We start from the raw sequence: 57585 nt of genomic DNA on the forward strand, positions 1-57585 counted from the left end.
GACTATGATCTGGGATATATCGACCTGGAACAGAGGACCTTGCAGACCATCGACAACCCGTTCGGCACGAGGTTGTCACCCATGTCTTAGGTACAAACTGTTACCCATGTCTCCGGGCCGTACAATGAGCAGGATGGCGGAGAGGGAGGGATTCCTTTTCACCCATATGATACTGAAAATACTAATCTTTTCGCGCTTTTTGTTACACAGTTTGTTACACAGCTACAACTACGATTTATAACCACTCTAAGCTCGCGGCTTTTGGGCTCGCCTGCCCAATCCATCCGATCTGTCGAAACCGACGGCTTGTAGGACACTCCCGCGTGTGTACGTTGGGGCTTGGGTCAGAAGGTGACCCACAACAAAGACGGGGAGCGCCGCAGTGCAAAAGATCTCATCGGTCAAGGAACAGATAGTGAAGTAGCCTGTGACAATCGGCGCCAGCATCACCTCCAAAGCGCCGACCAGGAAAAACCCGCAAAAAAACGTCGCCCTCAGATACCCCGTCGGCAATGAATATGGGACCGAAGTTGCGCGGCAGATCGGGCGTTAGGTGCCTTCATGACATCTGAACCTGAGCAGGCTCCTACGCCGCGCGAGCCGGCACATTTCCGAACGGAGTTTCGTCCGGCTGCGAAAAAAGGTGCCCTGTCGGGACTTACTTGTTGGCCGGATGGCTTAGGCCAGCGATCCTTGCACGAGCACGCTCTTAAGAGACGGGCCTTCGGTCATGTCTTCTCCGGAACCTCAGCTTTGGCCTTCGCTTGACCCTGCCGCCGAGTCCAAATCAAGATGCAGAAAGACGATGGGTTCAGTTTGCAAACAATGCCCTTGCCATGATCACCAGACTCTGACGCCGTGCCAAGCTCCAAAATCGTTCCAACGAGGCGCGTCATGAGCATCCCCGAAAAAAATCTAACATCGCGTACGCCAATGGATGATTTCGGTCAGGGATTTCGAGATCGCCAGGAGCGCGGCAACGTTCTTGCTCGAGGAGGTCGACGAGACAGCCAGATATCGCCTGGCTGATCTTCGAAAATTCAAAGGTTTTGAGAAAAGGCGGGGGAACTTGTATCTCGACTGGGCGGACATCCTGTTGAGGCCGATCCGGCGGTGCCAAACAGAACGATGTCACGAGCTTCGCGCAGCACGAGGCTGCGATGCTCTAGTGCCCTGAGATCCAAATTGGCAACGGTGGGGCGAACACCATCGGCGACCATACGGATCGTTTGTGAAATCAGGACGGCAGCAGCAATCATACCGACAAAGGGAGCGCCTACCGCCACTTGTCCCAACCGCGTCAGGCCGCATTCGTCGAGGCCGCCGCGATCATGGAGATCCTTATAAGCAGGCGGGAGCCCAGCTAGGGCAACGGGCGCATTTCCTTGAGGCCCCGCCTCGTCCACTTCCGGGCCGTCGGTCCAGATGCCGAGCGCCTTGTTTGGCGCTGGGAAACTATGAGTCCTGATCAGGCGGAAATCTTCCACGCCGCTACCGAGGCCGGCCTCGAAAACCGTTGCAAAGCCCGCGCCTTCGAGGATAGCTCGCGCCTGGGGGTTGTCCACGCCGCAAAGCGCCAGCAGGGGTTCGTCGTGGCCAACACGCAGATCGGAAGCGAACCTCCGCTCGACCATCCTGGACTGGAAACCGCGGGCCTCAGCCCAGTCAGCGCAGATGCGGGTCTTCAGCCGCCCAGTGTCTGTAGCGAAAGTGAGAACGGATGTGCTCTCGGTCGACGGCCCGACCCGGTCGACGTCCTGAAGGAACATGCGGACAATTGACGGATCGGCAAAAGGCAGCAGCCCGATCGTCCATAGGAAAGCCTGGCCGAGATGGCCAAGCCCAATCACCCAGAAATCCGATGGGAACTGTACCGCGACAGGCCCATCAGACGCCGGCGATCTCCAATCGGCGGACCGTTTGAGATCCCATAGCGACATTCCGATCGATCTGTAGCCTGCCATCGGCTCGCCATCGAAATGGGCGAAGACTTCCGACACGGCCAGCGCTCCGGCAAGCACGCCAGCGGGAGCAAACTCGGCAGAGTCGGGAAGGGCGGGGGCGTCGAACGGCACCAGGCCGGCTCGCCAGCCTTCGAATGTCGTTCTGATAGCAAAACCCGCGTGATCGATCGCCGGCGGAGTTCCGATGCTGACAAGCGGAACGCCTTGCGGGATGTCCTCGACGACGGTACCCTGAAGGTGTCCTACCGCGTCAGCCAGGGTCGTACCGGCAACGACCGGCAACGTCAAAGGCGCGTCCAGGACGCCCGACACCGTAACGCCGCCTAGGAAGGTGCGGCGAGCGCAATTGAGGGCGGTGAGCAGCGCCGCCTGGTGGGTCGGACTCAAGGCTGCGCTCTCGCCGATGAAAAGATGCATCCGGAAAGAATGCAACCGCTGCTCGGCTTCCTCCGCGGTAGCGGCCGTGCCGCGGTCCATGAACAGCTTGGCGGACCTGTTCAGGGTGTCAATGATATCTTCAGCCATGGATTGTTCCTTCAATGCGCAGTGTGGGCCGCAGAAGCGACCGTTTGAGTGCGGTCCAGCGAAAACGGCCCAGGTAGCGATAGAGCCCGATCTCATCGAACCTGATCGGCTCGGCGGCAAAGCGAGGCAGGATCATCGCGATGTGACCCGGCTCGGCGATCATTGGGTGCAGCCGATCAGATTCGCTTTGCCCGGCACTGCCGGGGTGGGTGTGAACGTCGGCCGCGACAACCTCGCCACGTTCACGGCAGATGTTCCACAAATCCGCCATCGAGCCGCCGTCGATCTCGATGATGCCGGTATCGAACGCGTGAGGATCGATCTCGTCGTAGAATACGATAGAGGTGATCCTGCGGTGCGCAGTATTCGGTCCCAGAAGGAAAGCGCCGCTTTCCCGGTGGTTGCCGCCACGCGCTCGCAGTCCGTGAAGAAGTTCGAGCCACAGGTCGACCGGGATCGAGAGATCAGGCGGCTGGCCGAATAGGCGCGAAATAACCGAACGAAGCCAAAAGGTCATGAATGATCTCCACATAATGAACAATTCCGCGGGCGGGCTTCCAGAGCAGTTCGGGATGCTCCACGATCCATTGCTCGTGCCCGGGCAACGCCATTCGGTCACACGGCATATAAAGGGCCGCAGCGTTCCAGTTTGGATTGAACGCCGCCGCCACCCGGCCCGAGCCCTTCGGCCAATATTCTGCGGCAAGCGGCACGCCGGTCTCCATGTCGCAAGGCCTGGCGTTCGGCAGTTGCGCTGGATAGCCGTCCAGAAGAAAACGGAACCCCCACTCGGTGCCGTCGCGCGCTCTTATCGCGAAGTCGGCAGTCGGCCACGCTACGCGCAGCAAGCGCCATTGTTGTTTGATCGTGCCGAGCTGGAAATCAGGGCGCTCCAGGTGTTCCCGGAACGCCCTTTCCTCCGCTGTCGCCAAGGCCGCCATCAGCCCTGCACCAACTTCTTGCGGACCAGGTCGAACATAACGGCGCAGGTTTCGCCGGTGAAGCTGCCCAGATGTGCATTCTGCGGCGGCTGGACGCGGCTACCATGGATCTGGAGGACGTGCTCCTCGGCCTCCTCCTTGCCAAGACCAGCCTTTTCCACGGCCCAGCGCGTCACCTTGGCGATAGTCGCCGACGGCGCGAACTTGTGCTTGAAGGCTTCCATCTTGTAGTGGACCGTAACGTCGACCTTGCGGCAGCGGTGGGCATGGAACACCGGGTGGTCATGGCCATGGAGCGGATGGTGGTGCTCCAGGGGCTCGTCGTCGTCCTCTTTGAAAATCAGGAGCTCGGCGACATCGATACCGCGCTCCTTCACCAAGGCTAGGAGATCCCCGACGACGGCAGCCCCTTCCAGTTCGAGGCGATCGGGAGGCTCGGCTCCGGCCGCGAAAAAGATTACAGTCTTCATCTATCAGTTTCCTCTGTTCCGGCACGGCAACAGGCCGCCCTTGAAATTGGATCGGCTGAGTTCAGTGAAAGCGGAAAGGCCGCTGCCAAGATTTTTAGAGGATTGATTTCGCCGCCGGTGCTTCGGCCGCCAAACGGTGCTGGCGAGGAAAGGTCCCGGTCAGTCTTCGGCGTTCGGCGCGGCGCAAATGAAGAGGTAAGGACAGCGCGGGCAGCGGAAATCGTCCTTCCTTGGCTCGTAGAGCCCGTCCCGAATATCTGCGATCGCCGCCTCGCAGTCGTCCAGACGCTTGTCGAACTTCGCCTTTGTCTGGCCTATCTCAAGGACGGAGCCCAGGAGCAGGTAATGGTTCTCGACACGCGTCTGTGGGCCGAGCGTCTCTTCGACGGCTTTGAGAAGAAGGGTCGCTGACAGCCGATCCGCATCACCGGTCGATTGCCGCCCCGAACGGATTGTCTTGACAACGTGGTTGTCGCCGTCGCGAACGACGCGGTCCACCTCCAAGCCGACGATCTCGCCACCAATGGCCGTGGAGAGGCGGCCATTGGTGGCGGCCGCTCCAGCCGCCGATGCGTGCAACCGATCAAGCATCGACATGGTCAGCTTGCGATATGCAGCGCCAAACATGTGCTCTTCGAGCTCGCTTTCACGCCACGCCTGGTCAAAAATCGCAGCGGCTTCGGCGCGATCATATTCGACGCCTTCGCCAAGTTGGCGAACGAAGGCGATCACCTTTTGCACGCAGCCATGCGCGGCAAGATATGCGCCCGCCTTGGATCGCTGTGACAAGCCCAGGACGCGCGCGTAGAAGAAGCGGCGCGGACATTGGGCGTAGCGCTCCACATCATCTGCTGTCAGCTCATCAGGGGCAGCCGGAAGACGAATAGGGTGGTGGCTCGGCGGGGGCAATTTGCGGATCACACCGGCGGAAGAATGACCCGGGCCGACGGGAACCCGCTCGAGAAATTTTGATGGATTGGCCTTCCGGCCGTTTCGCATGGTCGGCCGATAGAGTCTGAGGTGCCTCTTTGCCCTCGACATGGCAACAAAGAGGACGCATTCCTCCTCCGCCTCGTGAGCGTCCTCCTCCTCGGGGCCTAGCATTCCGACCGGCGCGGGGCAGGCCGGCGGTCGGTTTGGTGCGGGAACCGCTCCAGCGTAAAGCCCCGGCAGGTGGACGGCCTCGAACTCCAGGCCCTTGGATGCGTGAACGGTCATAAGGCGCACCCCGTCCAGCCCGCTCAGTTCAGGCGGAAGCTGTCTGAGGTCGCGCTCGTCGGCAAGCATGATCATGTGGCGGATGCGATCAAGGGCGCGGCGGATCGGTGTTCCCTTACCGTGGAGGGGCATGGCGCGCAGCGCATCGAGGAGTTGGCGCACAGCGACCCGACGCAGGTCATCGGACGGCGACTGACCCGACAGAACCGCCCTTACATAGTCGCTTGTGTCAAAAAGAAACCGGCTAAGCGCTAGCCAGGGTGTCGTGCCTTGGGTGGTCCCTTGCAGGTGGCGGGCCAACATCATCAGTCCGGCAAGCCCGGCCGGTGAAATTTCCTTCAAGCTCTCTATTTTTCTGAGAAGATCGAGAACCCGCTGCTCGGTAGTGCGTGCGGCTCCAATGACCTTCAGCACGTCCTCCAGCGGGATGCGATATTCGGGAAGGCCAGCGATACGCACCAGGCCGGTGCCCGCGCTGTCGGAAATGATCGAAAGCAGGGAAAGCAGATCGCGAACCTCTGCGCGCTCAAAAAGCGGCCCGAGATAAAGAACGGGTATTCCCCGTGCCTCGAGCTCCTCCGCAACAGTGGCAAGCAAGCCGTTGCTTCTGGCAAGTACGGTCTGGGAGCGAAGCGAAACGCCTCTTGCCTCGAGCTCGCGGATTGACCCGGCAAGGACGTCCATCTCGGCCTGGGTGTCGGCGCATGGAAAAATGGATGGGCTCTCACCGATCGAACCGATTGCGGCATGCAGCGTGCTGGTGCCTGCGAAGGCGCTGACTTTCATGGTGGCGCCAAAGGCCGTGTAGGCCTCGACGATCTCTTCGCTTGAGCGGTAGTTCTCTTCCAGGCCGTCCCTTGCTCCCACGGAGTAGTCAGCTTCAAACCTGGCTATGTTTGCCGCGGATGCGCCACGGAACCGGTAGATGGACTGACGGGCGTCGCCTACGACCCACAGATTGCTGCCTTCTGCAACGATTTCCTTGACAAGCATCGCGCTGGCGCGGTTCACGTCCTGGTATTCGTCTATATGGACGTGGGTGAAGCGCTTGCGCATTCCCTCCCGAAAATCCTGGTCCGAGCGCATCAACAGTGTCGGTCGCATGATCAGATCGCCGTAGTCGACCGCCCGCTCCTTGATGAGCTGGTTTTGATAGTGCTCGTAGACCAGCGCTACTTCGCGCGCCTTCTCGGCAGCCACCATCTCGTCACCCGTCTGTGCCCTCTCGCGCATCTGTTCGGCAGCCCGAGCGTAGTCTTTCCAGGTCCACAATTCGTCCTTGGCGCGCGCGATCGCTCGCAATATGTCGCGAAGCACCAGCGCTGGCTCGAAGAGATTGAGGTAGTGCTTCAGATCAAGCGCTGGCAGGACCTCCTCAAGCATTGCCACGCCTTCACTAGCGTCGACGATCTTTGGATCGTTCGAGACACCGAAAAGCGCGTGGTGCTTGCGGATCGTGTCCAATCCGAAAGCATGAAATGTTCCGGTCCAGACATTGACGGCGCTTGAGCCTGCCACGCGCTGGACGCGTTCCGCCAGTTCCAGTGCTGCCCTGTTTGAGAACGTAAGAGCCAGGATATTCTCGGGTGGGACCTTGTCCGCGATCAGAGAGACGATCCTCGCGGTGAGGGTCTTGGTCTTCCCGGTTCCAGGTCCGGCCCCAAGTAGGAACGGCGACCCGCGATGATCGACCGCACGGGCCTGCGATTCATTGCAATTGTCGTTTGCGGGACTGACCGTCTCGGCAGTGGGCTGTACGTCAGGCAGGAGCAGGCCGTCGGCAAGCTGCTGCAGCGTAGTGTCATAGCGCACCTTGAGGTCTTCAGAGATGCGGCTTGCATTCATTCCTTGCAGAAATAGTCGTTTGGCGAGCGGTCGCGGCAAAATCAGCTCTCGTCCAAAACTGTTGGCCTGGGCCTCTCGGCGCTCCTTGATGCCATAGGTCTCAATGCGCTGGCTGGGATCCCCGCCATTCGCTTCTGAGCGGGGATAATAGCCCTTCTCAACACCATCATGGACTTTGAAGTGACCAATCTCATGGGCAATCACCTCGGCCAGCTCGTCATCGGCCAGGTCATTGCGCACGAATATGAATTTGAACTGACGATCGAGCGCGCCATGCGCACCGTCCAGCTCATGGTAGTCCGGTTCATGTGGTCGGATGGTGAGCCCGAGGTGTTTTGCCGCCCCGCGAGCAACTTCCATTGCTGTCAGAGAATCCGACAGTGAGGCGTCTTTCCTGAGCGCCCGAGCAAGTGCGCGAATTGCTGCAAACTGGTCCAATCAAGCTTCCAGGTGCGCGAGCCAAAACTGTTTGTCATCTGGACTGAGGTCCGAACGTAGGATCGCTTCGGCGAAGCTTACCTTCGCACCCGTGCGCCTGCCGGAAGGCGCGAAATAATCGGCCGCGGCGTTGATCTGACCCGATGCCAGATGTGACCAGACGTCCGCCATACTCGCGCCGGTGGCGTCTGCGAGCCAGGCAATCAACTTTCCCGGAATGGTGGTCTCGTCAATGCGGCCCCTGACAAGCTGACGCAGGATAATCAGATCGACGCGGCATCGTTCAGCCAATGCTAGTAGGTCATCAGTTGACAGTTTCTCGAACGGGTCGATGGCAGCAGGCATCGTCAGCTGCCAAAACCGCTCCAACAATATTGTATGCTCCGAAACTGTCTGCTGAACGGTAAGGATGTCGTCCGACAAATCGCTTCCATCCGAAGCGAACCATTCGGCGGCAAAGGCCAAAATCTCGGCGCGCAGTTGCGGGTTCTCGTTTGCGATCTGATTGATGCGGTCAGCGGTGGCGCCGTCCTCGAGCTCGAGGTGCACGCCGGCCAGTATGTCGTCAAGCTGATCCATAGGGATTGGGTTGCTGTTCATGGCCTCACTCTTTCCCGCGCCTTTGGCGTGGCGCGCTCTCCTCGCTCGCCCGGGCCTTCCGGCTCGCGCTCTTGATCAAGTATCGGACATTGCGGTCCGTGCAGCCCATCTGCTCGCCTGCTTCCTTCTCGGTCAGGCCAGCCTGATGAACGTAGAATATGGCCAGGCGCTCCTTTTCGGTGAGCAACTCGTAGATCTGGTTCAACATAGCCTTGGCTTCCGCCAAAGACATCGACCCACCTTTGGCCAGGCTCAGCGAATCCGCAGCCTCCTCGCCGGTCAGGTCGGAGCCCGGTTCGATCAGATCCTCGCGCGAGACCTCGGTATTCGTGCGAAGCCGAACGGCGGCCTTTGCAGTCAGATAAAGCCGCTCCGCACCGAGCTTGAAACTCATCTCGAAGATGTCGAGGCGGTCGGTTTCTATCAACTTCAAAGCCTTGTCCTTGACCAGATCGTCCACGCGCTCCCTGTCCAGGTTCGACATATCCCTTGTCATTGGAGCGCCGGCCCGCTGCAGCCTTGAGAAGAACGCAACGATCAGGGCATCATATTGCGCAGTAGGTCGGTTCGGCATGCAGTTTCGCATCAGGTAGACAAGCGTCTGAGGCCGCAGCTTGCCCGCCGCAGCCAGCGCAAACGCCTTTGGCAGCGGCCATTCAAGGACCGCCTCTATCTCGGCGGCCACCGCGTCCGGCCGGACGTAGCGCTCGCCTTGTTTGTTCGATCCCGCCAGTGGCTTCACCGGGCTCTCCCTTGGCAATCCAGTCATCTGGTACTCTTTGATCTGACGACGAATGAAAAAGTGGAAAGAGGAATTTTCACTTTTTCAAACCCCCGTTTCCGCCCCGGCCAACTTGAGTTCCGCCAAGGCCTGCCATCTTCGGTGATGTAGGCCCCCAGAAACAGGCTGTCTGAAACGATTCGACCTTGCAGCCAATTTTCACGAAATAAAGTTATTGAAAATGCACTCGTTTCGCCGGATCAATATTTTCCACGGAATATTTCAAGACTATAGCGCCGAATAATAGGCGGAGATTGTTTTTGAACCAGAAATAGGACCACGGTCCGGTCAGCTGCTTGCTATGGGTCAGGATGAGCACCACGAATTCTGAAGGCGGCAGACCGGACCTGCGCTCTGGGAGGGTATACGCCGACGAGGCTGCCAGGAGATGCGTCGATGTCGACGCGCGTCCTCACACTGGCCGGTGAAATCTTGGCGCTATTTTTCGACTGGCGCGGCCCGCTGAACGACACGGCTACCCCGCGATCCGCTGCCAGTGTATCAAGGCCCGATTTTGGCGCCCCAAGAGTCTGTATGCTCCCGCTTGTCGTCTTCGATACTTACACAAGATTGCAATATTATGCGGACATGCCGAAGCCGACGGTCACCGGAGTCTGCAAACAAGCTTTAAGCGGATTTTCGGTGACCCGAATTATTTTTAAAATTTTGCTTGACACCTTTTTTCGTCGTGTGTATGGTCGAATGATAGGAAATCCCTCTATTGTTATATTGACTCTTGGCGAGCAATAATATATATTATTGCTCGTAGTTCTGTTTGCGTTTTGCGACAGGCTGTGACCCAGCCCCACCGGTGAGTGGGAGAAAGAGAGAGATACAAGCAATGAGGAACCCGAAATTAGATGTCCAAGAAATTTAAGTTTGTAAACGAAGGCGCCAGGCGCGCTTTCATGGACCTTCCAAAAGATATTAGAATCAATTTTTCAGGCGAAATCCGGAGAGTTCAAGAGGGCGACGACCCACTCGACGACTTCAAGGTTCTCAAGGGTGAATGGAAGGGCGTTATCGAACTACGAGAAAACGGCTCGCCGGCGTACCGAGCCCTCTACTGCGCAAAGCACCTCGACACGGTTTACATCCTCCATTCCTTTACGAAGACCAGCGAAAAGGCTGATCGAAAGGAAATGGATACCGCACTTTCCCGCTATAAGGAGATGATGGCCCAGGTTCGGGATATAATCCAAGCCGAAGCCAAGGCGGCGAAAGACAAAACGTCTACCAAGAAATAGGAGACGAGAGCAAAGAGAGGCCGTTACGCGGCCTCTCTTTGTCTTTCTTCGACGCGGCAGACCACATGATGGCTACCGTCCAGCGCCGGCCTGAAGCGATACCCGAGTACTGCCAGATATCCAAAAAGCTTCTGGACCGAGAGCACGGCGACCTTACCACGGACAAGTTCGCTAACTCGTGACTGGGGGATGTTAAGCGCTGCGCCGATATGGGAGTTCTTCCATCCGCGCTCCTTGAAGATAGCGACGAGCGTGTTGACAAGATCCGACCGCAACGTCAAATCCGCAGCTTCCATCGGATCGTCCGTGATAGCATCGAAAATGTTGTCGTATTCGAGCTGTGTCATAGCGATAGTTCCAAATTTTAAAATTACAGAATTCTGTAAATAGGTCAAAATGGGGAAGCCGTCAAGTTCCACCCCCAGGCCGCCCGGCCTGGTGAAGGACGCGGGAAGCTCCCCGTCCACCATCAACTGGCGTGACGCCGGCGTCTTCGCCCTGTCAGGGCCAAGTCGTCGCACGATCTGACGGTTCGAATCTGCGCACTACCTTCATGTCGTTCGGCAGCGTGGATTCACTTAGAAGTTTGCCTCGGGGTGAACAGTCGTTAGACGACAGCGCCGCTCCCCACTTCCCACCAGGCTGCGAAACGCCGCCGCGCCACCGAGCTTCGGCGCGTTTTTCGGTTTTCGGTAGTGATACCGCGGCCAAGCCAATGAAGGACTTCTTGACGAACCAGGATCTGGCCGAGATCGTCGATGCAACCAGACGGAAGCAAATTTTGATGTGAGATATCGAGAATACCCCTCGCAACATGGCCTTCTGGCAGGAGGTCGAGCAATCGGTTGGCTAGGAAACGGTCACGACGGGCAAGCAACACGCAACCCAGTAACAAGAGTGGCAAGCTGCTATCGGAATGCGAGATCTTATCGAACGTCGCGCCCGCTACCTCAATATCTGCGTGTGCAGCAACCAGCACGGACTTTGACGCTGCGATAGGGGCTGGTTGGCGTAGAAGGTCGGCTAGCCCGACGGACGAAACGATATCTGGCTCAACAAAGGGGGAACCAGCCAAGGCATCAATGGCGTCCACATTCCGCCAGTCAAACGGACGTGACTCCGAAACTGCCCAAAGTGCTCGCCGCGCCCCAGCAGTCCCTTTGTTTGAAACGACTGTAAACGCTCGGACTCTCAAAAGACGGTCGGTGCTCGTTGAGCCGATATCGATCAGTTGGGTGCAAGTATCATCGTCGAGCTGATCGTAACTTCCGATCGCATCGATTGCCTCTCTTGCGATCGGATAAGATGGCGGTTCATCATGAAATGGTTCCGTGTTGGACCAGCCGTCGCGACAAATCTTGAGGAGAACATCGTAATGTCTGGGATGTTGGCGTTCTGAGAGAAGCCCTACCAAGGCACGCCTGACGCGGCTTCCCTTGTCATCGACTAACGCGAGAAGAGACGGGCCGAAAGGCGTTGACTCACGCGCACCGAGTGTCTCTAGGGCGAGTTGGCGCGCATCAGCAACACGCTGGTCCAGGGCAAATCGGACGAGGTCCCACTTCTCAGCATGGACTGCCAGCGAAACAGCATCAACGGCGTCAACCGGCGTAATTGATAGCTCAAGGGCTCTCTTGAGCGCGATATCGGGTGGTTCGCCGCTTGCTAACTCTATACGCGCAATTTGGTTGAGCAGGGTCGGCGAGGCTGACGGGATAGTATCGGACAAAAGCGTCAGCGCCGCACCAGTCGCGGGTTCCCATAGTTCGCCCTCTCTCTTCAGCAATCCGAAAATTTCCCGCTCGGCGAAAGGCAGTTGCGCCTTCACGTGATCGGCGATGGTACTATCTTTCGCAACGCTCCAAAGGTCGAAAGTGATGACGACGCGCTGTTGCGTCGTCAAACTTGGAATCGACAGGATCTCCGAAATCGATTCGGATGCGGCATTTGCAAGGCAAAAGCCAAGGGCGCTTCGCACCTCAGCATCGTCGTCTTGGGCAAGGATTCGCTCGGTGAGTTGCCGTAAGAAACCATTGTCCCATCGCGTTGCCGCCAGGCGCCAAGCTCGAGCTTCCCAGCCAAGGTGAGTCCCGCGTTGGACCACTGCTTCGACTTCATCTAGCGAGGCCGAACCAGGCGAAACGTGGATCGCATCACACCAATAGGGAAGCAGATCCTTTAGCAGAGCGTGATCGGAAAGCGCTTCCCAATGGCCATCGGCACGGATCGTATCGACATAGGCCGTGACCATCTCTTCGGGACCAAGATGACCATCTCCCGGATCAGAGTACCAATCTTCGGCCGCTGCATCGAGCTCGCCGTTTTGAATCCTTTCCGAAAGGGCATCGAGTTCGGCTCGCTGTTCGGGCCCGACCCTTAGAGTTGCAAAAGCCGCTGCAAGCACTTTTTCATATCGGGGAAGGTCGACTAAGGAGGCCGCCGCGATTGTCGAAGCATTGTGATAGTAGCCTCCGCTTGCCACTTGCATCGCAGCATCGAGAAAGGCGTCCGTCAGGTTTCCGCCAAGTTCAGAAATTCGGGTCGCAAAGTCCGCACCATAATTGTCATTTGTCTGTGCCAGAACCGTTCGTACGAACCGGGCGCATATGGCATGGCTGTACGGATTATCGCGGACAGCGGCTTTCCATTTCTCGTCAAAGGATGGCGAAGCCCATTCGTCATTAAACACCTGCCCCCCGACTTGAAAACCTGTCGTAAACCAACGCGCTAGGTTGCCAGGTTGGCAGTCCGCGCTGGCCACGGTTGAGGCGAGCGATAGCAACTCCGAAAACTGCGATGCCTGGTCGAGAAGACCTGCAGTCAACCACTGGTCCAGGATAGCTTGGGCAGATGGTGGACATTCGAAATGACCAGAGAATTCTTCCAGTCCCAACCTGGCAACCTGCGCAGCGGTTTCAATGGCCCAGTCTTTCCGATCGCCTTGGATGCGGGTTAAGCCGTCGATAAGAGCCTCAATGGTTGCCGCGGAACGCGCTGGATCGTTTTGCAGGAACGCCTCGAATCCGTCGCGCACAGACGGATGGGAAAAACTAATACTGTCTTGAGGTTGCCGGAGATGGCGTGCGGCTACCAGGAAGTTGGCCAGCGGTGTCAGACCTGCACTGTATCGTTCGTCCTGCTGGCGCATCTTGCGCTGCAGAATTGTCAACGTGGAGTGATCGACCTTTGATCGCGCCCGCAACAATGCCCATAGCACAGCAGCCCAACCGATCGTGTCCTGGACCAAGTCCTGCACCACGACCCCTTGAATGGCTTCCCGATGTGCGAGGGCGATCGCCCGATGCAGGAGCGCGCCATCATTCTCGTCCGGTTCTGGCCCCTTGGAAAGTTCGCCGAAGAAGCGATCAATCTCAAGCGGGGTCGTGAGGTTCTTCAGAACATGCGAGCGAAAGGACAAGCCTTTTGCCTGAAGTTGAGCGGGCAAAAAATCAATCCGTCGGTCGTAAATTTTCGCGAGTTGTCCGTCCTCGTAGCTAGCCGCGTCGAGTGTGACAGACCAATGCTCCAGCTCGTCTTCAGCCTTGCCCAATGCAAGCATATCGGTTCGACTGGTGACGATATAGCGGCAGTCTGGCCGAGCCTCTCGGAAAATGCGCGGCAGTTGGACAGTCCAAGGCTCATGTCCATGTTTGAGCCTGGATTGACCCCATGGATCATCGACATAGAACAGCGTTGGACCACTCTGCTGCGGTCTCAACTGCGCGGGATTGTCAGACAGGGACACAATGGCAAGGTGCGGTTGATCCTTGCGTGCCTCCTCGCAGAGTGCGAGCGCGGCCAGCGTCTTTCCCGCACCCGAAGGTCCCTTGATCAGGAGCGCGTTGGCCGACTGGAGCTTAGCGTACAACTCGCCCCAATTTGCCGGGCGCACATAGTGCTCCAGCCGGGCAGAGCTTGCTAGAAATCCTCCACAAGAGCGGATGAGTACCTCAATGTCATCGCGTGACCACGCGCATGGGCCAAGGCCGCGCATGCGCCTACCGGCTTCTTGCCTGAGCCTTGCCCGACATTCTGGCAATCGATCGTGAGGAACATGGAGGAAGCCCAGTAGTGTCTGGATCTTTTGTCCAATCACATAGTCCGTAGCGCCTGCCCAGATGGCGACGCGGCCGTCCGCCCCGTTTGGAAGATTCTGCCGAAGGTCCTGAGACATACGTCCCTGCTCCGGCCACTCCTCGATGTCTTCGACCCGCAAATTGAGAAGAGGGCCGCGGACTGCGGCCGTTGTGACGAGGAGGTAGCGATTGAGTGGGTTCTCCAGTTGTTCCCGCGCCGGTTTGCGCGCCTTGCCATGTTTAAGCAGCGCCTGAAAATCAGCGACGCTCCAAGGCTCGCCGGTCCTCCGTTTTACCTGAACGATCAGGGAGTAGCCGGGCATCCGGCTATGAGTTTCAGTAGTATCTGTACGTTCTGAGTCTAGAACGGCTTCGATATCCTCGTCATTCTCGGGTTCAAGGATGATTTGGGATGCCGACTTCCGAATGAGAAGCAAATCGAGTGCAGCGAGGATGGAGACGTCCAACTGATAGTCGAAGCCAGCAAGGGCAGCCCTGGCGCCTGATGAAGAACGCTGCGCAGGGAGTGGCGTGACTCCGGTCTCCTGTTTCATCCTACGATCGCCTGTATGTACGTAGCACGACATGATCGCACTGAACCAAGCCGGTTTGCTGGAAGCTGGTTGATCGAGCCCGCCGCTATATGGCGGATTGAAGTGCCCGATAAAGTGGCTGAGTGACCGCTCGCGTCGCCCTTACTCCACCATAGATCAGCGTAGCCAGTTTGCCGGAACAAACTTGATACCGTCGCGCCATTTTTCGGCGATCGAGCTGTGAAACCAGTCCTTAATAAGCTCAACATGGTCAGTCACTATGATCTGCATCCGAGGAGTGAGTTCCTCGGCAAAGTCAAACAGCAATCTAAACAAGCGCGCCACCGCCAGTTGGTCCTCGTCGTCTGTGCCCGCGATCTCTCCAATATCAGCTTCGCGCGGGTAGTGCGCCTGTGACGGTTGGTCCATCATCAGGAACGCTGGCACCGGGCGCTTGCGTGCTCTGAACAGCCGATGCAGTGCAAGGTGCGCAGCGATGTGATAGCCGACCCAGTTTTCACCACTGCCGATCTGCGTGAGGGGCAGAGGGCCATCGATGGTGTCGGCGACAACAGTCAGGTTTTTGCGGTCGAGGCGCAGGGCGTTTTCGCCGTGCTCTAGTTCAAGTGCTGCTGCGAACCGGGTTAGGTCACGGCTGATGAGACCAAGCGCGGTGGCCAAGCGTTCTTCCATCGCCTCCTGGTCAATCGCTTTGGCTAGTTCCTCGACTTCTGCCCCGGTGCGCGCAATTGCCAATCTAAGCCCGTCGTTGGACGTGACTGCCTGGACATTTTCAAGATAATAACCGATCCGACCGCGCACCCGTGCCCGTTCGGTGAATTGTGCCTGTTCGACACGCAGCCGCTCATTTTCAGAAATCCGCTGGCCAATGTCGCGCTGGACCGAGCGAAGCTCATCCTCCATGCGGTCGCGTTCCAGTTCCAGTTCTCTGAAGCGCCCTTGCAGGCGAGGGGTGTCGCGGCCAACGGCCTGTAGTTGCGACTCCAGTCCTCGCAACGATCGTTCAAGTTCCTCGACCGATGGAACGGGAGTCGCGAGATGGCTGTCACACAAGGGGCATAGGTCGTGGGCCGTGGCCTCGGACGATACCAGGCCAATAGCCGATAATCGGGCACGCTGTTCCGTGGCCTCGCGCTCGAATTCCGTGGCCTCGCGCTGCAGGCGTTGAAGATCATTGATGTCCTCTCGCACTCCTTGCAGCTGACTGCGAACCTCGCGACGACGTTCCTCGAGGTCTGATAAGTCGGCAGTGGGATCATCGACGATGGTTGTCGGTGAATTGTTATCGGCGGCGGCTGTTGCTAGCAGCGCGCGAAGCTCTGGAATCGAATCAGGGAGGACGTCGGCGACGATAAGGTTGTGTCGGCGTGCTTCAGTGGCCAGGTTGAGTGCTGTGCCTTTGGCCTCGTCCGACAACGCTCTGGCCTCGGCGAACTCGCGCTCAAGTTTGCGTAGCCGCGCCCGAGCTTCCTCATAACGCTTCAGTTTCAGAAAATGATCGTCCTCCATAGCGCCAAGAAAATAGGGCAGAGTGTCTTTGATGGCGGCCGGGACGTAGGGATCGCTCTGCCGGTGAAAGAGCAAGCGCGGATGGGCGATCTCGTATTGAAACTGCAAGGCAAAAAGAATGGCATGGCCAGCAGAGGCCTCGAGCGGCAATCGAGTTGCACTTGCTTCAGGTTGGTAGAGGTTCTCAGAAATGCCGAGCAGCTTGGAAAGATGGGAGCGCAGTCCATCAGCGGTAACGTTTTTCGACAACGACGCCGTGTCCGCAGGTAAGTCGTCGATTCCGCGTTGGATGTAGATCTCGTCGCTAACCTTCGCTGAACCTGTCGGGTTCCTGCGCGCGATCAGCACGCCTTCGCCGTCACGATCAAGGAGGATGGCGAACCATGAAACTGATTGGCGAATGATCCCTCTTGGAATTGTACACTCGTCGCGCCCCCAGCAATAGTCAACGATGTCGAGCAAGGCGGACTTTCCAGTTTTGGAGCCACCGGTGACAATGTTGAGGCAGCCCAGATTGAAGCGGACTTCTCGCCGTTCTCCCTCGTGGGAATATATTGCGATCGCGCGAAGTTGGACGCTCATGGTCGCACTCCCAAGGTTTGCAAAACGAAAGCCGTCGATGCTTGGTTGGCCAGCCAGCGGCCAATAAAACCCGCAGTGCGGCGAGCTGCCCGGGCGTCGTCAGTCGTGATCGCGGGTTTAGGAGTGAGTTTGAGCGCCCTGGATCCCAAGCCAACGCCCCTGCCTGTAACTGTCAACGCACTGTGCTGGGTCAAGAACAAAAGAGCTTCTCGCGTGATAGGACGCAATGCCATGACACGATCTGGTAACTCGGCCAGCATAGCGCCATGCTCGGCCGCCCATGTGGCGAAGGTGGTGTCCGACCGGACTGGAAGTGCAGCGCGCGCGCCTGGGTGCAAAGCAAGTGGAAGGACAAGAAAGGCCAGAGCGAATGGCAATGGCCCGCCTCGGCCAACATCGTATGCTGCCACGGTTCGACTAATCAGCTCGCCACAGAAGGCCGGGTTGAAGAGCGCAGCTTGCTCTGAGGGTCGATCTCGCCAAGGCTGGGACCAACGGGTCAGTGCCATCAATCATCCTTTCGGCAGAGTCTGACGAAGTCGCGATGCCAGCCGAGTCGGAGCTCGTTGGCCAGCATGTGGTGAGCCGACGTTGAGGAAGCGCTTGACAAGTGTTCGGAAGGGGAAACGCGCGTCAGTCTCGACCCAGTGGTAGACATCCTGTCCCGCCTGTCTAAGCATGGGAGAGTCGGGATCTGTTGTGCCATGTTCGTCGCACATTGCGTTGAACCGTGGCTCCCATTCCTCCAACAGGATCGTTTCGAAGCGCGATATTTCGCCGTCAAAAACGACATGTTCACGTGCCCAGCGTGAGCGCTGTGAGAATGCGCGATAGAAATCACGTTTGGCTGACTCTATCCGATTGCCGCCGATACCTATCGCCTTGAGCTGGCGAACAAACCCATAGGCTTCGTAAGCGGCAAGGTCTGCTTCCGGTGGTGCGGCGAATTCCTGGTCAGCAATCAGGGCATTTCGCTGCAACGTCTCCCTTATTTCATCGATACGATTCTCCATTTCTAAGATCGAGACGGTGCCTGGCGGATTTTCAACCAACGCTTGGCAGATTCGGGGCCACCACCATCCTTCGAGCAGTTCCCGGGCACGCTCGGTGCTTCCGCGCGGAACGGCCATTTTAAGCTGATCTTCAATAATTGGATCAAGCTCAGTAAGCAAAGGCTGTGCGTCTAGAACCTGAACCGCACTCAGCAATGATGCTCGCATTCGAGGGGTCAAGCTGAGAAAGGCCTTGAATGCAGGTTGCAGCGCCTGATTTTCTGAACTTTCCGCCGCCGCCGTCAAGAGTTCAGCAGCAGTGCGCGCATTGTCGACGCTCGGCTCACCGGTGCCGCGATGGGGCCGAAGCAACCAAGTCGCGTCATCCGGTCGAGCCAGTCCAGTCGTCACTAGTACTAAACGGGTACGGTTCGGTAGATTTGGATCCTCAAGTGCTAGCTGGCTCCAAATTCGCAGCGTCTTCCAAAGGTCAGGGGAGAGATCACCTAGATTGGCAGTACGGCGAAGATGATGTTTGGTCTGGAGGAGCTCTCGGGCCTCCCCGTCCGTCTCGAACGAGACATCATCCAGACGCTCAACTGCAACTTCAATGCCCGCGTCACCATAGGCATGGCGAAGACATAAGGCGAGCGCAAGACGCGCCTGGTATAAATACCCAGCAGCAGATGGGGCTGCTGAAAACACTGTTCCAGAAGTGGTCAACTAAATTCCCCCGAATTGAAAAATAGCTATTCCTTCCGCTGGCGCAATGGTTGCAATTGATTCCCCTCAATTGTTTTCGACGCCCAGGATGGCGAAAATGTCGGACGCACCATGGCTGGGGCGACCACAAGGAACGCGGTATCTTTTCGTGAGGGCGATCACCAGCGCTTATTTGGTCAAAAGGCTGTAGTTTCGAAGGCGTGCATTTGGCGTAAAGCTGGCTAGATGGGGGAGTAGGAAATAGATGCTACTGCGCAACAGCGTTCATGCTTTGTGCTCCGAAAGTCGCATAAAGGGCAGTCTGGTATGCCTTCCAGAATTATCTGTCGTTGTGAGACTCCAAGTCCAGAATAATCTGTCGTCGTCCTGACTGCTAAGTGGCTCATATTCCACCCTTTTAGCCAGAAGAGGTTACCAATGCCCTTCGGTCAACAGGTGCCCCAACGACAATTAATTCCGAACTGGCGCTAAGGGGCTGTCTTCATTAAGCCTTTTGCGGCCCTGATTGGTAACCTGAGGCCACCCACCACGCGGATTGGTAGCCCACAGGAATAGGTTTGGTAACCCTTATCGAGTGAGGGCCGCTCGTACCTTTCGGCGGGTTCGTTTCAGTTCTAAGCCCGGCTTAATTCTGGACAACGACAGATAATTCTGGACGGCACAGTGGAACTCAACGCGTTGTAAGGATGGCATAGAGAAGCAGTAGCCCCTTCTCTAGTCTCGCTACGGGAAAAATTCTGGAAAATGGGTCTGCTTGGCTGGACGCAGAACGCTGTGGTTATTCAGCCGGCATTTCTGAAGCCTCTCCAAGACAAACAGCTTGCCTTCGCGCACGCTGTCTTCGAGCGGCTTCGGCTTCGCCAGATGCGCCGCAATCGCGCTGGCCAGCATGCAACCTGTCCCGCGCATCGATGTGGCAAGGCGCGGTGCATCGAAGCGGATGGGTTCGTGCCCGGAGCGTAACAGAATATCGGTCGACCGGGTTCCCGACGCATGCCCACCCTTGATCAGCAGGGCTTGAGGGCCGGCGGCCAGCAGTCTTTTTCCTTGTTGGAGCGCTCCGTCCTCATCCACTGCCAGTTCGGAGCCACTAAGGAGCGCCAGTTCAGGGAGGTTGGGCGTGACAATGCAGCAAAGCGGCATAAGATCGCGCTTCATGGCAGCGATAGCGCCTGCTTGCAGAAGTGCGCGGCCTGAGGTGGAGGCCAGCACAGGGTCGAGTACTGCGGGGACATGCGGAAATTTGCGCAGCACTGCGGCAACGGCAACAATGATCTTGGCAGTCGCCAGCATGCCGATCTTGATTGTGGCCACGTCGTTGGCCTGCAGCGCGGCGCACATCTGATTGGCCACCAGGCTAGGTGGCGAATAATAGATTTCGATCACGGCGTCATGCGTTTGCACCGTTAGCGCTGTGACGGCGAGACAGGTGCGCACGCCAATGGCAGAGATCGTCTCGATATCGCGTGCAATTCCAGCACCGCCACTGGAGTCCGATCCACCGACGACAAGCACATGTGGTTCTCGCCTCAGCGCCATTGGTCCGTCTTCTCGATCCATTCTCGCGTGCGCGCCTCGGGGTCGTCGTTGAGCGTGATGTCGGTCACCACCGCCGCGCTGTCCGCGCCAGCCGCAAAGACACCGTCGAGCCGCTCAGGGTTGAGGCCACCAATGGCGACCAATTGAAACGGCGCGACCTGGCGCTTCCATTCGCTGATCCGTTCGACCCCTTGCGGCGCCCATTTCATCTTCTTCAGGATGGTCGGATAGATGGGTCCAAGCGCTATGTAGTCAGGCTCGGCGGCCATCGCCGTTTCCAGCTCCTGATGATCATGTGTGCTCAGTCCGAGCCTTACGCCGGCTGCCCGTATCGCCAAGAGGTCAGCGGTCTGCAAATCCTCCTGGCCGAGATGTATGAAGTCGCAGCCTTCCTCGATTGCCAGGCGCCAGTGGTCGTTGACGATGAGTTGGCACTGGTATCGAGCACACAAGGCCTTCGCGGTGCGGATCTCCGCGCGCAACCCAGCCTCATCCACGGTCTTGATGCGCAGTTGCAGAAGCCGGACTCCGAGTGGGACCAGCCGTTCGATCCAGGCAGCGCTGTCGACGATCAGGTAGAAGGGATCGAGCTTCATGAAAAAACTGCCCTGCCGATCATCGGTGTCGATGGCACGGCGACTTCGCGCGGTTCGAGCATTCCCGAGCTGAACGCCTCACGACCGGCGTCGACCGCCTTACCGAAAGCACGCGCCATGCCGACCGGATATGCCGCCTTGGCGACCGCTGTGTTCAGGAGCACGGCGTCAAAGCCGAGTTCCATGACGGTGGCCGCGTGCGACGGCCGTCCGAGCCCCGCATCCACAATCAGCGGGACGCCAGGGAAATATCCGCGCATCGAGCGCAGCGCCGTCATGTTGACCGGTCCCAAGGCGGAACCGATCGGTGCGCACCACGGCATCAGGACCTTGCAGCCCGTTTCCAGCAGCCGCTCGGCGACAACGAGATCGTCGGTGGTATAGGGGAATACCGCAAAGCCGTCCTCGCACAGGATGCGGGCGGCTTCAACCAGACCGAACACATCCGGCTGTAGCGTGTCGTGATTGCCGATCACTTCGAGCTTGATCCAGTTGGTGCCGAAGACCTCGCGCGCCATTTTCGCGGTGGTGACGGCTTCCTTGACGGAGAGGCAGCCGGCGGTATTGGGCAGGATTCTGGCGCCCAGCGAGCGGATCAACGACCAGAATTGTTCGCCGGCCCTACCGCCCGCCATCTCACGCCGCAACGAGACGGTCACCACCGACGTGCCCGACGCCTTGACCGCGTCGGCAAGGATGGCCGGCGAAGGATACTGAGCCGTGCCGAGAAGCAGGCGCGACGAAAGCTCGGTTCCATAAAGCTCCAACATGCTAGCCGCCCTGCATGGGCGAGAGGATTTCGATCCGGTCGCCGTCGCTCAACTGGAACTCCGCGCGGTTGGCTTTGTGCACGAGGTCGCCGTTGACGGCGGTGGCGAGCCAATCGCCCTCATAGTCGAGCGCGGCAAGCAACTCGGCCAGCATGGTGGCGGCAATCTCACGCGCCTCGCCGTTGACCATCAGTTTCATGAGCATGCTCCTTGGTTCTGTCTTGACTGAAAACCAGGTCGGCAGCCTGGCGCGCCATGGCGGGGGCGAGGAGAAAACCGTGACGATAAAGACCGTTGATCGCGATGATCTCACCGTCTGTTTCGACGCGTGGCAAATTGTCGGGAAATGCCGGACGGACACCCACACCGGTTTCAACGATCTCGGCCTCACCAAAGGCCGGATGGAGGGCATGGGCGGCGCCCAGCAGCTCCATCATGGAACGCGCCGTCACCGGTCCGGCGCTCTGGCTTTCAATCATCGTCGCTCCGATCATGAAACGGTGATCGGTGCGCGGCACGGCATAAAGCGGAAAGCGTGGATGAAGCAAACGGACCGGCCGCGACAGCGAGACATCAGGCGTGCGAAGGATCAGCATTTCGCCGCGAACACCGCGCAGCCTGTCATCGGCCGCTGCCATTCCCATGCAGTCTATCTGACGGGCGAAACCCGAAACAGGCCGGGCGTCGCAGCCGAAGTGGAATTTGACACCCATGGTCGCAAGCTTGTCATGAAGTGCCGCCATCGCCTGGCGTGGGTCGAGGTGAGCCTCGTCGGGGAAGAGCAATCCACGCCGGAAGCGGCCGGCGAGGTCGGGTTCCAGGAGCGCAATTTCGTTTTCATCGACGCGCCGATGCCCTGACGTGCGACTGGCGAACCGGTCAAGCTCACCGGCATCACGCGGCGCGGCCACGACCAATGTCCCGGCCCGTGTCACCTGACCCGACAGCACCGCATCCCACCAGTCGGCAGCGTCGCGTCCGAGATCCAGCACCGGCTGCTCCGCGCTTTCGCGCTCGCTCCATGGCGCCAGCATGCCGCCGGCGAACCACGACGCGTTGCCGCCAAGGCCATGCCGCATCTCGGCGACTGTAACCGTCGCGCCGCGGGCGGCGAGTTCGAAAGCGACGGTGAGGCCGGCAACGCCGGCCCCTTTGACGAGCACCCTCATGATGGTTTGGGAGCCTCTGGCACGACCGGTACGCCAGTCTCGTCAGCTGGCATGTAGAGATCGCCGCCCTCGCGGTATTTCGCCGCCATTGCCGCCATGCCCTCTTTCTGTGCCTCGGCACGAATGTCGTGGGAGATGCGCATCGAGCAGAATTTCGGCCCGCACATCGAGCAGAAATGTGCCAGCTTGTGCGCCTCCTTGGGCAAGGTCTGGTCGTGGAAGGAGCGCGCGGTTTCGGGGTCGAGCGACAGGTTGAACTGGTCTTCCCAGCGGAACTCGAAGCGAGCGCGGGAAAGGGCATCATCCCTGAGTTTAGCAGCCGGATGACCCTTCGCCAGGTCGGCGGCATGGGCGGCTATCTTGTAGGTGATCACGCCAATCTTGACATCGTTGCGATCGGGAAGGCCGAGATGTTCCTTCGGCGTGACGTAGCAGAGCATGGCGGTGCCGAACCAGCCGATCATCGCCGCCCCAATGCCTGAGGTGATATGGTCGTAACCCGGCGCGATGTCGGTCGTCAGCGGTCCAAGCGTATAGAACGGTGCCTCGCCGCAGACAGCGAGCTGCTTGTCCATGTTCTCCTTGATCTTATGCATAGGCACGTGACCGGGGCCTTCGATCATCACCTGGCAATCCTTGGCCCAGGCGATTTTCGTCAGCTCGCCCAGCGTTTCCAGCTCGGCGAATTGCGCCGCGTCATTGGCGTCGGCGATCGAGCCGGGACGAAGGCCGTCGCCGAGCGAGAAGGAGACATCATAGGCGCGGCAGATGTCGCATATCTCCGCGAAATGCTCGTAGAGGAAGCTCTCCCGGTGATGGTGCAGGCACCATTTGGCCATGATCGAGCCGCCGCGCGAGACGATGCCCGTGACCCGGTCGACGGTCAGCGGTATGTAGTGCAGCCGCACGCCGGCGTGGATGGTGAAATAGTCGACGCCTTGCTCGGCCTGCTCGATCAGCGTGTCGCGGTAGACCTCCCAGTTCAGATCCTCGGCGATGCCGTTGACCTTTTCCAGCGCCTGATAGAGCGGCACCGTACCGATCGGCACCGGCGCATTGCGCACGATCCAGTCGCGGATGTTGTGGATGTTGCGGCCGGTCGACAGGTCCATCACCGTGTCCGCGCCCCAGCGGATCGCCCAGACCATTTTTTCGACCTCTTCGGCCATCGATGATGTGACAGCCGAGTTGCCGATGTTGGCGTTGATCTTGACCAGAAAATTGCGACCGATGATCATCGGCTCGCTCTCGGGATGATTGATGTTGGCGGGAATGATTGCGCGTCCGCGCGCCACCTCGTCGCGCACGAATTCGGGTGTGACGAAATCTGGGATCGCCGCGCCGAAGGCTTCGCCGTCGCGTTGCAGCTTGCCGCGCATCACCTCGCGGCCGAGATTCTCGCGGATGGCTACGAACTCCATTTCTGGCGTGATGATGCCGGCGCGCGCATAGGCAAGTTGGGTCACCGCCTTGCCGGTCCTGGCTCTGAGCGGCCGGTTGCGAACAGGAAATTCCGGCGTCAGGCGCTCGCCCGTCGCGAACCCGTTGTCTTCCGGTCTCACATGGCGGCCATCATAGGCTTCGACATCGCCGCGCGCCGCAATCCATTCGTGGCGAAGCCGGGCGAGGCCTTTTTCGATGCTGGTTTGGACTGATGGATCGGTGTAGGGGCCGGACGGATCGTAGACGGTGACGGGCGGTTCGCCGGCCGTCGGATGGACGGAAATCTCGCGCATCGGCACCCTGATCTGCGGGTAGAGGACGCCGGGCTTGTGGATTTTCCGCGAGGCGGGCAGTGGTCCCGTCGACACGGCGGGGGTGAGGGCATTCATCGTGAGGCTCCTTTGCTCATGCATTGGAGACCCAGTTCTGTGCCGGAAGGATGAAAAGACGCTTCTGTAGACCTGCTGCAGCAGGACCTCGGGCGTAAACTCCCGCAAAGCGCTTGCACCGTCCCTACGCCAGTATGAACTGGATCAGGTTCAACGGGTCACTGCGCCGCGAAAGCCAGCAGTATCTCAGCCCCTTACCGGGACTCCCCTGGTGAATGCCTCAAGTTGAATGGGCCGGTGCTGCTTTGTCAAGCGCCTTCGGGCGCCTTCGGGCGCCTTCGGCCGGTGGCGACGTCCGGCGGCCGGCCGAGCGGAGAGCTCGCGCATGCATCGGGGACAAGTCACGCCCCGTAGACCAGGGCTGGAATGGCCAAAGTCTCATTCGCTTCGTGAAGGATGGAAAAACTGTATCGGCCATGTGCGTCGAGATCGACCGAGTAGCTCAGGCGGTCACGGATGTGGTTATCCTGGTCGAAGGCGACGATTTGCGGCTTCAGCGAGGTGATTTGCACCACGTCCAGGTAGATGGAGTTGCAGATATGATCTGGTCGTCGGGCTGGCAGGTGCAAGCGGCCGCTCTATTCAGGATGCGGCATCGGCGGCGTTCCCGATACCAATGATATCTTGCGGGCAACTTATGCAATCACCGGCTTCGTAAAACCCGACGGCGGCGGCCGTGTCCTGGCGCTGAGGATGTGCCGCTGTTCCAGCAGAGAAATCGCGTGGGCGCGGAGTTTTCGCTCTGCGAGGAAGAGTTGACGCAATCGTTTAGCTTGCTTGCAGTTCGTAGAGACCCGCCTTTGAAAGCAACTAAGCTATTGCATTGATATGTTGGTGCGCGATCGATCGCTACATAGCCGGCCGCCATTATCCGAGTATTGATCCGCCGGTGTTCGTGTTGCCGTATATGGCAATCCCTGCGAGATCGTCGCGGCCGGATCGGCCGCACCCTCTAGTCATAAAAGGGGAAGCGACCGAGAATTCCGCTGCCGAAAACTTCTCTGGCTTGGCTATGCATGCGGTAGATGAGATCGCCGCCTACCGCGACCTGGTCGAGGAAGGCATCGACGCCCAGTTCGGACAGCCTGGTTATCGCAATGCGTTAGCGGCTCAGACTTGCGGTCTCGAGAGCGGCCTTTGGGGGTCACCTCTTTTTTGTTTCAGAGGTTGGAAGACGGCTGCTCGTTACCCAATAGAAATGGCGACTACGGAACGCGATCGATCGCGGCCATCAGGAAACACCTGTCTTCGGCTCAACCTCGACATGGCGTCCGATCGACCGCAGATATACAGCTATCTCGTCCATGAGATGATCGCGTTCGCCGTAGATCTCAGCAATCCTGCGCAGCTGTGGCTCGACGGACCTCCGTTGCGCCGGCGTCAAATCAGCATCGCCAAAGACATATCCCAAGTTGCCAATCGCGCAAATGTTGCAGCCGGCCTCCACAACTGCTTGCACGAATGCCGGAATGTCTTTTTCTTGCATAGTCTTCATGTCGAACTCTCGTGAATGGCGTGCTTGCGCGCCCATGCTGCCTTTTCAGCGTGTCCTCTGGGCGGCGCAAGCCTTGAGCGTAATTGTGCCGGGCAACCTCGACTATCCCGTCTGCCACGCTCTTTAGAGTCGGTGGGGTCTGGTGATTGCAGGCTGGGCCACTCAAAAGCCTGCAAGAAGAAAGTCATGGCGACCATTGCTCAAGATCGCGAGGGTGCGTGCAAGACCTTCCGTTGGCAGTCATGCACGCTCACCCAGCAACTGGGTATTGAGCAACTGGGTCTCACGTCGCGGGTCTCGTGTGCTTCACAGCCGAAAATAAGGTACCACCGTGGCTATTCTCAAGTGCAGGCTACCTCTTCAGGACACGGCGGAGTGCCTTCCGACGCACCCCTGGTGCAACGTGCGACCTAACGAGACACATCTCGTTCGCGTTCCCTCGACCTTTCTTCGTATTGCTGCTTGCCCTGCGATTTCAGGCCCTCTGCTAGCTTCTCGGCCGCTCTTTGGCCTGCAATGTCACTATTCAAGATCATATCCGACATCCCTGGATGGTCATAACCGTAATGCGCATGCAGTTTCCCTCACGAGCAGCGCCTATCCGTCGATTAGTTCGTCTTCCGGAACCCGAAGCCCTTTTTATCCGGCGTACCTATCCACCATTCAACCGGTATACCTTTCCCAACTTTGGCGGACCATTTACCTCAGGCATGATCATCTCGCGTGACATTTTTTTTTGGCGCCATCATCGCACGTGGCATTTTCTAAAAACCAAGACGTGTCAATTTGTAAAATCAAGGATGCGGCCGCGCCCGTTGCGAGGATTTGCAGGTAGCTCTTCAGCCCCAACACGATGTGTGAGGCGGCGGTGGAAAAGGCAACCGACGGCGTCGACGCGTCCTTTGATGATCGCAAGCGATATGCTTCGTCGCGAGCCCAGATTGCGGTCTCGGGCACAAGGCGAGATCACAGTTCTGCGATCTGTGGTAACGCGAGCCCGCAAAGCGCCGCTGCGGCCACCGCTTTTGGAATCTGGACGAGATTCGTCGTCGTCTGAGATCAGTTGATCGAGCAGTTCGCGCGCGCGGGACGCGCTTGCGGTGCAGTCTCTCCCGCGAGCTCGCCCGTGACCTTCTCATCGACGACATCCGAGAGCTGCGCGGACGGCCCTATGACCTCGTCGCTGTCGCCGGCGGCTGGAAGCACCTGACACGGCCGGCCTATGCCGATGCCATCCGCGCCTGCGGAAGCAGCGGGCGTGCCGTGGACCTGACGTGGTCGGACGTGCTGATGCTGATGTGCATCGGCACTTCCAGCCGATTACCCGCGCCGAATTGTCGTCGGTTTTCGGGAAGTAATCAGTCGCGACCTGATCGGCCATCTGCGGCACCGGCCTGATCGCGTCGAACCCGCGCAGTCCGACGCCCGGCGCTCCCTACACCTATGTGACGACAAAAGCGTCCTGCTCGAGTTCGGCCTCGACACGCTTCGCGATCTCCCGGACTGCGAGGCGCTCGAGGATGCCGGGCTGCTGAGCAGAGATGAGCTGCTTGCTGGTGAAATTATGCCAGAGTTGGCTAGTGGCCATGAGGATGCGGGTTTGGATACGGAGGAATAGCTTGGCGCTGCAGACGCTGTGGCCACCGGGCTTGCGAGTGCTTCCAGCTTTCCATAGCGAATCTAGCGCGCCCAAGGGCGTCCGAAATTTGTAGGCAAATTTCGGACATGGACACGGTCAGCGACGTCAAGCAGGCAGCGGTATGCGGCCTCTGCACCGCTGTCGCCCAAAAATTCGTGGCCATGGGCAAGCCCCACTTGAGACCCCCAGAGAGAACGCTCGTGAGCGATGGAAACGGTTTTGGTCCAAAGCTTGATACAGATGGCCTGCAGATGGGTGTAGGGTTTCAAAGCGCTCGAAGACGCGCCTTCGCAGAGTTAAAAGTCCGCGACGAACTCGTGTGTCGTTTGTCGCCAACTGCAAATTCGATAGTTAGCGCAATTATACTGCGCCGAGTCTGCCATCTCGAGCCCCAAGGGTTTGTGAGGCCTCTCGGCTCACCACCGCCTTTGCTAACCGCCGTGATTCCAAAGACGCGTGCCTTTACGGAGGGGGTCAAACGGCCTATATTATTCTTTATAAGGAGAAGAATAATGGGCACACTTGCTCGCATCTACACCCCCGCAGAGGCAGCCGCCGTCAGCGGGATAGGAATCAAGGCCGTGCACAATGCGATCGACAAACGCATTGTCGATACTGTGCCAAGCACTGCTCGGCGCATCGGTGGGGTCGTCCGACGGGCATTGACCGGCGAGGATTTGCTGCGGCTCAAGCTTTGGTATGGCGTGGGTGCGACATTGCCCGCTGATCGTCGCTACCGCCTGTTCGAGGAAATCAAAGCTGCCCCAAGGGCCAAGACCGTAAGGGCCGACGACCTGCTGATCGTCGACGTCGCCGAGGCACGTAAACAGCTCAAAGCGCGCATCGTGGATCTTGATGAAGCGGAGGCCGCCATCGGCCGCGTTAAAGGGGTGATGGGCGGAGAGCCTGTCTTCAAAGGAACCCGCATCCCTGTTCGTATGATCACGACGATGCTAGCGCAGGGCGCAGATGAAGCGGAGGTTCTGGAGGGATATCCGAAGCTAACGCCGCGCGTGATTGAGCTCGCCAGAATGTGGGTCGCCGCGCACCCGGTTCGTGGGCGGCCTAAGAAGCTGGTCGAGCAGGGCGTGAAAATAAAGTCGTCGAAGCGCGTGGTTTTGAAGGGCGACCCAGGTCCGTCGGCCAGGTCGAGACGCGTGTGACCTCGTGAGGTTTCTGATCGATGAGTGCCTGCACACGTCTCTGGTTGCGGTAGCCCAAGAACGCGGACATGAAGCAAACCACGTCAACTGGCTTGGGCTAAGCGGCGAAACCGACTGGGACCTCATGCCGCTCATTATCGATGAGGATTTCACCTTCGTCACCAACAATGCTAAGGACTTCAGGAAGCTCTATGCCAAAGAACCGGTTCACGCCGGCCTGATTATCGTCGTCCCTCAGGTCGGGCCTGAAAAACAGAGAGAGCTCTTCGATGCTCTCCTCGAGGATCTTGGCCCAGAGGAATTCCTGATTAATGAAGTTATCGAAATCGAGATCGAAAACGGCATTGCAATCGTAACACGATACGATCTGCCGTCGCCCTAGCTGAGGCTGCGCGATCTCCGCTTATGACCGACCCGGTTGCCAGTCGCTCATCTGCAAAATGTTACCGCCGAGTTTTGCAAACGCGCGTTGGCGGCAGGAGAAAACGAGAATCTGCTGATCGTGTGATTGACGATGCAAAGCGTCGAACATGCGCTCGATGCGGTCGTCATCGGAATAAACCAAAGCGTCATCCAGGATAACCGGTGTGGGTCGGCCGTCGCGGGCAAGCAAACGGGCGAAGGCCAGACGTGTCAGAACCGAAAGCTGTTCTCGCATGCCGCCACTCAACCTATCGACATCCTCATCCTGACCATTGCGGCGAACGGTCTGTGGCAACAGTGTGTTCTCGTCGAACACTATGGAGATGTCATCGAATAGCAATCCAAGCAGCGGTCGCAGCTCGGACATGACCGGCTTCAGATAAAGATCGCGTGCCGTCGAGCGCGCAGCGACCAGCGTCGTGCGCAGCCGGTCGAGGACGGCTTTTTCGAATTCGAAGCGTCTCGCTCGCTCTCCAGCGATTTCCAATTTTTCTGTGGCCTCGCGCAAAGCTTCTTCCACCGCGTCGTCGGACCGAGTGCGAATATGGCCATTGAGATCGGCCAGGGTTACACGCAACTGACTTGCTTCCTGTGTGGCGGCATCCTGAACCGAACGGGCGCGGCGCAGAACGGCTTCAGCGCTGGTGAGATCGCGAGCGCCGTCGCGCAGGGGAGCAGCGCGCATTTCGGCCGCTTCGCGCAGCTTTTGTCGTGCGGTGGCCTCGGTGAGCAGCAAGCGCCCCTTTTCCTCGCGCGCTGCATCGGGTCCCAATATGACCTCGAGGCTGGTCAGTTCCGCCTGGATGGTGACATAAGCCGTCTCCGCAGCCATGACAGCCTCGTCGGCATGGCTGCGCAAAGGCAAGGCCTCGCGCACGCTGTTGCGTGTTGTCGCCACACGCTGCTCGGCTGCGGCATGATGTTGCCGGATCTGTTCTGGATCGACTTTGAGTTCGAGGTCCCCGGCCCCGAGGGCACTCAGACGAGCAAGCTCCTCGTGTAATTGCTGTATCCCCTTGGGCGCGAGATCGGCAAGTCGCTGACGCGCCAAGCCCAGTTCGGTAGCTTTGTCGCGCGCTTCCACTAGGCGCTGGCGTGCCGTCCTGAGGCTATCGACACCGAGGGACGCAAGCAGGCTGCGGTGCTTCGCTTCGGCGTCTTCGATGGTCCGGTCGGCCTGCTGCGGCCGATTCGATCGCAGGGTCAAGGCTCCGATGCCGGCAATATCCAGGCGTACGGTGCCAGCAAAGCTTTGGTCTTCTGCATGGGGCAAGGGCTTGGCATCGATGGTCACCAAATCGGCGGCGCCGTCCCGGTATTCCATGCATAGCGTCGGCAAGGTTGCCAGGTGAGCTGCACGAAGGCTGGCGATCTCGATTTCGAGCGCCTGGAGTTGCTCGACAGCTTGTTCCGGCACCGCCAGCATCGCCAGTGCTGCCTCTCCATCTTCGATCTGGGTTCTGGCGACTTCGGCTTGTTTCAACCGGTTGTCCGAGCCGGCCAGTTGTTCGGCAGCGTCACGCGCCAAAAGAGTCGCATCCAGCCGCGCGAGCAATTCGCGTGCTTCGCGCTCTTCCAGTTCGGCTGCTTGAACTTCGCCCATCGCTTGTTCGTTTTCGGCAATGGCAGAAGCGCGCCGATCGAGAACCTCACTGCGGCGAAGCTGCGCAATCGTCGACTGCTGGCGCAAATCCGTGGCTCGTTTGAGCGCGGTCCGAAAACTATCGAGGGCCTGCTGCGCCGCGTCGTGGTGAATTGCGGCAAGGGCAGCTTCCGCCTCGGCGGCTTTCAAGGCTTCGCTGTGCGATTTGGCGGCCTCGACTGCGGCTTCCGCGGCCGAGATGGCTTCCCGCCGAGTGGCGCCTTCTTCGGGGTTTTCAAGCTCAGACAGACGCGCCAACGCCATGCGCCGCTTGTCGAGCGAATCGCGCAGACCGGTGACTTCGGCGCTGAGACGCTGCTCGTCTTTCACCAGCTTGTCACGCTCGTCGAGCGCTGCCGCATAGAGACCGCCGCTCTTGGGACGCAGCGTTGACGTAACCAGGCTATAGAGTTCTTCTTCACATGCCGCGGCGATTTCGGCCATGCGTCGCCCGCCGGTCAGGGCTTCAACTTCCCCCTGAACCGAGGACAGTAGGCTTTCGCGCACGCGTTTTTCGCCGTCCTCCTCGCTTTTGCTGCGCCTTTCGATGCCGGTGACCCCTTGGCGAACCCAGAGCAATCCTGCCGGTCCTGCGCTTCCGCCATGGATTAGTTTGCCGATAAAGGCTTCGGCCTCATCGGCTTGAGCCAACAGTCGCCCGCCGTCGAGGTCAATAACGCTGGCCAGCCTGCCGCCATAAAACTGCTTGGCAAGTCGATAGCGTCCTTCTGAAGTGGTGATGTCGGCCTCCACCACCGGATTGCCCCCACTATAAGGCCGCAACAGTCGCACGCCTTCGGGTGTGCCCGTGTGAGGCTGGAAAAAGAGTGCGTGCAGCGCTTCGAAGAAGGTTGATTTGCCGAACTCATTGACCGCGCAAAGCACGTTGACGCCGTCGCCGATGTTTTCGATGGCGACGCCTTGCCCGGCGAACCGTTTGACGTTGTGGAGCCGAAGGGCCGTAAGTTTCATGATCCCATCGCCTCGCAATAGCTGAACAACCGAACCAGTGCTTCTCGCGATATGTCGCGTTCGACAGCCGACCGGGTTTCGTCGCTGCTTTCATCCAACAGTGCCTGCGCTGCCTCGCGAAGGGCACCAGAGCGGTCGATCCGATCCAAATCGCCACTTTCGCAGTCGGTCGCGAGCCCGTCCCCGTCCAGTTCCAGATAGGCGAAGTCGGGCGCGGCTACCGCGATCGCCGCTTGAAGGATCGTTCGCCCACTTAACCGCACCCGGCCAGACGCGGCAATTCGCAGCAAAGTCTGACGCCGCAGATGAGCCGGTGGAAGCAACGCTTCAAATGCCGCGGCGCTGTCGTCGCCAGACAGCAGATGCAGGGGAGCGGTTTTCCAGGAAAAGCTAGCTGTTTCAACGGCCACGATCTCGGGCACGGCGCCAGGCCCGGCAATGGAAACGACAAGGGCCTGACCGGGTGTATCATGCTTGAAACGGTCAGGTTCGGGCGCACCGCTATAACGGCTGCGCTCATTGATGGTGACGGGTCCGTGCCAGTCGCCAAGTGCCAGATAATCGAGGCCGGCCTTGGTCGCGCGATCTGGTGCAATGACATCGGACGCTGCTGAATCTTCGGAAAAGTTCTGAATAGCGCCATGAGCAAGGCCGAGCCGGATGGCGCCTTGCGGCGTCGCGGCGCTGTTCATCCACTCGGTAAGGTCGCGACCGGGTCTGCGGGTGGTGCAAGGTGCAGGCAGCAGCGCCACGTCCGCGCCAATGGTCAGGGTTTCGGGCCGCGTCGCCAGCAGGACATTGTCCGGCACAACGCTGTCCGCTGCACTCCACAATTGATCAGCCAACAGGGAATCATGGTTGCCAGGCAGCAATATCCAGCGCAGAGGCGCGCTCTGGCTCATCTCGGCCATGGCCTGCCGCAACATCGCTGGAGTGGGCGTTTCGGTATCGAACGTATCGCCGGCCAGAAGTATGGTGGATGCACCATGGACGCGTGCCTGCTCTGCCAGCCGGCTGATCGCGCCATGGCGCGCTTCACGGAGCCGCCCGCGCAGATCCTCTGGCATGTTGCCGAACCGCTTGCCGATATGAAGATCGGAGCTGTGGATGAATCGAAACATGGAGTCTCCGAGACTATGTCGATGCCAGGTTGCGCTGGGCGCGATCGATGGCTTCATCCAGCCGGGAGCGTGAAATCGCCGCAAGTCGCTCGACACCGAGCAGACGTGCAAGGTCGAGAGCGGGGTCGGACTGTTCCAGAATGTCCTCGTTCGCAACGACGACAGCGGCCAGCTCGGCGATTGGAATGTCGGCAATGGACCGGCGGGCATCGGCATCGAACGGCATGCGATAATCAAGCAGGTCGACCACCGTCCCTCTCTTCCATAGGAAGCTGCCGCTGGATTCTTCAGTTCTATCGAACTCGCGCAGATGCAGGTCGATCCGCTCCCGAATCTTGTTGCCCGTTCTGAGCCAGCCATGCGCCCGTGCGATGCGCTGCGCAAGGACGTCTTCTCGCAGAGGTCCTTCCTGCTCGATCACCGCGTCGACCATGGACCGCAGCGTGCCTCGGTAGACGAAGTCATAAAACTGATCCGGGCTGGTGGAAAATCCGGTTAGATCAGTCAGGCGATAACGGCCGCCCGTCGGTACGGTATCATGCGTCGAATGCGCGGCCGCAGGCAAAATTCCTGCAGATGCCGATGGGCGCTCTCCCGTCGCGAGGGGAGCGGCGACAAGTTCTGGCTCTGATTTTATCGACGGATGTTCCGGTTCGCCGGCCGATGCTAGGTCTTCGGCTGGCAATGGGTCCATGGGGTCGACCTTATGTCCCATGTCCCAATGGATCGCGGCTTCACTTTCCTGTTGTTCAGCCTGTTTGCGACGGCTTTCCTCGAGCAGCGCGGCCAGGCTGGCATGAAGCCTCTCGGTGCAACCTTCGAGATCAAACCACCAATCGGTTGACCATACCCGGACAATGTTCCACCCGAGGCCGCGCAGGACCTGCTCGCGGACCTTGTCTCGATCTCGCGCCGTGGCAGAACTGTGATAGGTCGCGCCGTCGCATTCGACCCCAGCCAGATAGGCGCCGGCGAGATCGGGATGCCGGATCCCTATATCCACTCGAAAGCCCGAAATGCCGACTTGAGGAACGATGGTCCATCCGCGCTTCTCAAGCTCGGCAGCGACGGCCTCCTCGAAAGGGGATTCCAGGGCTCCGACCGATCCGCGTTCCTGCGCTGGCAATGCCACAGCGCCGCGTTCGGCAAAATCGAGAAAGGCTTTGAGATGCTGTACGCCGATCGCTTTGGTTCGGTTGGGGTCGATCTGGTCGGCGGCAAAACCTGAAAATACGATCAGTTCCTGCCGCGCACGCGTCACCGCGACATTCAGCCGGCGTTCGCCGCCGTCCCGATTCAGCGCGCCGAAATCCATGCTGCGCTTGCCGGCATTATCTTGCGAAAAGGTGATCGAAAACAGGATTATGTCACGCTCGTCCCCTTGGACATTTTCCAGATTCTTGACGATGGCGGGCTCAATACGCTCGTCGGCAAAGAACCATTCAAGCTCCGGCTCTGTCTGGCGTGCCTTGTCGAAAAGGTCGAGGATGAGCGACTGCTGTTGCGCGTTGAAAGTGATGACTCCGAGCGTGGGTCGGTCCTTTTCCGGTAGGGCCAGCCAACGCAGCATCCTGCTGACCGCCTCGTCGGTTACCGCTTGGGCTTCGATTCGATTGGTGCGGCTTTTGCCACGGTCATAGATGCCGGTCGTGATTTTTCGCAGCTGAACTGCCCGATCTTCCACCGTTGGCGAAGGGAATGTGATGAGCCGGTTCTGATAGTAGTGATGGTTGGAAAAGGCGATCAGCGACTCATTGCGGCTACGATAATGCCAGCGCAGGTCACGTACCGGGATGCCGGCCGCTTTGGCTTCGTCGAGAATGCTCTCAAGATCCTTTTCGTGTTCGACGACTTCCTCGTCCTCCTCGTTGCGGCCAAAGAAATTGGTGGGCGGCAACTGCTTGGGATCGCCTACGATTATGGTTTGATGGGCTCGCGCGATGGCACCGACGGCGTCCCAGGTGGTGATCTGCGATGCTTCGTCGAAAATCACCACGTCGAACAGGGCTTGGTCGGGCGGTAGATATTGAGCGATTGAAAGAGGGGACATCAGCATGCACGGCGCGAGCTTGGCAAAGCTCGTCGGCATCGCGCCAATCATCTCGCGGATTGACCGGCTGGGCCGCTGCAATTCCATCTGATGGCGCAACAGGCCCAACTCGGAATTGCGCGGGACGCCTTGCACAGCCGGCAAACCATGAGCGATGGCACTGATGACGCGAAGGCTTGCTTGAGCGCGGACAAGATCGTCGATTTCCCGGAAATCTTCGATGGCGTGCTCGTGCTGGAAGCGACGGAAATTCCGCAGCACCGGATCGGCATCCAGCGTGGCCGGCAGCCACCAGCGTACATAGGCCAGGCGGAACGCGGATTGAGCTTCAGCTGGTCGCACTAGACCCGCCTCGATATCGTCGACCAACGCTCCCAGATTGTGACTGACAGCCCTGCGACGAATGCCGCACCACGAAGTCCAGTCCCGGAGAAGATGACGGGCGTCGAGCAAGTCTCCCATCGCAGTCGTCAATTCGGTCAGCGGGTTATCATGTTCTGCCCAAGAAGGCGTCTTTCCAGCAGGGATCGCAAATTGGGTCTTGGCAGCCTCGAATGCTGCAGAAGCCGCAAGGAAGCGGGCTGCCCCATAGCGCATCGTGCTATCTGCTGCACCGCTTCGCAGGCTCGGGGCGGTTGCTTGCAGGAGCGCTTTGAAATCCTCCGTGCCGAGGCCGGGCAGGCGTAGCGTCTGTCGAAGCCTTTCGGCCATCGAGAGTATCTGATCGATACGGTGGGTGTCGGTATCAAGTGCGGCAAATCCGATCGGCTTCCCAGATAGGATGTTGGCTTCGACAGTGGCCCGGCGGTCCTGCATCAGGCGCAACAGCAGCAAGTCGTGCTGAGGATCGGCTACCCCCTCTGTGACATAGCCTTGAAGCAGCTTCTGGACTTTGCGTTTGCCCAACTGACTGTTTGGCCAGAATGCAGAAGCGGCCTGCTGCCATTGCTGCTCTATGTCCTCCACCCGTATGCGCGCAACGGCAGCCTCGTCATAGCGGGCCGACAGGTCCTTGCGAGACTTGCGATAGTCTCCGATTGCCTCATTGAGAGTGGCGAGGGCTCCCCGCAACTGGGCGAAATCTCGATCAAAGACAATGCTGACGTCATAGCCGGCACTGTCCTGGAGTGCCGCTGCTAGTTTTCGCAGCGCTTCGAGCTCCGCTTTTGACGCGTCGCCTTTGGCGCGCAGGCCGATGCTCACCAGGAAGGCGTCGAGTGCGGTCGCTAGAACCTCGGACGCATTCTTGAGGGTCTTTGCCCCTTCGAGCAAATTGTCCTGCCAGCCTGACGTCCACTCGGTGACATCTATAAGACGCAAGACCGACCGCATCTCCACCGACTGAAATGCGAGACCTGTTTCGGCGGCAATATGCTCCAGCGCCAGCCGGTTTGCCTCGTCATGGGAATCGCGCGATGGCCAGGACAATCTCGGAGCGTGCTGCCGCTTGTTCTTGAGAGCGATGCCGAGCGCCAGATAAGGCGTCAGACCATTGACATGGTGCCGATGCAGCGCTTCGACATAGGCATTCAGTTCGTCGCGACGGACGCGAAGCCGCTCGTTGATCGCAATCCACTCCGCTGCGTCCACGCGCACGCCGCTTTCCCAGCTGATCCTGAGCTGGGTGAGAAAGTTGCGTCGGTCCGCCTTGCTGGAATGGAGTTCGAGACAATGCGCGCCCAGGCCATGTTCGCGCAGGCGGCGATACACCACATCGAGCGCCGCCGTCTTCTCGGCCACAAACAGCACGGTTTTGCCAACTGAAAGACAGTTGGCAATCATGTTGGCAATGGTCTGGCTCTTGCCAGTGCCGGGAGGACCGATGATGACAAAATCGCGACCCTCAGCGGCGGCAAGACTTGCGGCGGTCTGTGAGGAGTCGGCCGGCAGCAGCAAAACCATGTCGGACGGGGCATAGTGCCGGTCGAGTTCGCGCTCGTCGCGGAATGATGCGCCATTGCCCTCGAAAGCTATCTCCGGCGTGTCGATCAGATGGCGCACGACACGGTTTTCGCGCAGCGCATCGGTACGCTCGACCAGATCCTTCCACATGAGAAACTTGGCGAAGGAAAAGGTCGACAGCGCCGTCTCGTCCACCACCTCCATGCCGGGGACGTCGCGCACTGCCTGGCGCATAAGACCGAGCAGCCTCGGCACATCAACGCCGCTTTCGTCCTCGGGCAGCTCACCGGAAAACTGTGGCAGTTTGAGCTCGAAGTCGCGTTCGAGAAACTGCAACAAGGTTGCGTTGAATCGCGGTTCATCTTCATGGAAGCGCAAGGTAAAATGCGATGTTGCGCTGCGGCGCTCGATTTTGACCGGTACGAGCAGCAATGGCGCGCGATAGCTGCGCTCGTCCTCGGCCTTCTTCTTCCAGCGCAGGAAGCCGACCGCCAGGAAGAGCGTATTCGCGCCGCCCTCGGCAAAATCGTTGCGCACTTGCCGGTAAAGATCGATCAGCCGGGATTCCAATTGACGCCCATCGAGCGTCGACGGGAGCTCGTCGCGCAGAAGCGCTTCCGCGGCAAAGCCACGCTGGAGGTCACGTCCGTGCACCTCGCGATAGAGGACAGCATCCCGCTCGCCCAGTGGATTCTGTTCGGGGAGCGAAATCAGCCGGATCGAAGCGCCTGCCATCAGACGGTCCTCGAGGTAGCCGACGTCAGTACAAAGAAACGGAATTGTCTTCTTGGAGTCCGGAAAATTGAGCAGGCGGTTCCGCAGTGTCAAATCGAGGAGCTTTTTCTGCCAGCGGTCGATCCGTCCGGCCGCTGTCGTCGGCTTTACCTCGACGATCTCGACCGGCAGGGCTACCACGGCCGGTGCGGCTGGCAACGGCAACGCGATTTCGGTTGCCACCTCTGCATCCACGCTGCGGCGCGTCGGTTCGTGCGAAGCAAGCGGTGTGATGCCGCCGCTGCGCGAGCGGCGTATATCGATGGCTGCGACAAAGGTGGCTACCTGCGTTTCGTCGAGCCGCTGTTCGATTGCGTGTTGGGCAGCCTCCAACGTCATCGCCGGCCGATGCGTCACGCCTGTCGTCTCAAACACGATGAGTTCGCGCGATGCCAGCGCCTTGCGGACCTCCATGGCATCGGGTTCAATGGCGTTGGCGAGCGTCCTTTGTGTCATCCAGACGCCGACGGCCGCGTGTCCCTGAAACATCAAAACGACGGGATGCAAGCCCGTCGCCTCCAGGGCGGACGCGAATAACAGACTGGTATCGAGACAGGTTGCCAGCTTTTCTGCCGTAATAATTGAGGGACGTCGAATTTTTTGGCCGCGGCTTTCGAAGCTCGCAGGTGGCTCTGCATAATGCAGCGATAGGCCAGCAATGGCCGAATAAATTGCGGCCGCCAGCATGAATGCGCGTTGCGGATTGCCGCTTTGATAGCCATCGAGGCTGGAAGGATGACCATGCGCTGCGAGCAGCTCCGCTGCGGAACGCAGCAGTCCTGCGATCGCCGGGTCGTTCGGCATGACGAATGCGGCGAGCAATTGCGCCATATCGACGACGCCACCCCATTCGTCGCGGGCAAGCAGGCGCACCGCAACGCGCTGCTCGGCCAGCACTGCGCCTCCTGAGGTTAGGCGCAACGTTATCTCCCCGCGCTCAGCCTCGTTGAGACCGGCCAGATAGCCGGCGTCGAGATCGATTTTTCGATCGCTTAAGGGAAGCCGGTCGCCAGCAACGATCCGATCAATTGTCCAGCTTTTGGCGCGCAAAAAAGGGGGGTTCGATGTCAGCTCGAGAGTGCATTTTTCGAAACCCTGCTGGGTCGGGTTGTTGAGCGCGATAGACCGGATCACCGGAATAGCATTTTGGAAGGACGCATATGTAAAGCTGGCGGCGATGTCCGCCACGACTTCTATTACGGGCGCGGCTGATATACCGGCAGCATCGCCAGTCTCCGAACTCGTTTCCATACCCCATCCCCTATTTTCATTTACGATAGAACTTTGCCGCCAGAATTTGAAAGTAAATTCTCGGTATGGTCGCCGCTTATGTCCAGCAGCATAGATTTCTAAAAGTGTTACCGCCCAGATAACGGTCGAAATGGAGACAGGCGATAATCGGTCGTCACGATTGGAGGGGATCCAAAAGTCGCGGAAATCGGAGCGCCGGCGCACGCTGCTGAAACCCAAGACGGGCAGGACGTCATCCGCAAATGTGTGGCGGTCCGGGCGCCATGGACCAAGCGTTGCGCGCCTATCGCGAGCGCTGTCGTGGCGCCTATCGCGGACTCGGACCCAGCCCGACAGTGACGGCGAACCTCGATCGGCCTATCGGTGAGGCGGTCGAATTCCGCCCATAGACTATCGAAAGGCACGCACTTCCAGCTCTATCTCCTCGTACGCGTTGCCGGCTACCTAAATTCGTGCGCGCGGTCCAATGCCTTTGATTGCTGATGTCGTTGTGGAGACGTTTGATCGCTGAAGCATTTGTTTGCTGACCTAGCGGCGCGGGGGGAGGTCATTTATTTGGTACATCTCCAGCACTCTATGTGCGATCGCGAGGAAAATTTGTCCAGACAAGCGAATTCATCGAATCTGGACAGATCAATAAGTATAATGATGGTAAGATTCGGGGGGCAGGAATGGCCGAGGTTGGACTTTTGGAATGGGCGGATAAGCAGCCCGACTGGATTAGGGATGCCTTAAGAAGACACGCCGCGCGGCCGGGCTTCAACCTCGAGCAGGAGGATAAGGCCGGTGTAACAGCTCGGGTCCGCCACGTCGGTGGATTTACCGCTGATCTGCCCGAATGCTCTCCGCTCTCGGCGGAGCATTTGAGGGCCAACAGTTCGAACGAGCCGCGCGCGGTGCTTTGCTCACTCGGCCCCGTCAAGCATTTGAACCGCCTCGCCGAAGAGCAGCAACTGCGTTTCGCCACCGATGGCATCACCATTATCTACGGCGACAATGGAAGCGGAAAGAGCGGCTATTGCCGGATCGCGAAGAAGCTTTGCCGTAGTCTGACGGCGGATGATCTTCTTGGCAACGTGTTCGAGATCGGCACCAAACCGCCAGCCGAAGTGCTTGTCCGGTTTCTCGAAGAGGGTGCTACGGAACCGACCCCCATAACCTGGAAGGACGGAACGCTGCCCCCCGCGTCAATTGCACGGATCTCCGTTTTCGACTCCGCGAACGCTCGCCTCTACGTCGATAAGCAAAACCGTATCGGTTTTCTGCCCGCAGCCATCGCGCTTCTCGAAAGCCATGGACGTCACCGCACCGAGCTCGAAGCCGACTTCCGGGAAGAAATCAAAGCGATCGAAAAGAACCTAAAGACACCATTGCCGAGTGGGTACACAGCTGCCGGCGCGGTCGTAAAGCTGCTGGCTCGTCTCGAAATCAAGTCAAAGGACGTGATGCCTTCCGCAGCCGAAATCAAAAACCTCGCTGCCCTCTCAGAGCAGGACATGGCTGATCTCGCTGGCCTCGAACAGGCTCTGGCAAGCGACCCTTCAACGATGGCGACAAAGCGTCGGCGTGCCAAGGCGGCCTTGGAAAAACTGCTGACTGCATCTGAACAGATCGACGCGGCTCTCTCAGCGGCGGCCCTCGAGATTTATCGCAATCTATATGCAACAGCCGATTCTACAGCGCAGGCTGCACAACTTGCCGCCTCAGGAGCGTTCGCGACTATGCCGTTGAGCGGCGTTGGGCTTTCTCCCTGGCGGTATATGTTCGACCATGCACGAGCCTATTTAGCGAGCGTCACTGGCATCGATCATCAGCACTTGCCAGATCAGGAAGGCGATCGTTGCATGCTCTGCCAGGAGCCGATGACGGCGGACGCCGCGGGGCGGATCCAATCCTTCAATGACTTCGTAACGGGCGCCGCAAATAAGGCGGCGCAAGTCGCATCTATTGCCCATGAAGAGGCCCTGCGCCAAATCAAAGGACTCACCATTGCGACCGGGGAGGCGGTTGAGGCGGCTCTCGGAGAGTTTGGCGATCTGTCCGCCGCACGCAAGGCGATGGTGGCCCTGATCTCGGCATATTATGTCGAGGCAGGTAAAAGGCGTGATGCAATTGTCGTTGCGGCTGCGCTGTCCGAGTACGCTGCGTTCCCGCAACTTGCGGCGCCAGTTGCATCGAAACTCCGAACGGAGGCGGAGGCGCTAGAGGCCGAAGCGCTGACGGACGACAAGGCAGCGGCCGACGACGGGAACCGCGCTACCGATCGAGCTCGTCGCGATACACTCAAGGATCGGAAAAAACTGGGCGACGATCTCACCATCGTTCTCGCGCGCTTGGCGAATCTCGAAGAGCGGCGCAAGCTTCTCTCATGCTGCGATGCTGTCGAAACAGGCTCGGTGTCACGGCAGATGACGTCGCTTCGACGAAGCCTCGTCATGCAGGATCTCGAAAAGCGCGTCGTCGCCGAGATTGAGACTCTGGCGTTAACGCACATCCCGTTCGCAGTTAATGATCGTAGTCAAGATGGGCAGAGCTATTTCGAGGTCGGGCTCAACGCGGCAAAAGCGATCTCAAACAGCAAGGTCTTAAGCGAAGGAGAGCAGCGCGCGCTTGCCCTGGCCTGTTTCTTAGCCGAGGTCGGAGGAGACACATCGCGTCAAGGCATGATCATCGACGACCCCGTGTCATCTCTCGACCATGTTCGGATCAGGCGGGTCGCGGCAAGGCTCGTAAAAGAAGCGGCCACAGGACGTCAGATTATTATTTTCACCCATAATCTTCTGTTCTTCAACGAGGTGGTTGACGCAGCTGCGCAGGCCAATCCGCCGATTCCCCTTGTTCGAAACTACATCAACAAGTCCGAATCTGCCGGTTTTGGCTTGATTAGCGAAACTGACGAGCCGTGGATCGCACAGTCTGTCACGAAGCGCATCGAGACTCTCAAGACGCGCCTGAAGAGCTTCGACGGCGCCACTGATTTCACCACCGATGCTTGGCGAAGGTCAGCGAAGGATTTCTACAGCGATCTTCGGGAAACCTGGGAGAGGCTCGTTGAAGAAATCCTGCTCGGTAAAGTCGTCGAGCGATTTAACAGCGATGTCAAGACACAGAGCCTGAAGGGTGTGGTGGTCGAGGACGAAGACCACAAGCGAATCTATTGGGCCATGAAGCGAGTTTCGGAGCGTTCTGGACATGACATGGCGTCCGCCAAGGCCATTCCAGTTCCAACACCAAACGATATGAAGAGCGATCTTGATGGAATTGACCAATATCGTATCGACACCACCAAACGAAAAAAGGATGCCGAAAAGCGCCGGATTGAATTCGAACAGCCTCCCAAGGCGACTGTACTCTAGCCTAATGACTATTGTCGTGTATTACTGGCCCTCACTGGCTTCATCCTGCTGCGCATGCCGGTGTCCGCCTGCCGCGGGCGAAGCCGACGTGACGAGGAAGTATCGCGAGGGCGCCAAGCCATCAATGGCTGTGCGCTCGCTCTTCATCTTGGATTTCAGCGCCGAGAAGCCTGACCGCTGGTAGTGCTTCGCCTGCACAATGTCGCCGCCGGCAAGGGCATGTCGACCATCCATCGCGTCGTCCGGTCCCTCGGGAAAGGCCTCGAAACGCTTGTCGATCTCGCGACCTACGAGGTCGCGGGCCAAATCCTCAAACTCGTTATGGGACAAACTCGAGAAATCATAAGCCATGCGCCCAGATTGAGTGCCCATTTGGTGGGCAGACAAGCAACCGGGGGCACAATTGCGTCGTGCCTCTCCATTACCAACAAAAAGATAAACGCGCTTTCCAGGCGATGCGGTCGGATGATCGTTTCGCGCTTGGCAAAAGCGAACGGATTAGTCTATGGCTCTCGGCGGGGGGGCGAGTTATGCGACGGGTGCGAATCCTTCAAGTAGGCGATATTCACTATCCGGATTGGCATCCTTCCTCTAGCAACATCGATGCCAAGGATAGCAAGTTCGCTCCGAAAATAACGCAGAAGCTACGCGCGTCTTCGCTGCGTGCCGTCTTGACGAAGCTTCGGCGGCTGACGACTTCGAAGCCCTTGGATTCGATCGCCTTCATGGGGGATTTCACGAGCCGTGGCGACAAGACTTTCATTGCTTCGGCATTCCAGCATTTCACGTTGCTCTGCCGCGCACAGGGGCGCAGTTCAAAGGCGCTTCCGTTGATATTCGTACCGGGAAATCACGATGTGAACCGTGATGACGCGCGCGAACTTGGACCGACTGAGAAATTCAGCGAAATGGCGAGTTTAGCCGCCCGCTTGGGTTGGCAGACCGTTCCCGTGGACCAACCCGTGCACTTCAGACTTCCGACAGGATCCGCAGGCGCAAACTTCATCCTCGTCAACACAGCGATAGGCAGTTGGGAGCTTCAGAACCTTCCCGCGTTCCTTCGTGATCGTCTCGAGGCACTCGGTCCTTCTACAGAACCTGTAGATCTCGGCTCGCCGGACACCTCGGGACATTCGCCCGCGACACCTCCCAGCGATCCAGACAAGGAGGCGTCCGACGACGAGTATTACGGTCAGATGGACACGCCATACATCTCGCGTGAGATGCTTGCAGGCCTACAGGAATTGCTCCAGCAGCCCGACATGCGTTACGGCATCATGATCGGCCATCACAATCTGCTGCCACAAAAGACTCCGCGCATTACGCCATACGCGGAGATGCTCAACAGCGGATTTGTCAGAACTCAGCTGCTGCAGGGCAACAAGCCTATCGTCTACCTGCATGGACACATACATGCCGATCCGGTCGAGATCGTCAACGATCCAAGGTTTCCGGACGGCAAATTGATCTGCATCTCAGCACCAGGGAGAGCTCGTCGGCATCCGACTTATACCCTACCGCACCAATGTCGCCGACGGGACGGTCATGGAAGGCGAACATTGCTTCATCTCGACTATGTCCAACGGCAAGGCCTTTCTGAACAACGACACGTTTGACCTGATGCGCCGACTGCGCGACCATGCCACCAGGCGCGGGAATGGGTTACTCTTCTGGGACGAGATCACTGAGATTGCCGCCTCCGCCGAGCTCGGGCTAGATTTGGAAGACTCTCTTCTGATGCTCCAAGCGGCGCGCTTCGTCGAGATAGACGGCCTCACGAAGGCAAACTCGGCTTGGCGCATTAAGGTAAGGGACGAATAGAGATGGAGAATCCGTTCGGCCCCAACAGGATCGAGTACGAAAGTCGCCCGATACTGTGGTTCAGTCAGAAGTCGGCCTTGATTTCTGCCGCCGCCAAGCCGGTCTTCGTCGCAGGGACGAGAGGCAGCGGCAAGACCAGTATTCTTCGCTCGCTTTCCACAGTTCATATCCTCGAAGACAAAAGTCTCGCGGACCAAGTCGGCAAGCTCGGCTGGTATGGCGTCTTCTTCCAGCTCAATGAGACATTTTCGCCCCTAATCGACAACGCGGTTCTGAACCTCATTCCGGAGCGGATACGCTTCGACACGGCCGCCGTGATCCCGCGGCAATTCGTAATCTTCTCTCACTATCTGGAGCTGAAGATAGTCGAACGCCTGCTCGAGAGCATCAGCCAGCTCAGACGCGACAGCCACTTGAAATACCGGGCCTCTGAAGATAGGGACGTCGCCTTGGCACTGCATCGCGAAGTGCTGCACTTCATACCCCAACCTGCCCGTCTCGACTTCTTCAGCATAGATGAGCTGCGGGGTGGGATAACCCGGTACGTCGACGAATGCTTCAACGCGTTCTTCTTTGCCGCCGATGAGGGAGCGACCGGCTTCAGAGCGACAGACCCTGGCGCGATCATTAACAAGGTCGCGACCGCGATCACCCCACTTTTAAATGGCCCATCTTTCGCCGGTGACAGGGCGCCCTTCTTCAAGATCCTGATTGACGACTGTGAGGCACTGACACCGCTCCAACAGCAGTTCCTGAACACCTTGGTGAGGAAGACGCGCGGCAATGTGAAATGGGTCCTCGCCTACATCGGCGGCCTTTACGACACGATCCGGACGATCATACCCGGCCAGTCGCTCTCGAATGCTGACCGGGACGTCGAGAATCTTGATTCAGTCGATCCGAGGGAGTTCGCCACGCTGTGCGAGAACGTGTCGTCGCTTCGGCTCTACTATGCGCTTCCTGACCATCTGCGGAGTGATCTCAAGCGCAACGATGCGCTCAGCGCGTTTTCGCTCAAAAACCGGCTGGGGCGGCTTTCCGTCAATGACATCATCGAGCGGGTTATCATATCGGGTCATTCCGAGGGCAGAGAAGAGCTTGTGGCACTCGCTGATGCAGCACGTGAATTCCTCTCCGTGAATTTGAGGACGGCGGATCAGCAGCAATTCCTTCTTGATCGAAAAGCGCGCCCTTATGCCGAAGGGCTGGCGCTCGCGCTCATGAACCCGGAAATCAAGCGCCGGCCCATGAGCAAGGCGGATGCTTCAAATCTGAAGAGGTCGATCGCCCGGAAACAGGGATGGGCTTTTCTGAAAGCGTGCCAGATGCTGCGTCTGCATGACTACCCGTACGTAGGGCACCAGATCATCACATCATTGAGCGACGTCTGTATACGCGATTTCCTTGATATAATGGGAGAGATCTTCCGCCGCAGTGTTCCGAGTTCCAGTGATCCACGAAAACTGGTGGAATTCATCAACTCGGATTTACAGATTCATCTCGAACAGCAGAGACAGGCTGTGAACGCCGCCTCTCAACGGAAGCTTGATGGACTTCAGGCGCTTTCACATCCGTACGAAGAAGAGAGCGTGCGCATGGTGCGGGCGTTGGGTTACCTGACCGCTCGCCTCCAGACAGAGTTTGCCGAAGAAAATGCTCTAGGAACGACAGAGAGAGGCATTTTCAGGGTTGATCTAAAGGAAATGCGCTCGCTGGTGAACCGACTGGAGCAACCCAGCGGAAAACTGGACGAGGTCCTGCGTCGGGCGGAAAGGGATGGGTTTATCCGGGAGGTCTCCGCCGCCGGCAACTTTGAGGTGGACCGCGCCGACCCCGCATCGAAGGAGATGCTGATCAGATTGCATCGGCGATTTGCACCTTACTTCGGGTTCTCCTATCGCGGCCCGTACGAAATCAACACAATCCCTGCGGCGCAGATGGTCGACCTGCTTTTTACCAGGCATCGGCTCCCAGAAGACTGGGCCGACTCGGTGTTTAAGGAGCTCGTCGCGCGGCCCGCACTCAAGACCGAATTCCAGCACTCGCTTTTCGAGAGCGATCTCGAATGACCGCTTCAACTGTCGAGTATCGAGTCTTCGGCCATCTGGCCGTCACTGAGAAGGCGAGAGATGCAGGTACCTGCGAAACGATGGAGGCAGATATCGCGATCGTCGCGCTTGGATGGGAAACGCGTTTCGCCGCGTTCGAAAACCATCTTGACCTGAAGGTCGGCAAAATCGTGGTTCTGGACTTTGCTCTGAAGGAAGCGAACGTCCCAGCCGTCGAAGAAAACCGGCGAAAGCTCATCGCTATGGGTACCCGATGGGGCGTCGAAGTGACTGCGATCACCCTCGAGCCTTCCATCGAGTATCAGAAGAACATCAATCTCCTCGATCACCTGCTCACTCAGATGGCCGCTTCATGTGGCTCATACGAAGGAAGCCTGCGGAAGGTTTTCGTCGAGTGCTCGACGATGCCGCGAATCTACATCCAATGGCTGATTGCGGTGGCATTCAAGAAAATGTCGATTCAGTCTCTCGAATTCGGGTACGCCGAAGGTATCTACGGGAACGCGATCGGCAAAGAGGATTTTTCCAGCGGCTTGGACCGATACGTCACCGTCCCTCATCTTCAAGGCAGCGGAGGAATGGGCGAAGAGAAAGTCCTGCTCGTGGGGATCGGAGGAGATGCCGACGTATTCTACGGATTGATCGATATCGTCAGTCCGGAACGGATCTCGCTCCTCGTCCCAAGAAGCGAGAAGAATGCGCATATCGATGCTTTGCTCGATCAACAGGTGGCCAAGGTACGTGAAACCCAGTTCGCGACATCCAGGCTTTCGGGCTGATGGCCCACCTCGATGCTTTCGAGACGTATCTCGACGGGTTCGGCTCGCGTGCGGTGGTGAACGTTTTTGTCAGCGGCCCGAAGGTTCAGGCCATCGCTGCTGCCGTGCTCGCCTGCTCCGACAGCCGCGTCCATCTCAAGGCACGAATTCCCACCTCCTATGCCCATCGTGAAGTCTCAGCGAATGGGCGGTATCATATCTATAGGCTGATTGACCTGACATCCCCTGCCTGCAGCCTTCCCGGGACGTTCTGACACGATCTTGCATTCGAGTAGCATCATGGTCCCAGTAGCCGTTCCGCCAAGCCTTCAGCGCATGTTCGTGTCGCCCGATCCGGTCGATGGGGGACTAATTCCCACTTAGAAGCTGCTCTACATCAGATCAGGGGAAATGCAGACTGGCAGAATTCCATAATTAGCGACTCAAAACATATACTCAGGCGAGACTGTTTAGCATAGAAATAGTGAGCGCTCTCCAATATGTTAGGCTCTGTCGCAGTAGCGCAACAAGCTCAGTCTTTGGATGGGTGGTATGAGGATGAGACGACTGAATGTGTACAGGCTCAGTCATTTTATCGAGGCTCTCGTTTTTGTCGTAAGCGCGTTCGGTGCGACGTGGCTTACCAGCTTTGTGAACGCGCCATGGTGGGCATATGTGATTATAGCGGCCATCACTATGGGCATGTTCGTAGCCGTGCGTCGGGTCCTTTCTGAGCCGCAACGTATGGGACTCTTGGCACACAACTCGGCAGCGACCTCTGCGTGAACCCAGGCGCCTTGAAAATGTCCCCGATGCGTCCGGATTTTTGGCGGTGATCTTCAATCAAATGCGATGAGCTGCAATTTCTGGCGACGGCCACGCTAAGGGCGGGCCTCCAGCACCATGTTGAACGGTGTCTCCGCGGCGCGACGCAATCGCTTGAAGCCGCCGCCGGTCACAACCTTGCGCAGCCTCGCCTCACCGGCCTGGGCTCCAAGCGCGAGCCCGACTTCCTGCGACACGGATGCGGGCGTGCACACGAAAGTGGAAGCGGCATAGTAAACGCGGCCGACGGGATTGAGGTTCGCCGCCAGATGATCATGCGCGAACGGCTCGACGATCATCCACGTGCCGTCCGGCTTGAGCGATCCGTGGACATGGGTGGCGGCGCCCGTCGGGTCGCCCATGTCGTGAAGGCAATCGAAGAATGTGACGAGGTCATACGTTCCGGGATAGCTCTTGGCGGCCGCCACGTCGAACCGCGTGTTAACGCCGACGCCGGCTACCTCGGCCGCCTTGCGGGCGCGCTCAATCGAGGGGGCATGATAGTCGAAGCCGACGAAGCGCGAATTGGGGAAGGCCTGTGCCATGAGCACGGTCGATGCACCATGACCGCATCCAACATCCGCGACGTCCACGCCGCGTTCGAGCTTCTCGACGACGCCCTCCAAGGCCGGCAGCCAGGAGTCGATCAGATTGGCATTGTAGCCTGGACGGAAGAACCGTTCCGTACCGCGAAACAGACACGCGCTATGATCGTGCCACCCGACGCCCTTGCCGGACTGGAATGCCTGCCTCACCTTTTCTTCATCGAGCCACAGCGCGGACAGGAACTCGAATGCGCCTGCCATGAAGGCCGGGCTGTCTTCATCAGCGAACACCAGCTCTTGCTCGGCGTTGAGATAGAATTTGTCGCTCGCTTCATCGTAGTCGACGTAACCCGCCGCCGCCTGCCCGGAAAGCCATTCCCTTACGAGGCGTTCCTGGGTGCCGGTGCGTGTCGAAAGTTCGGCGGCCGTCATCTTGCCGCCTTCGCGCAATGCCTTGAACAGGCCGAGTCTGTCCCCCAGCAGGACTCCCGCGCCCGTTGCGATCGCACCGAGATCGCCGACCATTTTCCCCAAGAATGCGTCCAACTTTTCCTGATTCGCTTCAGACATCTGAATCTCCCTTTGGGTTCAATCTCTCCAGGCGACGGAGCCGTGCTCGTCATGAGGCGCCTTGAGCATCAGATGCTCGAAGACATGCAGATATCCCCGGCGGCTCATCCGCGCTGCCGATCCTGCACCAGACCATATCGGTGACGAGCGGCGCGGTGGTCGGGAATGACAGCCACCTCCATGCCGTTGAAAAGCAGGAAATCCGTCACTTTGCCCTCGTCGGTAACCGGCGGAGCCGGAGTGGTCGTCACCAGGGCAAGCCCTGTTGCAGCAGGTATCCTTGGGCAGCCTGTCAGAACATCGATGACTCCGGTTGTGGTGCCGGGGCGGGCGATCAGGGGCCAAGTGATTGTTCCGCGGCGGCTGTATGTTGTGGTAAGGTGATCATGCGAACTCTTGTTGGTCGGTCACGTGTTTTGCGGATGACCCGCATGTACTGTGCCAAATGAGAAAACCATTCAAACGCAATCCAGTAGATCTGACTGTATCCGACATTGTCGGAATTTGGACATCGCCGAACGCGAAGCGCTCGGGGCTTGTGACGATACTTGAGCGTGCTGCTTCGGAGGAGGGATGCGCCTCGAACCGGCCGCGAGGCCTTTTTCTGGCAACGGATATTCCGGCCGGGTTAGGCCGCGAGGAAAGCGACGGTGAATAAGAGGTAGAGGACCAACCGTTTTGAGCGGGTAGTTGCCGTGTTGCGCCCCCAGGCAAAGGCCAGCACCACGGAGCAGTATTTCTGGTGGCGATACTACATCGCCTTTAAGTGCCGGTTACCCGTTTTTACCCAGTTGGCCTGGTGCATTCAGAGCGAGGTCGTTGGAAACCGCTTATTGTGGCTATGAGCAAACTCGGGATGGAGGAGTGGACCCAAAAATTGGCAAAATGCCCCAGGGAGGATTACATGGGTCGCTCATTCCCCGTACTCGTTACAGGTGCGCGTCGCTACGCAAACAGCTTGCTTTTGACTTGGCGTTTCTTGCCGTTTCGGCATCGCTCACTAATTCGGCCGCTGCCGACACCGTGAACTGGCGTCAATTCGAAGGGACCAGCATAACTTGGGCCTACGACATCCACCCCTATGCGGATGCTCTCGCTGCGCAACTTTCCGGAGTTCGAGAAGCTGACCCGGCATCAAGGTCACGCCGGAACTCTACCCAGACGATTCTTACTGGAACAAGATGACGATCCAACTGACGACGAAGTCGCCAGCATGGGATGTGTTCGGCACTGGCATTCAGCCCGCGTAGGACCTCGCTCCGAGTGGCGCCTGCTGGACAAATACCTGAGTGATCCGAAGCTTACCGATGCTGGATACGACTACATTCGGACATGATCAAGAAGTGCGCGGCTCCTTCCTTCGCCAATGATAACTGGAACCAGGTCGTGGACGGCATCTCGTCCGGCCGCACCGCGATGACGATCGACTCAAAAATGTTCGGCTTCTGGAACGATGTTGCGGGGAAGCCGGCATCCGGCAAGATCGCCTTCGCTCCGCCGCTGCACGCACCGAGCGCCACGAGCTTGGATTCTGACATCTGGATCTGGGCTCTCGCCATGAACGCGGCTTCCGAAAAGAAGGGCACGGCCTGGCTGTTCATCCCGTGGGCCACCTCCAAGCAGGTGGCGCTCAAGGGTGCCCTTGCTGGCCAGCTCGTCAATCCGCCGCGCACGTCGACCTGGCAGGACGATACCTAGACTAAGTACGCTTCGCAGCCCGAGTTCAACAACTTCGTTGACAGCTTCAAAAAGATACAGGATCAAGCCGCGCTGGCTTTCACACCGCGTGTCGGCTTCGGCGAAGCCATGAACGCATGGGCCGTGGCGATGCAGAAGATGGCAAACGGCGATGACGTCGAGACGACGTTGAGGGCGCTTGCCGAAGAAATCCGCACTGGCCTCTGATCAAAAGGAACAGGGCAGTACTATTGCACTGCCCTGTTCCCGCCAACGGCGGAGATCACGCCGTGTCACCCCAAGCACTTAAACCCAGCGTGCCGATGGCAGGCGAAGGCCCTGGCGCGCGCGCCTCGTCCGGTTCGGCTTCGCTGGAGGGGCGTTCCATCGACTGTTTCAGCCTTGCAATCATCCAGGCGCTGGCCAAAAGCCAGATGGAGCGCCGGCTCAGGAACCGGCGCAAAAAACTCGAGCCTGCCGGCGCTGATCGAGCTGGTGCTGGCGCGGCCGCTGGTGTCGGCAGGCCTGGTCGCGGCCGAGCTGAAAATTAGCCAGCGCGCTGCGCTCGGGCTGGTGCCGAACTCGGCATCCGTGAGGTGACCGGCAGGGGGCGCTACCGGGCGTGGGACCCCGTTTAGCTGCGGCGGGCTTTGGCGAAAGCGACAGCACTGATGATTTTTGCTGTACGCTCATTCTCCCTCATCTGCGCGTTGACAGAAAACCAGCAGGCGAGGGTCACAGCACGCTGTGCTACCCGCGATTTCCGGAAAACCAATGAAAAACGACTTTGATCGATCGCGCGGGACGTATCATTCAACCATGTCGAGAACGGGCGTGACGGCACGTACACTATGGACCGAGAGAACTTTGTCTGGCGACTTTGCGCACGCCTGCAGAACTCTTCGGAAAACTTCCTTCTGTTGATCCAACGATCGTAATGAGCTGGAGTGGCATCGCCGCTCTCCTCGGTTCTTGCTCTCTCAGTTGAACTTGATGCTAGCCTGCACGAAAACGCCGTAGCGCTTTGCCTTCCAATCGTCGGCCTGCGGGGAACCACGACCGCCCATTGCCTCTTCGAAATGAGCGGTGCCGTTATTCGCCACGGCCGCAACATCGCCTCGAGCTGGACGCCATGCCCATCGCCGTCTTCGGGAATTAGCTTGATCTTGGGGCGCATGTGGTGCTGATCTTTGCCGTCGAGCCGCGTGAAGAGGAACGCCACGTCACCAGAAAGGCTGAGTCGCTCGGTGAGTTGCGTCTGCCCGGCCAAGCCGAGTCGCAGCGAATGCCAATCGTTGTCCTGGCTGATGAGGTTGAAGTAGGTGGGACGGTTGGCACACAGGTTCCCCAGTTGGTCGCCTGCTGCGTGCAACCGAAAGCGTCGTAGCTCTCGTGCCAGAAATTGTTGCCAACAAAAGCACCGATGCGGTAGCGCGGTGAATTCAAGAAATTATATCCAAGATCGGCGGTGAAATAGCTGACGCCGCCCCCGCGCTGATCACTGAATGTGTTTGAGTAGCCCCCCATTTCCGTAAGAAGTCCTCGTCATGAGAAAACCCTCCCTGATGCCGCCCGCACCGAGGAGGCCTTTACGAAAATGCCAGTCGGATTGTGGATCGCGTTGAAGAAGACTTCACTCGAATGCGCGTCTAGATCGTCATAGGTGAGCCGCGAGACCAGTGACGTACCTTTATGATTGTAAAGTTCCTTCGATGCTTTGCCGGTACTGGGCCAGTAGCGTAGTCCACCCTCGAAGGAAAAGACTGAGGCCGCCGACCCGGCTACCGACGCCGACTCGCAATCACCGGCATTCGACGGCGGTTCGGAACTTCTCGGTGCCGCAGCGCCGGCCAAGCCGGACGGGTCCGGTGAAAAATTCGTCGTCGAGGGCAAGGCGCCCGCTGCTTCGCCCGGCCGCGCCGACGATTTTTCTTGGCCGCCAAGGCGGCAGCCTGCGGCCGGGGCCACAACCGAAACGACCACGGCGATCAGTCCGTAAGCTGCCCGGGGCAGCGGAAGGGCGGAAAGCGCCTTCAGGTGGCCGCACAAGTAGGGTCTCGAGACGGACTCAGCGCGGCAGCACGCTCGATCCCATCAGCGCCTCATCGATGGCGCGCGCCGCCTGGCGGCCCTCGCGGATCGCCCAGACGACCAGCGACTGGCCGCGCCGCACGTCGCCCGCCGCATAGAGCTTTTCGACGCTGGTCCTGTAGTCCCGGTCATTGGCCTCGACATTCTTCGAGCGGCGGCTGTCAATGGCGATCTTCATCTGGCCGGCCAGTTCCGACACCGGCCCGCGAGCGGCTGGCCCGGCAAAGCCGATGGCGATGAACGCGAGATCGGCACGAATGACGAATTCGCTGCCGGCGATCGGCTTGCGCTTTTCGTCGACCTCGCAGCATTTGACCCCGGTCAGCTGGCCGTCTTCGCCGATGAACTCGAGCGTCGCCACCTGAAACTCGCGCTCGGCGCCTTCGGCCTGCGAGGACGAGGTGCGCATCTTGGTCGCCCAGTAGGGCCAGACCGAAAGCTTGTCTTCCTTTTCCGGCGGCTGCGGGCGGATGTCGAGCTGGGTGACGCGGACCGCGCCCTGGCGGAAGGCGGTGCCGACGCAGTCGGACGCGGTATCGCCGCCGCCGACGACGACGACATGCTGACCGCCGGCGAGGATCGGATGCGACGGCCACGCCACCGACTGGATCGGTTCGCCGCCGACACGCCTGTTCTGCTGCACCAGATAGGGCATCGCGTCATGCACGCCGCCGAGATCGTCGCCGGGAATGCCGGCCGCGCGCGGCGTTTCGGAACCGCCGCAATAAAGTACGGCGTCATGTTCGGCGAGCAGCTCGGCAACAGGCTTGTCGACGCCGACATTGACGCCGCAATGGAAGGTGACGCCCTCGCCCTGCATCTGCTCGATGCGCCGGTCGATATAGTGCTTCTCGATCTTGAAGTCGGGAATACCGTAACGCATCAGCCCGCCGGGCCGGCTCTCGCGCTCATAGACATGGACGTCGTGGCCGGCGCGGCCGAGCTGCTGGGCAGCCGACATGCCGGCCGGGCCGGAGCCGATGACGGCGACGCGCTTGCCGGTCTTCTTCTCCGGCGGATAGGGCCTGATATGGCCGGTCTCGTAAGCCTTGTCGGCGATCGCCTGCTCGACCGTCTTGATGGCGACGGGAATGTCCTCGAGGTTCAGCGTGCAGGCTTCCTCGCAAGGTGCGGGGCAGATGCGGCCGGTGAATTCCGGGAAATTGTTGGTCGAATGCAGGTTGCGGATCGCATTGTCCCAGTCGCCATTGTAGACGAGGTCGTTCCAGTCCGGGATCTGGTTGTGGATGGGACAGCCCGTTGGCCCGTGGCAGAACGGAATGCCGCAATCCATGCAGCGCGCGGCCTGTTTCTCGACCTCCTTGTCCGACATCGGCAGCGTGAATTCACGGAAATGCCGGATGCGGTCGGAGGCCGGCTGGTACTTGTGCACCTGCCGGTCGATTTCGAGAAAGCCTGTTACCTTGCCCATAGTCCAGCTCCTGCTGTCCAGATGGCGCGCCTGGCGACGCCCTGCAGCTGGATCAGATGGGGCATCCCGTCCCACATGGGCCGCACCAAGTTGCCCAAAATTCGACTATGTACACTTGCCGGGCTCAAAGCTCGTGAGGGGCTCGCCATGCAGCCAGTTCTCGACTCTAATCGAAGGAGCCGGGGACTCCATCTGCAATACCACGTTGCGGTCCAAAGCTATTTCCAAAGGTTTCTGCACGAGCTGGTTTCCTCTCAGAGACGGCACACGGGTTCAGGGAGGAGCGCATCGCTCGTCTTGCCCCATTAAGTGCAGTCACAGTCACTCAGTCTCAAAAGCCATGCCAACGCGCTCAGCGCGCAGTTAGCGCCCATTGCTTCGAAAAACCTCGTCAGTGCCCAGATGTTGGTTGTAATGAACCTGACATTTGTCTGACGCTGTCAGCTTTTGGACACGCGATCACGCGCTTCGTGCCGCCAGGCCAGGCCGAGCCCTGTGTTGCCAGCGGTCGCTTCGATGATTGTACCGCCCGGCGCGAGCTGGCCACGCTGTTCGGCATTAACGATCATCGACAACGCAATGCGATCCTTGATCGATCCGCCGGGATTTTGGCTTTCGAGCTTGACGAAGAGAATTCCTGACTCCGACGTTGTACCGCTGACCAGCCGTGTTGGAGCTGAAATCAGAGGCGTTCGCCTTGGTGGAGACCTTTCGGACGCAGCGATAGCAGCCATCAACCAGCTTCTTCTAAAACACAAGGTGATCTTCTTCCGCGGCCAGGAGCATCTCGACGATGCGGAGCAGGAATTGTTCGCGCGGCGTCTGGGTAACCTTGTACCTCATCCCACGCAGGGGCCGGCAGCCGGCACGGCCTCAATCCTCAATCTCGATTCCGGCCGTGGCGGTGGCAGGCCAGACCAGTGGCATACCGATGTGACTTTCGTCGATGCCTATCCGAAATTCTCGGTCCTACGTGGCGTCGTCATTCCGGCGGCGGGGGGCGACACGATCTGGTCCAACACGCACGCCGCGTACGAGAATCTGCCGGCGCCGCTCAAAATATTGGCGGACAATCTGTGGGCTATTCATAGCAATGCCTACGACTACGCAGCCGTGCGCCCGCGCGCCACAGCCGAAGAGAAGAAGCACTTCGAGGAAGTTTTCACATCGACGATCTACGAGACCGAGCATCCGGTCGTGCGCGTCCATCCGGAAACCGGGGAGAAGTCGCTGCTGCTCGGCAATTTCGTGCAGCGCCTCGTCGGCCTTTCCAAGAGCGATTCCGCCAAACTCTACGAGGTGTTCCAGTCCTACGTCACTGCCCCGGAAAATACCGTGCGGTGGCGCTGGCAAGTAGGCGACGTCGCTATCTGGGACAACCGTGCTAACCAGCATTATGCGGTCAACGACTATGGCGACCAGCACCGGGTTGTGCGTCGCGCTACGGTTGACGGTGACGTTCCGATCGGCGTCGACGGTCGCCGCAGTATAACCCATGTCAAGGCAGCCAAGCCGGCGGCGAAGGCAGCCTGACCGTCTGAACAGGGTAAAGATGAAAACTTCGTATCGCCGCGGCCATATCGCGCTGCTTAACCGCCCCACAAAGCCTTATGATTTCCGAGAAGCAAGGCGAGTTGCGGGCTCGAGGCTTGGCCCGAAATCGAGGTCCTGCAGCGTGGCGCATGGCTCGAGTCGCTGCTCGTGGCCCCGCTGCAGCGGTACAGGTCCCCCACCGCCCCACCATCTCGCCCGCCCTGCACCTCGGATAGCGATCATTCACCGTTTGTTCATTATGATAGCGCACGATCATAACTGGACATGCTGGTAGCTCGTACATGCCTGAAGGCCCTGCGCGCCGACCCAGCGCCGGGGCCTTTTTACTTCCGCAAAATCGATTCCAGCAACGCGGGCACTTCGCAGGATGTCGGAATCCCGCGCTTGCGATGATACGCCGTACAGCGAATTGCGCGAGTCAAACGAATTTGGGTTTCTCAAATATAGAATCGTCGATACCGATCCTGATGGATCGAGCCTCGACGACGAAGTCAACCATCTTCAAACGGAATTATTCAACATTGCCGAGAGCTCCCGGTGTGCCGTCGAAGCCGACATTGGGGAGGTCAGCGGTCACCAACGATCATGGTGATCGCCAGCATCTTTCGTATTCACATAACCGTCGGCCTTGTACTTTCCCGAGGCCATGACATGAGTGGGTCTTCCAAGCACCGATTTGGCCCGGTAGGATTTGCAGGGGGCGCGGACAAGCGGATGAACAAACGGAATGATGCCGGAAAACTGCGCGCGCCTGCTGGGATTTAGCCGACCGTCGATAGGAACATAGCCCTGGTCGACGGCTTTCTGAAGGGCAAGAGTTTCGCCGACCTGGCTCAGGAACATGGCTTGTCGACAACGAGGGTGCGCCAAATCATCGAGAAGGCCGATCGGCTCGTGGGCGGCGCATTCAGACCAAGACTGAAACGTCCAACGCCTCGCCTCGGTCCGATTTCATGGTCGACTATCCCTATGTGTGCAAATGGCCGAGAAGCACCGGCTGGGTAGCGTCACGCCGCATCATTCTTTGCGGAGCTGGAGCGCGCGGGATCGCTGGAGCGGCTGGTGAAAGCGGTTGCCGGGGCGCACAACACGTGAGCTGGCGCCTCGTGTGGCAAAAGGAGAGGGCGAGAGCCCATGGCCTGCAATGAAGCGATCAAGCATTGCGATCGTGGAACCAAGCTAGTCGACCATCCGGACCGCGGCCTTCAATGCCAGCTCGCCTTGGAATCGGCCTTCCAGGAATTGGCTGAGCGCGCAGCGGAATCCGGCTGGACCGAGGAGATAGCCACGCGCTCCTCGAACTCGCCGGCGCGCGCCTCAGGAGCGACTCCGCCAATGACAGACTGAGAGGACGATTAATCGTGCCAGGGCAACGAGAGAGCGGCAGGTTCAAGAAGCTTCGCCTGAACCGATAGGAACGTCGCTGCGCCAATAAAATTGGCGGTGAAGGCTGACCGCGGCCGAGTCGGGCAAGCGAGCGAAGTGCTGAAATAAGGGCGTGAGAATCCAAGACATCGTTTGTAGAGAGCATCGAGCTTCGCGAGATTGTGGTACAGGATCGACCGCAGGTGTTCTCGCAGCGCTCGCAGAACCCGGGATTCTTCCGCGGCACCCGCCAAGGCGAAGAACGGTCAGAGTTGCACGATAACGTTTAAAAGCGAGCCTTCCTCCGAAAGTCTGCGCGCGCAGTTCCACGGTCCGATGCGCTTTCATAGCTATTCCAATCGCCGCGCCCATCCTCTCCCGGATCAGGTCCAGCGGGTCTGCAGTGCATGCGCCCCCAAAGTGGACGCCATTGGGCCGGGTGAACCGGGCTCGATTGCGCGCCGAAGGCCCGTTCCAGGCCCGGAAATCCGGGTCCGTCAGGGCGAGCGCGTGCGGGTCGAGGTAGAGAACGGCCTTGCCGAGAAAACGACCGTGCACTGGCATCGCGTGCGTGTGCCACATGCCATGGATGGCGTGCCTCACCTCACGCAGAAGCCCGCGAAAAGGCAACGGAAGATCTAGCATTTATGGGGGAAATGTTTTTTCGGAGTGCTTGACCCGCAGGAAGGGCAGGGCATGACTGCCTATCGCCCGACCCG

The 57585-nt window shown here is 59.0% G+C and carries 44 protein-coding genes, 3 pseudogenes and 1 riboswitch; of the genes and pseudogenes, 15 read left to right on the top strand and 32 right to left on the bottom strand.

What is annotated here, in order from left to right; translation table 11 throughout:
* Positions 1-1040: 1040 nt before the first annotated feature.
* The 7 genes from JT360_RS25955 to JT360_RS25985 all read right to left on the bottom strand — a co-directional run bounded on the left by JT360_RS25955 (position 1041) and on the right by JT360_RS25985 (position 8743).
* Positions 1041-2489 carry a BilD N-terminal domain-containing protein gene (locus JT360_RS25955; protein ID WP_024504246.1) on the bottom strand — a complete coding sequence of 483 codons (1449 nt, stop codon included), beginning with the start codon at positions 2487-2489 and terminating at the stop codon, positions 1041-1043.
* Positions 2482-3006 (bottom strand): MPN domain-containing protein, encoded by a 525-nt coding sequence (locus JT360_RS25960; protein WP_024504247.1) that lies wholly within the window; start codon positions 3004-3006, stop codon positions 2482-2484. The genes JT360_RS25955 and JT360_RS25960 overlap by 8 nt, the downstream gene beginning before the upstream one ends.
* On the bottom strand, positions 2954-3430 hold the full coding sequence (locus JT360_RS25965; protein ID WP_024504248.1) for a DUF7665 family protein: 477 nt from the start codon (positions 3428-3430) through the stop codon (positions 2954-2956). Before JT360_RS25965 ends, JT360_RS25960 begins: the two co-directional genes overlap by 53 nt.
* Positions 3430-3900: a hypothetical protein gene (locus JT360_RS25970; protein WP_024504249.1), complete on the bottom strand. Its 471-nt coding sequence runs from the start codon at positions 3898-3900 to the stop codon at positions 3430-3432. The genes JT360_RS25965 and JT360_RS25970 overlap by 1 nt, the downstream gene beginning before the upstream one ends.
* Positions 3901-4059: 159 nt before the next feature.
* A complete protein-coding gene (locus JT360_RS25975; protein WP_127218509.1) occupies positions 4060-7401 on the bottom strand; it encodes a UvrD-helicase domain-containing protein in 3342 nt (1113 codons plus the stop codon).
* Complete coding sequence (locus JT360_RS25980) at positions 7402-8001, bottom strand: hypothetical protein (RefSeq protein WP_024504251.1); 600 nt, start codon at positions 7999-8001, stop codon at positions 7402-7404. It lies immediately after the preceding gene.
* A 4-nt stretch (positions 8002-8005) separates the two neighbouring features.
* Complete coding sequence (locus JT360_RS25985) at positions 8006-8743, bottom strand: sigma-70 RNA polymerase sigma factor region 4 domain-containing protein (RefSeq protein ID WP_024504252.1); 738 nt, start codon at positions 8741-8743, stop codon at positions 8006-8008.
* Positions 8744-9178: 435 nt separating this feature from the next.
* On the opposite strand from JT360_RS25985, the gene JT360_RS25990 reads away from it, so the two are divergent.
* Entirely contained in the window at positions 9179-9532 is a 354-nt protein-coding gene (locus JT360_RS25990; RefSeq protein ID WP_127218511.1) for a hypothetical protein, read from the top strand.
* 110 nt (positions 9533-9642) lie between these two features.
* On the top strand, positions 9643-10029 hold the full coding sequence (locus JT360_RS25995; RefSeq protein ID WP_024504253.1) for a type II toxin-antitoxin system RelE/ParE family toxin: 387 nt from the start codon (positions 9643-9645) through the stop codon (positions 10027-10029).
* Positions 10030-10052: 23 nt separating this feature from the next.
* Here the strand turns inward: JT360_RS25995 and JT360_RS26000 are convergent, their stop codons facing one another.
* The 13 genes from JT360_RS26000 to JT360_RS26055 all read right to left on the bottom strand — a co-directional run bounded on the left by JT360_RS26000 (position 10053) and on the right by JT360_RS26055 (position 25902).
* Positions 10053-10376: a helix-turn-helix domain-containing protein gene (locus JT360_RS26000; protein WP_024504254.1), complete on the bottom strand. Its 324-nt coding sequence runs from the start codon at positions 10374-10376 to the stop codon at positions 10053-10055.
* Positions 10377-10636: 260 nt separating this feature from the next.
* Complete coding sequence (locus JT360_RS26005; protein ID WP_024504255.1) at positions 10637-14659, bottom strand: nSTAND3 domain-containing NTPase; 4023 nt, start codon at positions 14657-14659, stop codon at positions 10637-10639.
* A gap of 156 nt (positions 14660-14815) precedes the next feature.
* Positions 14816-16750: a DUF3732 domain-containing protein gene (locus JT360_RS26010; protein WP_024504256.1), complete on the bottom strand. Its 1935-nt coding sequence runs from the start codon at positions 16748-16750 to the stop codon at positions 14816-14818.
* Positions 16747-17259, bottom strand: coding sequence for a three component ABC system middle component (locus JT360_RS33715; protein WP_081714347.1), 513 nt, complete (start codon positions 17257-17259; stop codon positions 16747-16749). Before JT360_RS33715 ends, JT360_RS26010 begins: the two co-directional genes overlap by 4 nt.
* 3 nt (positions 17260-17262) lie before the next feature.
* The gene (locus tag JT360_RS26015; protein ID WP_245265353.1) at positions 17263-18465 is read right to left on the bottom strand and encodes an ABC-three component system protein; all 1203 of its coding nucleotides are present in this window, start codon (positions 18463-18465) and stop codon (positions 17263-17265) included.
* Positions 18466-19188: 723 nt separating this feature from the next.
* Positions 19189-20004, bottom strand: a complete 816-nt coding sequence (locus tag JT360_RS26020; protein WP_126057617.1) for a hydroxymethylpyrimidine/phosphomethylpyrimidine kinase — start codon at positions 20002-20004, stop codon at positions 19189-19191.
* Complete coding sequence (locus JT360_RS26025) at positions 19995-20600, bottom strand: thiamine phosphate synthase (protein WP_126057618.1); 606 nt, start codon at positions 20598-20600, stop codon at positions 19995-19997. The genes JT360_RS26020 and JT360_RS26025 overlap by 10 nt, the downstream gene beginning before the upstream one ends.
* Positions 20597-21370, bottom strand: coding sequence for a thiazole synthase (locus JT360_RS26030; protein ID WP_127318688.1), 774 nt, complete (start codon positions 21368-21370; stop codon positions 20597-20599). The genes JT360_RS26025 and JT360_RS26030 overlap by 4 nt, the downstream gene beginning before the upstream one ends.
* Position 21371: 1 nt before the next feature.
* The gene (thiS, locus tag JT360_RS26035; RefSeq protein WP_127318686.1) at positions 21372-21569 is read right to left on the bottom strand and encodes a sulfur carrier protein ThiS; all 198 of its coding nucleotides are present in this window, start codon (positions 21567-21569) and stop codon (positions 21372-21374) included.
* Entirely contained in the window at positions 21538-22539 is a 1002-nt protein-coding gene (gene thiO, locus JT360_RS26040) for a glycine oxidase ThiO (RefSeq protein ID WP_127318684.1), read from the bottom strand. The genes thiS and thiO overlap by 32 nt, the downstream gene beginning before the upstream one ends.
* On the bottom strand, positions 22536-24371 hold the full coding sequence (thiC, locus tag JT360_RS26045) for a phosphomethylpyrimidine synthase ThiC (RefSeq protein ID WP_214475255.1): 1836 nt from the start codon (positions 24369-24371) through the stop codon (positions 22536-22538). The genes thiO and thiC overlap by 4 nt, the downstream gene beginning before the upstream one ends.
* 103 nt (positions 24372-24474) lie before the next feature.
* Positions 24475-24591, bottom strand: a riboswitch (TPP riboswitch).
* Between the two features lie 121 nt (positions 24592-24712).
* Complete coding sequence (locus JT360_RS26050; RefSeq protein WP_245454713.1) at positions 24713-24940, bottom strand: hypothetical protein; 228 nt, start codon at positions 24938-24940, stop codon at positions 24713-24715.
* 662 nt (positions 24941-25602) lie between these two features.
* A complete protein-coding gene (locus JT360_RS26055) occupies positions 25603-25902 on the bottom strand; it encodes a Y4lK-related protein (RefSeq protein ID WP_245463529.1) in 300 nt (99 codons plus the stop codon).
* Between the two features lie 996 nt (positions 25903-26898).
* Here JT360_RS26055 and scpB point away from each other — a divergent pair.
* The 3 genes and pseudogenes from scpB (at position 26899) to JT360_RS26065 (ending at position 29050) form a co-directional block, all read left to right on the top strand.
* Positions 26899-27484: pseudogene (gene scpB, locus JT360_RS33720) on the top strand (SMC-Scp complex subunit ScpB).
* Between the two features lie 533 nt (positions 27485-28017).
* Positions 28018-28668 (top strand): DUF433 domain-containing protein, encoded by a 651-nt coding sequence (locus JT360_RS26060; RefSeq protein ID WP_126057624.1) that lies wholly within the window; start codon positions 28018-28020, stop codon positions 28666-28668.
* A 4-nt stretch (positions 28669-28672) separates the two neighbouring features.
* Positions 28673-29050, top strand: coding sequence for a DUF5615 family PIN-like protein (locus tag JT360_RS26065; RefSeq protein ID WP_126057625.1), 378 nt, complete (start codon positions 28673-28675; stop codon positions 29048-29050).
* A 21-nt stretch (positions 29051-29071) separates the two neighbouring features.
* Here JT360_RS26065 and JT360_RS26070 read toward each other — a convergent pair whose 3' ends face one another.
* The 3 genes from JT360_RS26070 to proA are packed head-to-tail and all read right to left on the bottom strand — an operon-like array spanning position 29072 to position 38803.
* Positions 29072-31705 carry an AAA family ATPase gene (locus tag JT360_RS26070; RefSeq protein WP_126063810.1) on the bottom strand — a complete coding sequence of 878 codons (2634 nt, stop codon included), beginning with the start codon at positions 31703-31705 and terminating at the stop codon, positions 29072-29074.
* The gene (locus JT360_RS26075) at positions 31702-32826 is read right to left on the bottom strand and encodes a metallophosphoesterase family protein (protein ID WP_126057626.1); all 1125 of its coding nucleotides are present in this window, start codon (positions 32824-32826) and stop codon (positions 31702-31704) included. The genes JT360_RS26070 and JT360_RS26075 overlap by 4 nt, the downstream gene beginning before the upstream one ends.
* 13 nt (positions 32827-32839) lie before the next feature.
* The gene (gene proA, locus JT360_RS26080; protein WP_127319047.1) at positions 32840-38803 is read right to left on the bottom strand and encodes an anti-phage protein ProA; all 5964 of its coding nucleotides are present in this window, start codon (positions 38801-38803) and stop codon (positions 32840-32842) included.
* A 671-nt stretch (positions 38804-39474) separates the two neighbouring features.
* On the opposite strand from proA, the gene JT360_RS26085 reads away from it, so the two are divergent.
* A complete protein-coding gene (locus JT360_RS26085) occupies positions 39475-42159 on the top strand; it encodes an AAA family ATPase (RefSeq protein ID WP_126063811.1) in 2685 nt (894 codons plus the stop codon).
* Between the two features lie 21 nt (positions 42160-42180).
* Here JT360_RS26085 and JT360_RS26090 read toward each other — a convergent pair whose 3' ends face one another.
* The gene (locus JT360_RS26090) at positions 42181-42510 is read right to left on the bottom strand and encodes a hypothetical protein (protein WP_186815491.1); all 330 of its coding nucleotides are present in this window, start codon (positions 42508-42510) and stop codon (positions 42181-42183) included.
* Positions 42511-42569: 59 nt separating this feature from the next.
* Here JT360_RS26090 and JT360_RS26095 point away from each other — a divergent pair, with 59 nt between their 5' ends.
* Genes JT360_RS26095 through JT360_RS26115 form a run of 5 tightly spaced genes read left to right on the top strand, consistent with a single transcriptional unit; the run spans position 42570 to position 47082 of the window.
* The gene (locus JT360_RS26095; protein ID WP_127319045.1) at positions 42570-43775 is read left to right on the top strand and encodes a metallophosphoesterase family protein; all 1206 of its coding nucleotides are present in this window, start codon (positions 42570-42572) and stop codon (positions 43773-43775) included.
* Positions 43735-43980, top strand: a complete 246-nt coding sequence (locus JT360_RS26100; RefSeq protein WP_148129478.1) for a hypothetical protein — start codon at positions 43735-43737, stop codon at positions 43978-43980. Before JT360_RS26095 ends, JT360_RS26100 begins: the two co-directional genes overlap by 41 nt.
* 2 nt (positions 43981-43982) lie before the next feature.
* The gene (locus tag JT360_RS26105; RefSeq protein WP_126057629.1) at positions 43983-46049 is read left to right on the top strand and encodes an ORC-CDC6 family AAA ATPase; all 2067 of its coding nucleotides are present in this window, start codon (positions 43983-43985) and stop codon (positions 46047-46049) included.
* A complete protein-coding gene (locus tag JT360_RS26110; protein ID WP_214475257.1) occupies positions 46046-46828 on the top strand; it encodes a hypothetical protein in 783 nt (260 codons plus the stop codon). Before JT360_RS26105 ends, JT360_RS26110 begins: the two co-directional genes overlap by 4 nt.
* Positions 46828-47082 carry a hypothetical protein gene (locus JT360_RS26115; protein WP_214475259.1) on the top strand — a complete coding sequence of 85 codons (255 nt, stop codon included), beginning with the start codon at positions 46828-46830 and terminating at the stop codon, positions 47080-47082. Before JT360_RS26110 ends, JT360_RS26115 begins: the two co-directional genes overlap by 1 nt.
* A 606-nt stretch (positions 47083-47688) precedes the next feature.
* Here the strand turns inward: JT360_RS26115 and JT360_RS26120 are convergent.
* Together JT360_RS26120 and JT360_RS26125 are read right to left on the bottom strand one after the other, a co-directional pair.
* Positions 47689-48747 (bottom strand): class I SAM-dependent methyltransferase, encoded by a 1059-nt coding sequence (locus tag JT360_RS26120; RefSeq protein ID WP_024504268.1) that lies wholly within the window; start codon positions 48745-48747, stop codon positions 47689-47691.
* Positions 48748-48804: 57 nt separating this feature from the next.
* Positions 48805-49025, bottom strand: a pseudogene (locus JT360_RS26125) (insulinase family protein); the annotation flags it as partial.
* A 1054-nt stretch (positions 49026-50079) separates the two neighbouring features.
* Here JT360_RS26125 and JT360_RS33725 point away from each other — a divergent pair.
* Together JT360_RS33725 and JT360_RS26135 are read left to right on the top strand one after the other, a co-directional pair.
* Positions 50080-50445 (top strand): extracellular solute-binding protein, encoded by a 366-nt coding sequence (locus JT360_RS33725; protein ID WP_245454714.1) that lies wholly within the window; start codon positions 50080-50082, stop codon positions 50443-50445.
* A 395-nt stretch (positions 50446-50840) separates the two neighbouring features.
* Positions 50841-51062: pseudogene (locus JT360_RS26135) on the top strand (helix-turn-helix domain-containing protein); the annotation flags it as partial.
* Here JT360_RS26135 and JT360_RS26140 read toward each other — a convergent pair.
* From JT360_RS26140 to JT360_RS33735, 5 genes are all read right to left on the bottom strand, one after another.
* The gene (locus tag JT360_RS26140) at positions 51059-51796 is read right to left on the bottom strand and encodes a hypothetical protein (protein ID WP_127322442.1); all 738 of its coding nucleotides are present in this window, start codon (positions 51794-51796) and stop codon (positions 51059-51061) included. The pseudogene JT360_RS26135 and the gene JT360_RS26140 overlap by 4 nt on opposite strands.
* Positions 51797-51969: 173 nt before the next feature.
* Positions 51970-52473 carry a hypothetical protein gene (locus JT360_RS34245; protein ID WP_185928961.1) on the bottom strand — a complete coding sequence of 168 codons (504 nt, stop codon included), beginning with the start codon at positions 52471-52473 and terminating at the stop codon, positions 51970-51972.
* Positions 52474-52492: 19 nt separating this feature from the next.
* A complete protein-coding gene (locus tag JT360_RS26150; RefSeq protein ID WP_024504270.1) occupies positions 52493-53947 on the bottom strand; it encodes a glutamate synthase subunit beta in 1455 nt (484 codons plus the stop codon).
* Positions 53948-53999: 52 nt separating this feature from the next.
* Positions 54000-54062, bottom strand: coding sequence for a hypothetical protein (locus JT360_RS34250; protein WP_502703033.1), 63 nt, complete (start codon positions 54060-54062; stop codon positions 54000-54002).
* A 325-nt stretch (positions 54063-54387) separates the two neighbouring features.
* Complete coding sequence (locus tag JT360_RS33735; RefSeq protein ID WP_081714349.1) at positions 54388-54633, bottom strand: pyridoxal-phosphate dependent enzyme; 246 nt, start codon at positions 54631-54633, stop codon at positions 54388-54390.
* On the opposite strand from JT360_RS33735, the gene JT360_RS26165 reads away from it, so the two are divergent.
* Positions 54527-55480, top strand: coding sequence for a TauD/TfdA dioxygenase family protein (locus tag JT360_RS26165; protein WP_127322137.1), 954 nt, complete (start codon positions 54527-54529; stop codon positions 55478-55480). The genes JT360_RS33735 and JT360_RS26165 overlap by 107 nt on opposite strands.
* A gap of 594 nt (positions 55481-56074) precedes the next feature.
* On the opposite strand, the gene JT360_RS26170 is transcribed toward JT360_RS26165, so the two are convergent.
* Positions 56075-56344 (bottom strand): hypothetical protein, encoded by a 270-nt coding sequence (locus JT360_RS26170; protein ID WP_024504272.1) that lies wholly within the window; start codon positions 56342-56344, stop codon positions 56075-56077.
* An 858-nt stretch (positions 56345-57202) separates the two neighbouring features.
* Here JT360_RS26170 and JT360_RS34255 point away from each other — a divergent pair.
* Complete coding sequence (locus JT360_RS34255) at positions 57203-57508, top strand: multicopper oxidase domain-containing protein (protein WP_370451711.1); 306 nt, start codon at positions 57203-57205, stop codon at positions 57506-57508.
* Positions 57509-57585: the final 77 nt, after the last annotated feature.

It is taken from the genome of Mesorhizobium sp. dw_380 (assembly GCF_018588885.1).
Taxonomy (GTDB): domain Bacteria; phylum Pseudomonadota; class Alphaproteobacteria; order Rhizobiales; family Rhizobiaceae; genus Mesorhizobium.

Coding starts and splice junctions, on each gene's coding strand:
- proA (WP_127319047.1), bottom strand. CDS start 38,803: ATGGAAACGAGTTCGGAGACTGGCGATGCTGCCGGTATATCAGCCGCG.
- JT360_RS26055 (WP_245463529.1), bottom strand. CDS start 25,902: ATGGGCGCGCAAGCACGCCATTCACGAGAGTTCGACATGAAGACTATG.
- JT360_RS33725 (WP_245454714.1), top strand. CDS start 50,080: ATGATCAAGAAGTGCGCGGCTCCTTCCTTCGCCAATGATAACTGGAAC.
- JT360_RS25960 (WP_024504247.1), bottom strand. CDS start 3,006: ATGACCTTTTGGCTTCGTTCGGTTATTTCGCGCCTATTCGGCCAGCCG.
- thiS (WP_127318686.1), bottom strand. CDS start 21,569: ATGAAACTGATGGTCAACGGCGAGGCGCGTGAGATTGCCGCCACCATG.
- JT360_RS25965 (WP_024504248.1), bottom strand. CDS start 3,430: ATGGCGGCCTTGGCGACAGCGGAGGAAAGGGCGTTCCGGGAACACCTG.
- JT360_RS25970 (WP_024504249.1), bottom strand. CDS start 3,900: ATGAAGACTGTAATCTTTTTCGCGGCCGGAGCCGAGCCTCCCGATCGC.
- JT360_RS25990 (WP_127218511.1), top strand. CDS start 9,179: ATGTCGACGCGCGTCCTCACACTGGCCGGTGAAATCTTGGCGCTATTT.
- JT360_RS33715 (WP_081714347.1), bottom strand. CDS start 17,259: ATGGCACTGACCCGTTGGTCCCAGCCTTGGCGAGATCGACCCTCAGAG.
- JT360_RS26120 (WP_024504268.1), bottom strand. CDS start 48,747: ATGTCTGAAGCGAATCAGGAAAAGTTGGACGCATTCTTGGGGAAAATG.
- JT360_RS26070 (WP_126063810.1), bottom strand. CDS start 31,705: ATGAAACTTACGGCCCTTCGGCTCCACAACGTCAAACGGTTCGCCGGG.
- JT360_RS25955 (WP_024504246.1), bottom strand. CDS start 2,489: ATGGCTGAAGATATCATTGACACCCTGAACAGGTCCGCCAAGCTGTTC.
- JT360_RS26115 (WP_214475259.1), top strand. CDS start 46,828: ATGGCCCACCTCGATGCTTTCGAGACGTATCTCGACGGGTTCGGCTCG.
- JT360_RS26060 (WP_126057624.1), top strand. CDS start 28,018: ATGGGCACACTTGCTCGCATCTACACCCCCGCAGAGGCAGCCGCCGTC.
- JT360_RS26030 (WP_127318688.1), bottom strand. CDS start 21,370: ATGTTGGAGCTTTATGGAACCGAGCTTTCGTCGCGCCTGCTTCTCGGC.
- thiO (WP_127318684.1), bottom strand. CDS start 22,539: ATGAGGGTGCTCGTCAAAGGGGCCGGCGTTGCCGGCCTCACCGTCGCT.
- JT360_RS26165 (WP_127322137.1), top strand. CDS start 54,527: ATGCGATCCTTGATCGATCCGCCGGGATTTTGGCTTTCGAGCTTGACG.
- JT360_RS26025 (WP_126057618.1), bottom strand. CDS start 20,600: ATGAAGCTCGATCCCTTCTACCTGATCGTCGACAGCGCTGCCTGGATC.
- JT360_RS25980 (WP_024504251.1), bottom strand. CDS start 8,001: ATGAACAGCAACCCAATCCCTATGGATCAGCTTGACGACATACTGGCC.
- JT360_RS26020 (WP_126057617.1), bottom strand. CDS start 20,004: ATGGCGCTGAGGCGAGAACCACATGTGCTTGTCGTCGGTGGATCGGAC.
- JT360_RS26110 (WP_214475257.1), top strand. CDS start 46,046: ATGACCGCTTCAACTGTCGAGTATCGAGTCTTCGGCCATCTGGCCGTC.
- JT360_RS26170 (WP_024504272.1), bottom strand. CDS start 56,344: ATGTTCCTGAGCCAGGTCGGCGAAACTCTTGCCCTTCAGAAAGCCGTC.
- JT360_RS26010 (WP_024504256.1), bottom strand. CDS start 16,750: ATGAGCGTCCAACTTCGCGCGATCGCAATATATTCCCACGAGGGAGAA.
- JT360_RS26005 (WP_024504255.1), bottom strand. CDS start 14,659: ATGAAACAGGAGACCGGAGTCACGCCACTCCCTGCGCAGCGTTCTTCA.
- JT360_RS26000 (WP_024504254.1), bottom strand. CDS start 10,376: ATGACACAGCTCGAATACGACAACATTTTCGATGCTATCACGGACGAT.
- thiC (WP_214475255.1), bottom strand. CDS start 24,371: ATGAATGCCCTCACCCCCGCCGTGTCGACGGGACCACTGCCCGCCTCG.
- JT360_RS25995 (WP_024504253.1), top strand. CDS start 9,643: ATGTCCAAGAAATTTAAGTTTGTAAACGAAGGCGCCAGGCGCGCTTTC.
- JT360_RS26090 (WP_186815491.1), bottom strand. CDS start 42,510: ATGGCTTATGATTTCTCGAGTTTGTCCCATAACGAGTTTGAGGATTTG.
- JT360_RS26105 (WP_126057629.1), top strand. CDS start 43,983: ATGGAGAATCCGTTCGGCCCCAACAGGATCGAGTACGAAAGTCGCCCG.
- JT360_RS34255 (WP_370451711.1), top strand. CDS start 57,203: ATGCGCTTTCATAGCTATTCCAATCGCCGCGCCCATCCTCTCCCGGAT.
- JT360_RS26075 (WP_126057626.1), bottom strand. CDS start 32,826: ATGTTTCGATTCATCCACAGCTCCGATCTTCATATCGGCAAGCGGTTC.
- JT360_RS26085 (WP_126063811.1), top strand. CDS start 39,475: ATGGCCGAGGTTGGACTTTTGGAATGGGCGGATAAGCAGCCCGACTGG.
- JT360_RS26150 (WP_024504270.1), bottom strand. CDS start 53,947: ATGGGCAAGGTAACAGGCTTTCTCGAAATCGACCGGCAGGTGCACAAG.
- JT360_RS26100 (WP_148129478.1), top strand. CDS start 43,735: ATGTCCAACGGCAAGGCCTTTCTGAACAACGACACGTTTGACCTGATG.